Genomic DNA, 56,228 nt, shown 5'->3' with positions numbered 1-56,228 from the left:
GTCGGTCACGATGTCCGCCGGGCCGTCCTTCTCCCGGACGTCGGTCGCGGTGGCGGGGGAGCGCGGGCGGCGGATCGCCTCCGCGGCCCAGGCCGCCAGCCCCGTGGCGACCTCCAGCGCCCGGTCCAGGTCCCTGTTCACGTCATGCTCCGGCACCGCTCCTCACCCCGCCCTTCCGCGTCGCAGCCCGACCTCGTGATCGTGCCAGGCCCAGGTGAACGGTCGTGGGCGAGCGCGCGGACCGCGGCGGCGCGATACGCGTGCCCGGCGCAATCAGTGCAAAGGCCATGAAAATCTCCGTATAGAGAGGATCAACAGAGAGTAGTCAATCGAATGCAGCGCGTCACCGTGCCTGAAGCTGGCGGGAGCGGAATGCCAAGCGTAGGGAGTGTGGACGGTGGGACGGCGCGCAGCCCGGCGGGAAGCGGAACGAGCGGCGGGCATGGCCGCCGATCATCTGCTGAGAGCCGGCGGAATACTGCGCCGGGCGCCGGTCACACCCGATCTGCGGGCGGTGCTCCGCACCGATCAGGGCGTCAACGACACTCCCTACCGGGAGCGTTGGGCCCACGACAAGGTCGTCCGCTCCACGCACGGCGTCAACTGCACGGGCTCCTGCTCGTGGAAGGTGTACGTCAAGGACGGCCTGATCACCTGGGAGACCCAGGAGACCGACTACCCCTCGACGGGCCCCGACCGGCCCGAGTACGAGCCGCGCGGCTGCCCGCGCGGCGCGTCCTTCTCCTGGTACACGTACTCGCCGACGCGCGTGCGCCACCCGCATGTGCGAGGCGTCCTGGTGGAGATGTACCGCGAGGCCCGCGCACGGCTCGGCGATCCCGTGGCGGCGTGGGCCGAGGTCACCGGCGACCCCGAGAAGCGGCGGCGCTACCAGTCGGCGCGGGGCAGGGGCGGCCTGGTGCGCGTCGGCTGGGACGAGGCCCTGGAGATCGCGGCCGCCGCGCACGTCCACACCATCGCGGCCCACGGGCCGGACCGGATCGCCGGGTTCTCCCCGATCCCGGCGATGTCGATGGCCTCGCACGCGGTGGGCGCCCGCTTCATGTCGCTGATCGGCGCCCCGATGCTCACCTTCTACGACTGGTACGCCGACCTGCCGATCGCCTCGCCGCAGGTCTTCGGCGACCAGACCGACGTACCGGAGTCGGGGGACTGGTGGGACGCCGCGTACCTGATGCTGTGGGGTTCCAACGTGCCGGTGACCCGGACCCCCGACGCGCACTGGATGGCCGAGGCCCGCTACCGCGGCCAGAAAGTCGTCGTGGTCTCCCCGGACTACGCGGACGCCACCAAGTTCGCCGACGAGTGGCTGCACCCGCACCCGGGCACGGACGGCGCCCTGGCGATGGCGATGGGGCACGTCGTGCTCACCGAGTGCTTCGTGCGGCGCCGGGTGCCGTACTTCACCGACTACGTCCGGCGCTTCACCGATCTGCCGTTCCTGGTCGAGATCGAGGAGCGGGACGGGCGGTTCGTGCCGGGCAAGTTCGTCACCGCGGCGGCGCTCGGGCTGGCGGAGGACGACGAGCAGGCCGAGTGGAAGCCGGTGCTCCTCGACGCCGGCTCCGGGCGGCCGGTCGTGCCCAACGGCACCCTGGGCGACCGCTGGTCCAAGACCGGTGAGGGGCGCTGGAACCTCGATCTCGGCGACGTGGTACCGGAGTTGACGCTGTACGCGCCGGACGCGGACACCGTCCGGGTCGTGCTGCCCCGGTTCGACGGCGGGCCCGCCGCGGTACGCGGCGTCCCCGTGCGCACGCTGGGCGGACGCCGCGTCACCACCGTCTTCGACCTGCTGCTGGCCCAGTACGGCGTGGGCCGCGAGGGCCTGCCCGGTGAGTGGGCGGACGGGTACCGGGACGCCTCCCAGCCCTGCACGCCCGCCTGGCAGGAGTCGATCACCTCGGTGCCGGCCGACGCGGTGGTGCGGCTGGCCCGGGAGTTCGCGCGGACGGCGGAGCAGACCCGCGGACGCTGCATGATCGTCATGGGCGCCGGGACCAACCACTGGTTCCACTCCGACACCATCTACCGCTCCTTCCTCACCCTGCTGCTGCTCACCGGCTGCCAGGGCGTCAACGGCGGCGGCTGGGCGCACTACGTCGGCCAGGAGAAGGTCCGCCCCTACGCCGGCTGGCAGCAGCTGCAGTCGGCCGCGGACTGGGTGCGGCCCTCCCGGCAGACGGCCGGGACGCCGTACTGGTACCTGCACACCGACCAGTGGCGCTACGACGCCCACGGGGCCGACGCCCTCGCCTCCCCCACCGGCCGGGGACTGTTCGCCGGACGGCACACCGCCGACCTGGTGGCCCAGTCGGTGCGGCTCGGCTGGATGCCCTCGGCGCCCGCGTTCGGCGCCAACCCCCTCGACCTCGGGCGCGAGCTGCGCGACAGCGGACACGAGCCGGACGAGTGGGTGGCCGCCCGGCTCGCGGCGGGGAAGCTGTCCTTCGCCTGCGAGGACCCCGACGACCCGGCCAACTGGCCGCGCGTGCTCACCGTGTGGCGGGCCAATCTCATCGGCTCCTCCGCCAAGGGCAACGAGTTCTTCCTGCGCCATCTGCTCGGCGCGAGCGACAACGCGCGCGCCGAGGAGGCGCCCGAGGGCGCCCGGCCGCGCGACCTGGTCTGGCACGAGGAGGCGCCGCGCGGCAAGGTCGACCTGCTGCTCGCGCTCGACTTCCGGATGACGTCGACGACGCTGATGGCCGACGTGGTGCTGCCGGCCGCCACCTGGTACGAGAAGCACGACCTCTCCAGCACCGACATGCACCCCTATGTGCACGCCTTCTCGCCCGCCATCGACCCGCCCTGGCAGGCCAGGACCGACTTCGAGACCTTCCACGCGCTGGCCGGGAAGTTCAGCGAGCTGGCCGAGGGCCGCCTCGGTGTGGCGTACGACCTGGTGGCCACGCCCCAGCAGCACGACACCCCGGGCGAGACGGCGCAGCCCGGCGGCACGGTTCGGGACTGGCGGGAGGGCGCACCCGCCCGGCCCGGCCTGAATCTGCCCCACTTCACCCTGGTGGAACGGGACTACCCGGCCGTCGCCGCGAAGCTGGCCGCGTTCGGCCCGCTGTGCGAGGAACAGGGCGTCACCGTCAAGGGAGTGACCGTCCGGCCGGGGCCCGAGGCCCGCCGTCTCGCCGCCCGCTGCGGCACCGCCGGGTCCGGACCCGCGCGCGGGCGTCCGCTGCTGGACACCGACGTCAAGCTGTGCGAGGCGATCCTCGCGCTGTCCGGCACCACCAACGGACGCCTCGCGGCCCAGGGGTTCGGGCAGCTCGCCGAGCGCTGCGGGCCGGGCAGCGGGTTCGACGCCCTCGCCGAGGCGGTGCGCGAACGGCGGGTCGTCTTCGCCGACACCCAGAACGGGCCCGTCCAGGTCGGCACCAGCTTCGAGTGGTCCGGCAAGGAGGCCCCCGACCGGCGGTACGCGCCCTTCACGGTCAACACCGAGCACCGCAAGCCCTGGCACACCCTGACCGGCCGCCAGCACTTCTACCTCGACCACGACTGGATGGCCGAGCTGGGCGAGCAACTGCCCGTCTACCGGCCGCCGCTGGACCTCGTGGCGGCAGCCGCGCCGGGGGAGCGGGAGGTCGACGTGCGCTATCTCACCCCGCACTCCAAGTGGTCGATCCACTCGGAGTACCAGGAGAACCTGCTGATGCAGACCCTGGCCCGGGGCGGCCCGGTCGTCTGGCTGAGCACGGCGGACGCCGAGGCGATCGGCGCGGCCGACAACGACTGGGTGGAGGCGGTCAACGCCCAGGGCGTCGTGGTCGCCCGCGCGGTCGTCTCGCACCGCATGCCGCCGGGCACGGTGTTCATGTACCACGTGCAGGAACGCCTGGTGAACGTGCCGCGCAGCGAGGAGACGGGCCGGCGCGGCGGCGTCCACAACGCCCTGACCCGCATCCTGATCAAGCCCACCCATCTGATCGGCGGCTACGCCCAGTTGTCGTTCGCCCCCAACTACTACGGCCCGACCGGCAACCAGCGCGACGCACGCACCGTGATCCGCCGCCGCGCACAGGAGGTGCGGTACTGACATGCGCTGTATGGCCCAGATCGCCATGGTCATGAATCTCGACAAGTGCATCGGCTGCCACACCTGCTCGGTCACCTGCAAACAGACCTGGACCAACCGCACGGGCACCGAGTACGCCTGGTTCAACAACGTCGAGACCCGCCCCGGACAGGGCTATCCGCGCGGCCACGAGGACCAGGAGCGGTGGAAGGGCGGCTGGCGCCTGGACACCCGCGGCCGTCTCGTCCCGCGCGCCGGGGGCCGCGCCCGCCGCCTGGCCCGCCTGTTCGCCAACCCCGAACTGCCGTCCCTGGAGGACTACTACGAGCCCTGGACCTACGACTACGACACCCTGCTCGCCGCCCCGCCCGGCGACGACCTGCCCACCGCCCGGCCCCGCTCCCTGATCGACGGCCGCCCCACCGCCGTCACCTGGGGACCCAACTGGGACGACGACCTGGGCGGCGGCCCCGAGCATCTGGCCGGCGACCCCGTGCTGCGCCGGATGAACGAGCGGGTGCGCCTGGAGTACGAGCAGGCGTTCATGTTCTACCTGCCGCGCATCTGCGAGCACTGCCTCAATCCCAGCTGCGTCGCGGTCTGCCCGTCCGGCGCGCTGTACAAGCGGATCGAGGACGGCATCGTCCTGGTGGACCAGGACCGCTGCCGGGGCTGGCGGATGTGCGTGAGCGGATGCCCGTACAAGAAGGTGTACTTCAACCACGCCACCGGCAAGGCGGAGAAGTGCACGCTGTGCTACCCGCGGGTGGAGGCGGGCGAGCCGACGGTCTGCTCGGAGACCTGCGTGGGCCGGCTGCGCTACCTCGGTGTGATGCTCTACGACGCCGACAAGGTGGGCGAGGCGGCGTCCGTGCCGGACGAGAAGGACCTCTACGAGGCCCAGCTGGGCTGCTTCCTCGACCCGCACGATCCCGGCGTGGTGCGCGCCGCCGAGGAGTCCGGCATCCCGCACGACTGGATCACCGCGGCCCGCCGCTCCCCCGTCCGCGACCTCATCACGACCTACCGCGTCGCGCTGCCGCTGCACCCGGAGTACCGGACGATGCCGATGGTCTGGTACGTCCCCCCGCTGTCCCCGGTGGTCGAGGCGCTCACCCGCAGCGGCCACGACGGGGAGGACCCGGCGGCGCTCTTCGGCGCGATCGACTCGCTGCGCATCCCGCTCGGCTATCTGGCCGGCCTGTTCACCGCGGGCGACACCGGCCCCGTGGAGGCGGCGCTGTGCCGGCTGGCCGCGATGCGCGCGCACATGCGCCGGATCAACCTCGGCGAGGAGCGCGATCCGGCCGTCGCCGCGGCCGTGGGCCTCGACGAGCGGTCCATCGAGGCCCTGTACCGGCTGCTGGCCCTGGCCAAGTACGAGGAGCGGTACGTCATTCCGACCACGTACGTGGCGGGCGGCGGCGCGGACGCCGCGGCCGGCGCGGGCTGCAGCCTGGACCACGACGGCGGCCCCGGCATGTACGGCACGGACGCGCAGGCGGTCTTCCACGCCCCGCCGGTGCCCGCCGCCTCCGGCGCCGGGGCGCGGGAGGGCCTGCGCGGACGCGTCAACCTGCTCAACTGGAACGGCCACGGCCGGCCCCGCGGACTGTTCCCCGAACGGAAGGCCGAAGGGCCGCGATGAACCACCACCGAGCCGTCCACCAGGCGGCCTCCCTGCTCCTGAACTACCCCGACCAGCGCTGGCCCGCACACCGCGCCCTGGTGCTGGAGTCGATCGCCGGGCTGTCAGGTCCGGCGACCGAGTCCCTGCGGCGGTTCTGCCGCCGCACCGCCGACGTCCCGCTGCTCGACCTGGCGGCGCAGTACGTCACCACCTTCGACCGCAGCCGCCGCCGCACCCTGCACCTGACCCACTACACCGACGGCGACTCCCGCCGCCGGGGCGCCTCGCTCGCCGCGCTCAAGGCCCGGTACCGGCAGTACGGCTGGGAGCCGTCCGGCGGTGAGCTGCCCGACCACCTCCCGGCCGTGCTGGAGTTCGCGGCGCGCTGTCCCGCCGCGGGCCGCGCCGTGCTCCACGAACACCGCGGTGCCCTCGGCCTGCTCGCGGCCGGCCTCGCCGCCGAGGGCAGCCCGTACCTCGACGTGATCCGTGCGGTGCGGGCCACCCTCGACGAGGGAGTACGCCGGTGACGACGCACCTGCGCATCGCGCTGTGGGGCGTCCTGCCCTACCTCGCCCTGGCCGTGCTGGTCACCGGCACGGCCTGGCGCTACCGCTACGACCGCTTCGGCTTCACCACGCGCTCCAGCCAGCTGTACGAGTCCCGCCTGCTGAGGGTCGGCGGCCCGCTCTTCCACTACGCGCTGTTCCTCGTCATCGGCGGCCACGTCATGGGCCTGCTGGTCCCGGAGTCCCTCACCGGGCGCCTCGGCATCGGCGAGGGCCGGTACCACGCCGTCGCCCTGACCATGGGCGGCGTGGCGGGCGTGGCGGCCGTGGGCGGGCTGGCCGTGCTGCTGTACCGGCGGCTGCGGGTGCCGGCCGTGCGCGGCGCGACCGGCCGCGGCGACCGGGTGACGTACCCGCTGCTCGCCCTGGTGCTGCTGGCGGGCCTCACCGCCACCGCGTCGTCGGTGACCGACCCCTACGACTACCGGCTCGGCGTCGCGGTCTGGTTCCGCAGCCTGTTCACGCTCGACCCCGACGTGTCCGCCATGGCGCACGCGCCGCTCGTCTACCAGGTCCACGCGCTGCTCGCGCTGGCCCTGTTCGCCCTGTGGCCGTTCGGCCGCCTGGTGCACGCCCTCACGGTGCCGCTCGGCTACGTGGCCAGGCCCTACGTGGTCTACCGTTCCCGCGGCCGGGCCACCGGCCGGCGGTCGCGGGGGACGGCGTGAGCCCCGCCCGGGAGCGGCCCCCGGGGCCGGCGGGGAGGTCAGCCGCCGTCCCGTACGCCGTCCGCGAGACCCGTCGCCCGTCCCTCCCCGTCCCAGCGGACCACCAGGACACGCTCCACCGCGGCGCGGTCGAGGGGGCCGAACACATGGGGGAACAGGGTGCCCTCGGGGACGCCCGGCGGGGGCGCGGGTGAGGGCGCCTCCCGGACGCAGGGCGCGGTGAGCCGTGCCTCGTCGATGAGCAGGGCGAGCAGCGGCCGGGGGGCGGCGCGGTAGAACGCGTTGACGACGGCGAGCGTGGTCGCCTCGTCGGGGGAGCAGTGGACGAAGCCGTCCTCGGCGAGGGAGGCGGGGGCGTACGGCCGGCCGGGAGCCGCGGACCACTCCGCGGCCGGTACGACGTGATAGATCATGACCCGGTTATAGCCGAGGCGCGGCTGTACCGGGCCGGAGCGCGACCCGTCGTGCCCCGCGGCGCGCTACTTCAGGCCGATCGCCGCGCAGTCGGCGGCGTACGGCGCGGTGCAGATGTCGTGGACGGTGTAGACGCCGTCCTTGATCACCGTGGATTCGATGTTCTCCTTGGTGAGGGCCACCACCGGGACCAGGTGCGCCGGGATCGCCTTCTCGGTCGGGCTGTCGACGGAGTCCTGGGCCAGCGCGTCGAACTCGATCGCCTTGCCCTGCACCTTGGCCACCGCCAGGTCCGCGGCGCCGGTCGCCTCCAGCAGGAACGACTTGTACACCGTCATCCGCTGCTCGCCCGCGACGATCCGCCGCACCGCCGCGAGATCCGCGTCCTGCCCGGTCACGGGCGGCATCTTGCGCACGCCGGCCTCCTTGAGCGCGTCGATGACGGCGCCCGCCATGCCGTCGTTGGCCGAGTAGACGGCGGCGATGTCGTTCAGCCCGACGGCCCGGATGGCCTTCTGCATGTTCTCCTTGGCGACCTGCGGCAGCCAGTCCTTGGTGTAGTACGACTTGGCGATGACCACGCGGCCCTTCAGCTCGCTGAGCGCGCCCTTGTGGAAGCGTGCCGTGTTCGGGTCGGCGGGCGAGCCGTTCATCATCACGATCCTGCTGGTGCCGGCCCTGTCGCCGAGCGCGTCCACGATGGCGCGGCCCTGCACCTCGCCGACGAGTTCGTTGTCGTGCGAGACGTAGGCGTCGATCGGGCCCTCGGCGAGCCGGTCGTAGGCGATGACCGGGATCCCGGCGTCCTTGGCCTTGCGCACCTGCGGTGCGATGGCCCTGGAGTCCACGGCGTCCACCAGGACCACGTCCACCCCGGCGGCGATCATCCCCGCGAACTGCCTGCTCTGCGTGGTGGCGCTCGCCCCGGCGTTGGCGTACCGGACCTTGCCCTTGCCGCCGGTGAGGGAGGCGACCCGCTTGGTGATGAGGGGACGGTCGAACTTCTCGAAGCGCGCCGTGTCCGTGTCCGGCAGCAGCAGCCCCACCGTGATGTCGTTCCCCTTCCCGGGGCTCGCGGAGCTCCCACCGCCGCCGCCGACGTCGCCGATGGCGCCGCAGCCGGCGAGCAGCAGCGCCGAGGCGGCGGCGAACAGGGGGGCGGCGTGACGGCGCACGCCGGTTCTGCGGGGGGTGTGAGGGTTCACGTGCTGGTGCCTTCCGGCATGGGGGAGCGGGCCACGGGTGGAACGAGAAGCCAACGGGCCCGTGGAGAGCACGTCAAGACATCCGGTTGTCCTCCCCCGAACCCCCTACGGAATCTCCCCATCCGGTGGGTGTGCCGGGCCGCGGGAGGACCATGTGTCCGCATATCGGCCGCCATCCGCCTCCTGACGGGCACTCAGGGGGCGGTGAAGAACCGCGACGGTCAAGGTGAAGAACCCTGACGGTCGACCGGCCCGGATCAAGGGTGACGCACCGCGGAGCGTGAGCAACGCCACGGTCCCGCGGCCCGGCCGAAAGCCGGGCCCTGACCTGGAGGTTCGCGGGCCGGGCACGCGGTGTGCAGAGAACTCGCGCAGGAGCACCACACAGGGCGCACACAGTCTCTGGAAACCGCCGTTAGCGTTCTGGCCGTCCGACCTGCCCGTGCGACCGTCAGGAAAACTGCGGAATGGACTACTGCTCCTCGTGCCGCCGGCACCTCAATGGCGCTCTGGTGTGCCCCGGTTGCGGTGCCTACGCCCCGGACATCGCGCCGGTGGCCGGCCACGGCCACCGATTCGACGCCATCCCCGCGGACAGGCCGTCCGCGCCGCGGGCGATCCCCCACGAGCCGTTGGAGGAGACGCCGGCCGCCGAGACCGTGCTCCCCGCGGGCGGGGGACGGGCGGCACGGCGCCGGCAGCGGGAACGGTGGCGGAAGAGCCGGCGCAAGGCCGTGCTCGCGACGACCGTCGCGCTCGTCGGCGGCGGGCTGGCCGTGTCCACCCTGGACGGGGGCTCCGGCCACCGGGCGGAGGCGGCCACGGCTCCGGACCTCACCAGCACGGACGCCCAGGAGCTGCCGGCGCAGCAGCACAGCGAGCCGGCGGCCACCGCGCCGGGCACCGGCAAGCACCGCAAACCGACCGCCACGGACGCCGGACCCGCCGCGACGGGGACCTCCCGGCAGTCTTCCGCCGTCACGCCCGAGGCGCTCCACACCGCGTCGGAGCGCACCCAGCCGTACACCGCCCCGGCGGCGCAGCGGCGCACCACGGCCCACACCGCCACCGGCACGGCGGCCGGCACCTCGGGCGGCACCGGCGGCACGACGCCGAGCCAGTCGCCGTCCCCGACGCCCAGCGCCGGCACGTCCTCCTCCGGCACGTCCTCCTCCGGCACGTCCCAGTCGGGTTCGTCCGCGTCGAATACGTCCACCTCCGGTACGTCCGGGTCGGGCTCGTCCGCGTCGGGTACGTCCACGTCGTCGGGCGGCACCGCGGCGACGTCCCCCTCGGGGATCTGCGTACTCGGACTGCTCTGCCTGAGCTGACCGGCGCGACGCCGCCCCGGCGCCCCCCTCTAAGCGCCGCCGTCCGCCGGCGACCCGCCGTACCGCGTCTCACCGTCCGCGTACCGCTGTTGTACGGCGGTGACGGCGCGGACGACGAAGACGCCGGCCACGGCGGCGCCGACGACGGCCGCGTCGGACGCCAGCAGCATCCACGGATCGGTGTACGCGCGGGCGATGACCGCGTCCGTGTCGTCGCCGTACATGAGACCCACCCCGCTGATCAGGCCGATCAGCCACAGGACCCACCAGACGTCCAGGGAGCGCGGCGGCCGCTCGCCCGGGGCGCTGTCCTGATGGGCGTCCGCGACGATGCCGCGCGGGATCCACAGGTTGGCGACGGGGACCAGCCAGCCCGCGTAGACCCAGAGACCGGAGTAGCGCGGCTGCCTCCCGGACAGGATGCGCGCGTTGTCCCGCACGGCTTCCAGCCACCGCAGGAACACGATCGCGCAGAGCACCGCCACACCCGCGCCCACCGCGCTGACCAGGTGGTACGAGTTCTCCAGTGAGGTCAGCGGGCGGTGCGCGCCACCCCCCTGGTCCGGCGGTCCGGAGGCCGGCTCCCCCGCCACGGCCAGCCGCACCTCCCAGCCGGCCCGTACCGTCCAGGCGGCTCCGGACAGGGCGAGGAGGGCGACGGTGGGCCGGGCCGCGCCGCGGACACGGCGCAGCACGGGCACGGGTGCGGGGGGTGTGGGATGGTCGTTCACCGGGGCATCGTCGCCGACGGCGAGCGGCGACCGCCAGGCCCCCTGCCCCCCGACCGCCTTCTTCCCGGGCGCCCGCCGTCAGCTCCCGTGCGGCCCGTGGCCCTTCTCGCGTGCGAGCACCGTCACCCGGTGGAAGTTGCACACGGCCGTGGGCGGTCCGGCGGGCGGCGGCCCGTTCTGGTGCGCCTTGAGGGCGACGCTGACCAGGCCGAGCAGGAGGTCGACGTCGGCGTCGCAGTCGAGGTGGACGGTGACCCAGCGCGAGCCCGGCACCAGGCGGATGGCGGTCGACTCCGCGAAGTCGTGGTGCAGGCGCCGGATCGCGTGCGCGGTGAGATGCAGGTCCACGTCCCGGTCGGAGTGGAAGTGCACGATCTCCTCACGCGCGGAGCGCAGCGCCCGGCCCGTACCGCAGCCGGCCTCGCACGGACTGAGGTCGGGCCACGCCGTCAGCTGGTCCATGGCTCTCTGGGCCGGTGTCATGTCCCCCATGGTGCGGTGCTCACCGCGCGGACACCAGGGATTGCGGCATCCGTAACCCGCGGGAGACGCGGCCCGCCGGCAGCGGCGGCCGCGGCCCGCGAGGTGCGCGTCGCCGGTCTCCGGAAACCGCTCCGGCCCGCGGCGGCACTGAGGACCACGGAAACGGGCCGGCTGGGCGATAATCAGGACATGAGTACCGCGACGTTTGTTGTAGCGGCCACGTCGAGCGATGTACTCAACGTGATTGCCGCCTTTGTCGGTGGCCTGATCATCGCCGGTGCGCTGGTCTGGGCCGTGCGGTTGGGCATGAGTCAGATGGATCACGAGTCGCGCCGGCCCACGCCGGACGAGCAGCCCCACCTTCCCGACGGCGGCCCCGTCCGGGAGTCGCGTGAGATGCGGGAACCGGACGAGGTGCCGCACGCGCACGACGGGGAGCGGCTGATGCCCTACGAGCTGCACCCCTCGGGCACGAGGACGGGAAAGGACCAGCACCGCCGGCGCTGGCTGCCCGGCTCCAGCGGCTCCTTCGGCAGCGGTGGCACGGGGGGCGTCTGACGCCTTCGGGAGCCCACCGGGCCCGGGCCGGGCGCCCTCACGCCATCCAGAAGAAGACCGCCGTCATGCGCTTGTCCTCCAGCGTGCGGCCGGAGTAACCGGTCGCGCTGTGCACGAGGTTGGCGTTGTACAGCAGCAGGCGGTTGTACCTGTGCGGCACGCGCACGTCCTCCTCGAAGGCGTCCGGAGCGACGAACCGCGTGCCGAGCGCCTCGACGAGGTTGGTGTGCGGGGCCTGGACGACGTTGCCGCCGAGCCGGCCGCCGGGCAGCGACTGGCGGTAGAAGGCGGTCCCGCAGTCCTTGGGGACGCCGGGGTTGAGGTACAGCACCGCGGCGTACCGGCACAGGGCGCGTGAGTCGGTGTGCGGGCGCGGCTCGCTCTCCCCCTCGCCGACGACCTGGACGCAGTTGTGGTTGAGCGTGCCGCCGCCGGGAGCCTGCTGCACCCACAGGTCCCCGGCGCCGGTCGCCCTCTTCACCAGCCGTTCGACGCGGGCGAGTTCGGCGGGCTCCAGGCCCGGCATGGTGCGCAGGCCGGGCCAGGTCTCCGAGGTGTACGGGTACCCCTTCACCCAGTCGTCCCGGGCCAGACAGCGCTCGCGTACGGCGTCCGGGTCGGGCAGCACGTCGTCGAGGACCCAGTAGTCGCGGCCCTTGGTGGGCTTGCGGTACGGCAGTACGGGAAGTGCGGCGGGAGCCGCGGGGCCCCGGCCGGGCCGGGGGGACCGTGGAAGCTGTGGGGGCATGCGGCGAATCTAGGTCCGGGGCTCGTTGCGGCTCTCCCTTGTCTCTTCCTTGTCTCTTCCCCGACTCTCCCTGCAAACGGTCAACGTCTCGTCAACCGCGGCGAGGAGCGGACGGTGGCGGGACCCGGTCCGAGACATGCCCGCGCTCCGGATTTTTTACCAAATCAAAAGGTTTCGTGCCGTCACCGATCCGTACTCCCCTCCGTCCGAGCCCGTCCGTCCCCGGCGGGTTCCAGACCGGGCAGGAGGCACGGTGCGCTTTTCGCGGAATGCGATGGGAAGTCTCTTCGTGGGCGGTGCCCTCAGCGTCACGCTGGCCGCGCTCGCGTATCCCGCGCTGCTCGGCGTCAACACCACGTCGGCCTCGGGCTCGAAGATCATCGCGCAGACCCAGTGGGGGCCGCTGACGGAGGCGGACCGGGACTTCGTGGTCAAGGTGCGCGCGGCCGGGCTGTGGGAATACCCGGTCGGCCAGATGGGCCTGGAGAAGGGGCGGAGCAAGGAGGTCATCACCGCGAGCAAGCACCTGATCGACGGGCACGCGGCGCTGGACACCAGCTGCCGCAAGATCGGCACGATGCTCAACATCACGATCCCGAACCAGGCGAGCCCGCAGCAGCAGGGCTTCGTCAACACGCTCGCCGCGGACCAGGGCAAGCAGTTCGAAACGGACTTCGCCAACATCCTCCGGGTGACGCACGGTTCGATCTTCAACACCATCGCGAAGATCCGCTCGACGACCAAGAACACCCTGGTGCGGACGCTCGCCGACCAGGCCAACGTGACGGTGCTGGACCACATCACGGTCATGGAGCAGACCGGCCTGGTCAACTTCGACCAGGTGCTCTTCCAGCAGACGACACCGCCCAGGCTGCCCGCCACCGACCTGACCCCGCCGCCCCCGGCCGCCGGTCAGCCGCAGATCGTGCTCACCCCGCCGGCCGACAGCACCACCCGGCCGCCGGTGCTGCCGGGCGAGGCGCCCGGCCGGGGCGCCAGTGCCGGCCCGACGGTGAAGTGAGACCGGGGCGGCCCCGGGAGAACGGCACGCGGCGGCAGTGCCCGGGAGAGCGGAGCCGCCCTTTCCGTATGTCGCGAAATTGTGATGCAGTATTGAACTACCCACGCGTCACCGCAGGTTGACAGCGTTCGGCCGGAAGATCCACGATGTGATCGCACTGGGGCTCATGTGACCGATGAGGCCGGTGTTCTCCGACCACTCACCCCCGTACGGCCGGCTGCCGCATGTCGCCGCGCCGCCGTGCCGGGGTCCGCGCAGGCCGAAGGGGGAAGCCGCATGTCCGAAGCGAGAGGTGCCGCCGCGCGCCGCGTCCCGGGCAGGGCAGCCTCGGCGCCCGTCTCCGGGACCGGCGCACTCCGCACCGCCACGTCGTCCCCGGCGGCCGCGCCCACGCCCGGCGGTGACCTCGCCGCCCGCTGAACCTGAACCAGCCACGGACCACTCCCGAATACGAACGCCCCGGAGACCCCCGCTCCGGGGCGTTCGTCCTGCCCGGCCGGGGCCCGTCGCGGCGGCGGCGTCGCACGGCGGGCGCCCCGGCGCGGCAGGCCCTCAGCGCTCCACCGTCTCCAGGTACAGCTTCACGAACCGCTCCACGTCCACGTCCAGCGCCACGTCCACCAGCGGCTGCCGGCGCACGCCCGCGTGGATCTCGGACTCCCCCGGGCGCGGGCGGCGGTCCACGATCGTCTGGCCGCGGCCCGGCCCGGGGGCGAGGGAGACCTCGACCGGGAGGAGCCGGGTGGTGATGCCCGCCGGGTCGACGACCGCGCACACCGCGCCCGCGTCGCCGAGGCCGCCCGCCTCCTCGGCCTCGGGAACCTCGCCCGGGTGGGCGGGCCGGTGGGCGAGGAGGTCGCCGGCCAGGCGGGTGCCCGGCTCGGAGGCGGCCCGGAGCCGGTGCACGTCGGCGCCGGGGACCACGACCCGGGTGAAGACGTCCAGGCCGTACATCGTGATCGGCACCCCGGCGGTGAGCAGCACGGCGGCCGCCTCCGGATCGTGCCAGACGTTGAACTCGGCGACGGCGGTGGCGTTCCCGGCGGCCACCGCGCCGCCCATGAACACGATCCGTTCGATGCCCCGCACCACCTCCGGGTGGGTGCGCAGCAGCAGCGCGATGTTGGTCAGCGGCGCCGTGGGGACGAGCGTGACCGGGCGCGGGGAGGCGAGGATCTCGCGGCGCAGCAGGGTGACCGCGTCCACGTCCGCGGGAGTGCGGGCGGGCGCGGGCAGGCCGAGGTCGGCCATGCCGTCCGAGCCGTGCACGTGCCGGGCCGGGCGCGCCGGTTCGAGCAGCGGGCGCTCGGCGCCCCGGCCGACCGGGATGTCGGGGGCGCCCGCCTGCTCCAGCACGGTCAGGGTGTTGCGGACGACGCCGTCGACGTCGGTGTTCCCGGCGACGCAGGTGACCGCCCGCAGGTCGATCCCGGGGTGGCGGACGGCGAACAGCAGCGCGAGGGCGTCGTCGACGCCGGTGTCGCAGTCGATGATCACCGGAATGGGCTGACCGGTCACGGCCGCGCTCCTCTCTGCGAGAGCTGTGCGGACGACCCTACGCAGCTTCCGCCCACAGCTCGCCCACCCGGGCCCGCACGCACGCGCCGATCCGCTCCAGCAGCCCGTCCACCGCCACGGCCCCCGGCCGCCGCCCGTCCCGCAGCCGTACGGCCGCCAGGTCGCCGCCGGCCTCCCGCTCGCCGATCACGGCCTGGTACGGCACCAGGCGCGCCGCCCGGATGCGGGCGCCGAGGCTGCCCTGCCCGAGGCCGGCGCACTCCGCCCGCAGCCCGCGGGCCACGGCCCGCCGTACGACGTCCCGGGCCCGCTCCTCCTGCGCGTCGGACACCGGCAGCACGACCAGCTGCACGGGCGCGAGCCAGGCGGGGAAGGCGCCGCCGTGCACCTCGACCAGCTGCGCCACGGCGCGCTCGACACTTCCGATGACGCTGCGGTGCACCATCACCGGGCGGTGCCTGGAGCCGTCGGGGCCGACGTAGTGCAGGTCGAAGCGTTCGGGCTGGTGGAAGTCGATCTGGACGGTGGAGAGGGTGGACTCGCGTCCCGCGGCGTCGGCGATCTGGACGTCGATCTTGGGTCCGTAGAAGGCGGCCTCGCCCGCCACGGCCCGGTAGGGGACGCCGGCGCCCGCCAGCACCTCCTCCAGCAGGCCGGTGGCCCGCTCCCACAGCCGCGGGTCGGCGACGTACTTGCCGCCCTCGCCCGGCAGCGACAGACGGTGGCGGACGGCGCGGATGCCGAGGTCGGCGTAGGCGCGGGCGATCAGCTCCAGGGCGGCGCGGGCCTCGTCGACCGCCTGGTCCAGGGTGCAGAAGATGTGGGCGTCGTTGAGCTGGATGGACCGTACGCGGGTCAGGCCGCCGAGCACGCCGGACAGCTCGGAGCGGTACATGCCGCCCAGCTCGGCGACGCGCAGGGGGAGTTCGCGGTAGCTGTGGGAACGCGAGCGGTAGATGAGGGCGTGATGCGGGCACAGGCTCGGCCTGAGCACCACGTCCTCGCCGCCCAGCCGCATCGGCGGGAACATGTCGTCGCTGTAGTGCGACCAGTGGCCCGAGATCTCGTACAGCTCCCGCTTGCCGAGGACCGGGGAGTACACGTGCCGGTAGCCGGCGGCGCGTTCCTGCTCGCGGATGTACTCCTCGAGCGCGTGCCGCACGATCGCCCCGTCGGGCAGCCAGTACGGCAGCCCCGCGCCGATCAGCGGATCGGTGTCGAACAGCTCCAGCTCGCGGCCGAGCCTGCGGTGGTCGTGCATGGTCGTCCTCCTCGTGAGGGGTTCCTCCCGCTCGGGCGAAGTCGAGAGCGGGGGGAGGACGAGCGACCGACGACGAAGCCCCGGGCCACTCGCCCGGGGCTTGGGACATCCAGTCCAGAACTCAGCGCGCCGGGAGACTCTCCGGCGTCGTCGTGGCCGACGAGTGGGCGCGCTTCATGAGGGGACGGTAGCGCGGCGGCGGGGAGCGGGGCGACGGATTTTCGCGGCGGGGAGGGGCAGGGCGGGAGCCCGGCGGACTCCCGCACGGTCGCCCCGAACCGCGCCACGTCCCACCCGGACGGACCCGCGGCGCACTCCCGCACGATCACCGCGAACCGCGCCACGCCCCACCCGGACGGACCCGCGGCGCACTCCCGCACGATCACCCCGAACCGCGCCACGCCCCACCCGGACGGACCCGCGGCGCACTCCCGCACGATCACCCCGAACCGCGCCACGCCCCACCCGGACGGACCCGCGGCGCACTCCCGCACGATCACCGCGAACCGCGCCACGCCCCACCCGGACGGACCCGCGGCGCACTCCCGCACGGTGGCCGCGGGCCGCGGGGCGCGTAACCCGGACGGACCGGAGCGCTGGTCGGGCGGGGTGCGGGGTGGTCCCTTGGAGACCTCACCGATCCTGGAGTGTCTGGAGGTCCTGGGTGATCCGCATTCCGTCCCGTGTCGTCGCCTCCCTGCTGTTGCTGGGAGCCCTGGGGAGCGCGAGCGCGTGCGGCGCCGGCGCGCGGGTGCGGGCCCAGACGCCCGCCGCGCCCTCGCACAGCGCCCGGCCGTCCCCGACCGCGCCACCGTCGGCCGTCCCGCTCACCGAGGCGCAGGCGCGGGCCGCGCTGGTGACGGCGGGCGACCTGGGGGACCCCTGGTCGGCGACGCAGGGGGCCGCGACCTGGCGGGACGGCGTGCTCAAGGCGACCACCGGGGCGCCGGACTGCCGGCGGCTGCTCGACGCGCTCTACACCGACGACCTGTTCGGCACGGAGGGCGGGACCCGGGCCGTGACGGGGCTCGACGACGCCATGGACCAGACGCAGCTGCGCTACCAGGTGCTGGCCCTGGACCCGGCGGACGTGGACCGCACCCTGGCCTGGATGAAGACGCTGCCGCGGACCTGCGCCAGGTTCACCGCGACGACCGACCACGGCACCCGGGAGGGCGTCCTCGTCGACGCGGCCGGGCTGCCGGAGCTCGGGGACGCCCGGCAGGGCCTGCGGGTGACGTTCACCGGCGAGACGGACGACGGCGAGCAGACGGTGCTCACCCTGGACGTCGCCGCGGTGCGCGTGGGCGACGCCACGATCGCCCTCACCCACGGCGGCCCGGGCTTCGTCTCGGCCGACACCACGAACGCCTTCGTACAGGTGGGCGTGGCACGGCTGGCCGACGTCAGGAAGCAGGCCCGGCTGCGCGTCTGACGGCCCCGCGCGGCGCGGCCCGCGGGCGTCGGCGGCGGACCGGGCCGCCCCGCGGGTCCCGGCCTCCTCAGCCGTCGTCCAGCCTCTCCCGGCGTGCCACCACCTCCCGCGCCAGCTCCAGGGCGGTGCGCCCCTGTGCGAAGGCGTGGCCGCGCAGCCGGGCCAGCGCCTCGTCCGCGCCGATCCCCAGTTGCGCCATGGTCATGCCAACCGCCTGGTAGACCTCGTCGTGTTCGGCGGCCAGGCCGCTCAGCCAGTCCTCGTCCGCGGCGCCGGCGTTCTCCTGGCGCGGCAGCGCGGTGACGGCGAGGGCCATCACCCTGGCCACGAGCTCGGCGCGGCGCAGCTCCCGCGCGCTCAGCGGGCCCGGAAGGGTGCGGTGCAGATCGAGCGTTCCGACGGTCACCTCGCTGTCGCCCACCGGGATCGAGTACACCGCCCGCGCTCCGGCCGCCGTCGCCGCGAGCGCGAACACGGGCCAGCGGTGCGCGTCCCGGCCGTCCCTCAGATCGGGGGCCAGCACGGGGCTGCCCTCCCGGGCGGCGTCCAGGCAGGGCCCCTCACCGAGGCTGGCCTGGATCTCCGCCAGACCCGCGGCCAGCTCGCCGCTCGCGCCGAGCCGGACGGGCATCCCCTCGCCGGACAGCGACACGCTCGCGCCGGCCACCGGCAGCAGCCGCAGCGCGACCGCGCACAGCCGGTCGGGGACCTCGTGGGGCCGCAGGTCACGCACCTCTTCGGTGATCACCGTGGCCGCCCTGAGCAGATCCGGATCGCACTCGGTCCCGTCGCACGGGCCAGGTGGACGGGGCCCCTCGCCGCCCGGCCCGGGATCGCCGTCGGGGCCACCGTAGCGCTCGGAGCTGGGCCGCACGGCTACCGCCTCCTTCGCCGGCCGGCGTCGTCCACCAGCACCCGAGGCGGGCCCGCCGCCGACAGGGGTCGAACCGGCGGCACGCCCGCTCGGGACTGCTGCCCGACTACCCCTGGCCCCCGGCGCGAAACGCCTTGTCCGAGGGCCTCCGGCCCGCTCACAGAGGGGGCTGTGCGGGTGCGGGTCCAAGGGTGGTGGTGCCGGGTGCCGTACGGTGCCCGAGGCCCGTCCGGTACGCGTCCAGCGCCGCCTCCACCCGCCCGGTGCGGCGCAGCAGATCGCCGAGCAGCCGGCACAGGTCCGCCAGGTCGCCGGCGGCGCCCGCCCGCTCCAGCAGGCTCAGGGCGCGGACGTAGTGCTCCTCGGCGGCGTCCGTGTCCCGGGCGTCGTCGGCGATGATGCCGAGGAGGCGGTGGGCGGCGGCGGAGTGCAGCGCGCCGCGTTCGGAACTGAGGTCGCTGAGCACGTCGTGCAGCAGGGCCGCGGCCTCGTCGGACTTGCCGCGCCGGTGCAGCACGTCGGCGAGCTCGACGGCGACCTGGCTGCTGTAGAGGGCGGCGCGCTTGGCGGCGAGCATGTCGAGGGCCTGCCTCAACTCGTCCTCCGCGCGGCCCAGTTCACCGTTCTGCGCGTAGACGTAGCCGCGCATCCAGTGGCAGTTGGCGAGCTCGGTGCGGATCTGCAGCGTGCGGTAGAGCTCGGCGGCCTTGGCGAGCGAGGTGTCCGCCTCGGCGACCCGGCCCTCGGCGAGCAGGGTGCGGGCGACCGAGCGGTGCATACGGGCGACGAGCGCGGGGTCGCCGGACTGCGGCGCGAGCGCGAGCGCGAACTCGGCGGCCTGGGCGGCGCGGGCGTGCGCTCCCATGTCCATGTAGGGGCCGATGGCGCTGGCGTAGAGCAGGAGCAGCGCGTCCGGGTCGTGCAGGCCGCCGCGGTTGAGCTCGTCGAGGGTGGACTCCAGCAGGTAGACGGCGTACCGGAGTTCCCCGGCCAGGTAGTGCGAGACGGCGCGGCCGCGCAGGGCGGGCACCCGGGCCGGCAGCGGCGCGTCGGCGAGGGTCTGCTCGGACCGCTCGAAGTACTCGCGGGCGACGGTGAGTTCACCGGTGTCCAGGGCGCACTCGCCGAGCCCCAGCAGCGCGACGGCCTGCACGTCCGCCAGCTCGTGCTCCTCCGCCTCGGCGAGCAGCGCCGCGTACTCCCGCGCGGCCTCCTCCGACTCGCCGGAGGCGAGCGTGCGCTGCGCCCCGGTCAGTCTCAGCCGCAGATCGGTGGCGAGGTGGGCCGGGCGTCCGGTGACCAGCTCCTCGTAGGCGATCCCGAGCCGCTCGGCGATGTGCCTGAGCGCGCCGTCGGAGGCGCGCACCCGGCCGGCCTCCAGGGTGGAGATGTAGGCAGGGGTGTAGGCGGGCTCGGCCAGCTGTTTCTGGGTCAGGCCGCGTTCGGCCCGCAACTGCTGGACTCTGCGCCCGATGGTCTCCGGATCGTCACGGTCCGACACGCCAACTCCCCCTGTACCTCTTGCTGTTGCCCCACGACTGCCTCTAGGTTAAACGGCGTCTTAAGCGCGTTTAATACAACGCTGTTGAGAGGTTGCCGTGCTCCGACACATCTCCGAGCGTTATGCCCGAGGTCTCGGTGCCGCCCTGATCGCAGTGGGCGCCCTGGTCCTGGCCGCCAACGCGGGTCCGGCGCGGGCGGCGGACACCGGGCAGACCGGCCAGGTGCAGCAAGTCCATCACGCCGGCTAGCGCGGCGGGCGGCTTCCGGGGCTTTCGCCCGCCCGCCCCGGTTACCCTGCCCCCGTGACCTCTCCCGCTGCCCGCGCCGCACTGGACCTCACCGCCGACCTGCCGGTCGCCGGCCTGACGGACTTCTACCGGGACCTGCACCGCCACCCCGAGCTCTCCCTCCAGGAGCACCGCACGGCCGCCAGGCTCGCCGGGCGGCTGGCGGCGGCGGGCTTCGAGACCGCCGAGGGCGTCGGCGGCACGGGCGTCGCCGGAGTGCTGCGCAACGGCGACGGCCCGACCGTGCTGCTGCGCGCGGACATGGACGCCCTGCCGGTGCCGGAGGAGACCGGTCTGCCCTACGCCTCCGAGGTGCCCGGGGTGATGCACGCCTGCGGGCACGACCTGCACGTGACCTGGCTGGCCGGCGCCGCCGAGGCGCTGGCCGCCGGCCGGGACGCCTGGTCGGGCACCCTGCTCGTGATCGGCCAGCCCGCCGAGGAGACCGGCCAGGGCGCGCTGGCGATGCTCGCGGACGGCCTGTACGAACGCTTCGCCCGCCCCGACGTGCTGCTCGGCCAGCACGCGGGACCCGGCCCCGTCGGCTTCTACGCACACTCCGCGGGCCTGATCCTGTCGGCCTCGACCGACCTCGACATCGTCGTCCACGGGCGCGGCGGGCACGGCTCCCGGCCCGAGACGACCGTCGACCCCGTCGTCACGGCCGCCCACCTCGTGACCCGGCTGCAGACCGTCGTCTCCCGGGAGATCGCCGCCCGCGAGTCCGCCGTGCTGACCGTCGGCCGGATCGAGGCCGGCACCCGGCACAACATCATCCCCTCCGAGGCGCGGATCTCCCTCAACCTGCGCACCCAGTCCGCCGAGGTGCGCGAGCGGATGATCGCCGCGGTCCGGCGCATCGCGGCGGGCGAGGCGCTCGCCGCCGGCTGCCCGCGCGAGCCGGAGGTCACGCTGGGCGCGAGCTTCCCGGTGACCACGAACGACGCCGGGACCGACCGCCGCACCGCCGCCGTGCACGAGGAGGTGCTCGGCGCCGGAACGGTGCTGGACTTCGGCCCGGTGATGGGCAGCGAGGACTTCCCGCACCTGGCCGTGGGCGAGATCCCGTACTCCTACTGGTTCGTGACGACCACCCCGGCCGACGTCTGGGACGCGGCACCCGGCACGGACCTGATGGAGAAGTTCCTGGCCGTCCCCAGCAACCACAGCCCGCACTTCGCCCCCGACCTGTCGACGATCGCCCCGGGCGTGCGGACGCTGGTCTCGGCCGCGCTCGCGCACCTCGCCTGAGCCGGGGCCGCCCTCAGACCCGGGTCTGCAACTGCCGCAGCTGCCGCCGCACATGGTCCAGCGCGCCCTCCCGGCGTCCCGGCACCCGCGAGCGCAGGTCGGCGAGCGGGGCACCGAGCTCCCGCGCCGCCACCGCGTCCCGCACCTGCCCCCACTGGTGGTGCGCCCGGTCCACGGCCGCCTCGACGGCCGGCGCGTCGGCCGCCTGCCCCGCCGCCAGCCGCGCCGCGGCCACCCCCAGCCACGTCCGGCAGCTGCGCTCCGGATCCCCGGCCAGCATCGCCAGGTCCGCCCGCACCTCGGACCAGTGCAGCGCCTCCTCGGAGCCGGTTCCGTACGCCCGGACGGCGGCCTGCTCGTGGCGGGCGGCGAGCGCGTCGGCGTCGGGGTGCCGGCCCGACCGTACGGCCGCGGAGATGGCGGCGTGCGGGTCGGACCCACCGTCCTGACGCCGGCCGTCCGGGCCGTCCGCGTCGACCGGTCCGCCCGGAGACTGCGGACGGGGCCCCACGGGCAGGTACGGGGGGCCGGGGGCGGCGCCCCCGGGGACACCGGCCACCCCGCCGCCCGGGGCCAGCACGAGGTCCGCGTACCCCTCGACCCCCACCCGGGCCAGCGCCTGCTCGTGCAGCCGGGCGAGCGGCGGCCGCCACCCGCTGCGCAGGATCGTCGCCACCGCCTTCATGTACGCCGGCACCGCCACCGTCCGCCGCGACGGCGGAGGCGGCGCGATCCGGCCGTGGACAGCGGCGTTGCGCCCGCAGTCGAGCGGACGGGAGCGCAGCCACTCCCAGGTCTCCGCGTCGGCGTGCAGATCGAGCAGGAGCGTCGTGGACCCGGGCGGGCGCAGCCGGAACTCCTCCCTCAGCCAGTGCCAGGGCAGCCCGGTGTACCGCACCGTCGAGGGCGTCGTCCGGGCCAGTGCCAGGTGCGGCAGCCGCTGGCGCCGGTCGAGTTGCAGCTGCCCGGTGACGAACAGGGTGAGCGGTCCGGGCGCCGCCGCGGCGGCGCGCAGCCGGGTGAGGACGGCCTGCGGCTCCAGCGGGTCGGCGAGTTCGACGACGTTCGCGGTGTCCGTGCCGGACAGGACGCCGGGCGGGACGGCCGCGAGGACGGGGAGCACCGACGCCGCGTCCACCAGACGCCCCCTGCCCACCGGGGATGCGGCGAGCAACAGCACGGTCCCGGGCATCGTTCCCTCCCCATCCCCCGTCGATCACGTACCGCAAACCGTAACCGCTGCGGCTGCAAAGGTGTCCCTCAGGACCGCGAACGCCGTACGGCGAAGACCGTGGTGTCGTCGGCGAGGCGGTTGCCGCAGTGCCGCAGCGTGCCGTCCCGGACGTGGGCGACCAGGCGCCGGGGCTCGGCGAGGCGCGGGTCGGCGGCGACGGCGCGGGCGACGTCACGGGCGAGCGGGTAGAACGCCCCCGCGCCGTCCCGGGCCTCGGTCACGCCGTCGGTGGTCAGCAGCACCGTCTCGCCCGGGGCGAGGCCCACCCGGCGCACGTGGGGCGCGCCGTCGGCGGCGAGTTCGCCGAGGCCGAGCGGGAGACCGTCGCCTGGCGGCACGGACCGCACGCCCGCGGGACCGACGAGCAGCGGGGGGTCGTGGCCGAACAGCGCCAGGTCGACCGCGCCCGGGTCGTCGTCGGGGAAGTCCAGCAGCGCCGCGGTGGCGAAGCGGTCGCCGTCCTGCCTGCCGAGGGCGGCGGTGTGCCCGCGGTGGCGGAGCATCCGCACCTCCAGGCGCTCGGCGACCGTCGCGAGGTCGCTCTCGTGGTAGGCGGCCTCGCGGAACGTGCCGAGCAGCGCGGCCGCCGCCTCGACCGCGCCGAGGCCCTTGCCCTGGACGTCGCCGACGAGGACGCGGGTGCCGCGCGGGCCGGGCTGGATGTCGTAGAAGTCGCCGCCGACACGGGCCTCGCTGTCGGCGGCGAGATAGACGGCGGCGTGCTCCAGGCCGCCCCAGCGGGGCGGCAGCGGGCGCAGCACGGTGCGGCGGGTGGTCTCGGCGACGTCCCGCATGTGCAGCATGCGCCGCTCGCCGCGCACCCGGACCACGCAGGCGAGGACGGCCAGGACGCCGCCGACGGCGACCAGGATGAAGTCGGGCAGCCCGGTCTGGTACTGGTGCGGCCAGGCGTTGTCGGCGAGGACGTAGGTGACCAGCGCGAGCACGGCGAAGGCGGTCGTGCCCCACACCCCGCAGATCGCGGCGGCGATACCGGGCACGAGGACCAGCCAGGAGACGGTCCGGAACTCGCCCGTGGTGTTGAAGTCGACGGTCGTGATGGACACGAGCAGCAGCGCGGGCGGCGCCCAGGCGACGCTGCGGCCGCGCACCCGCAGCATCTGGTGGCGCGGGGAAACGCCGAGGTGCCCGGACCGCGGCAGCCGGTCGAGCACCTTCGTCATGGGCCCCAGCGAAACATGTCCCCGACCCGTACGCATCCGCGTCGCCGACCGACTTGCCAGGGGCCGCCCGCAGGTGTGCTCTGGTAGTCGGGGGCGTGCGGAGAGAGGAGTGCTCTCATGGCTCAAGCGGCACCGACGTCCGGCGGCATGATGGGGCGGGTCAGGGCCAACCGGGCGGCCCGGCCCACCCGCACACCCGACGTGTTCCCCGAGCCGGTCCACCTGGCGGCGCGGTACGGGATCCCCGTCGTCCTCGGTCTGGTCTACGGCTACTGGGCCGCGGCCAACCGGCGCGGCGGCGGCGAGATCACCGGCTGGAACCTCCTGTTCGGCTTCGTCACCGCGGCCGTGTTCATCGTGCTGAGCATCGCCGTCGCGACGTTCGCACCGCTGCTCCACCGCGAACTGCACTCGCTGGTGAAGTCGGCGTTCGCCGGAGCCGCGATCGCCTTCCTCTACAGCCAGAGCGGCGCGCCCGTCTGGGGCTGCGTGGCACTGGGCCTGGGCATCACGGCAGGCGTCTTCCTGGTGTTCTTCTACCGTTACTACACGCGCGAGGACGCCGCGGGGCACCGCATCCGCTGACCGGCACGGGCCGGGCGCGGTCACCCGTTCGGAGCCGCAGCGCTCGCGCGCGGCGCCCGCGGGCCGTTGCCTGGAGGGGTGGTTCCACGTCCTGCGCGCCTGCGGAGCGCCCTGTCGGCGGCGCTGATCGCCCTCGCCTGCCTGCTCGCCCCCTGCGGCGCGCTCGCGGCGTGGGCGGCCTACGACCTCGCCGACACGGGGCGCTACGTCACGACGATGGCGCCGCTGGCGGCGGATCCGGCCGTGCGGAACGCGATCGCGGACACCGTCGGCGCCGGGATCATGGACGAGGTCGACGCACGGCTGGACACGCGTCCGCTGCGGGGCGCCGTGCGCCCCTACGTGCACGACGCGGTCCGCTCCTTCACCCGGACCGAGGCCTTCCGCCTGGCCTGGGACGCCGCGAACCGTGCCGTCCACGACGCCGTGCTGCACGCCCTGCACGACGAGAGCGAGCACGACGTCACGGTGGACCTCGCGCCCGTCACCGCCCAGGTCAAACGCCGGCTGACCGTGGACCACGTCCCGTTCGCGAACCGCATCCCGGTCGAGCACACCGAGGTGTCGGTTCTGCCGGCCCAGGAACTGGACCGGCTCCGGAAAGGATTCCACGTGCTGGAAGTCGCCGGTTTCTGGCTGCCCGTCACGGCCGTCGTCCTCGCCGTCGCCGGGATCGCCGTCGCCACCTGCCGCCGCCGCGCCGTCACCGCGACCGCCCTCGGCACGGCGCTCGGCGGCGCGCTGCTCGCCCTCGCCGTGACGGTCGGCCGCAGTCTCACCCTGGCCGACCTGCCCGACGACGGCCACCAGCCGGCCGCGGGCGCGGTCTACGACGCCCTCACCGCCACCCTCCGCGAGGCCTCCTGGCTCCTGGTCGCCCTGGGCCTGGCGGTCGCCCTGACCACCTGGCTCACCACCCGCCGCGCCCTCCGCCCGCGCCGCCCACGCGCCCCGTCGGCGCCCGCCCCCGATCCGGCACGCCGACCGCCCCGGGTCCGCCTCTGACGCCCCGGCCCGCTCGGCGGCATCCGGGAAGTTCCTGGCGCGAGCCGGTCCGGCTGGAGGATGATTCGGGCATCTCACTCGCGAGCGGAAGGCCGGGACGTGGACACTGCCACCGCCGAGTGGACCGCGACGAGCGAGGAGGAGCCCCAGCGACGCCCCGGCCGGCGACTCGCCGCCTGGTGCGCGGGCCTGCTGCTGGTCGCCGTGAGCGCGGTCGTCGGGTGCCGGGCGGCCGACACCGACGGCATCACCCCGGTTCCCCAGCTCCTCGCGTTCCTGCCGTGGCTCCTCGTGCCCGCCGGACTGGCGCTGCTGCTCGCGCTGCTCGCACGCTGGCGGCCGGGCATGGTGTGGGCGCTCCTCGCGCTGGGGCTGCTGGCCTGGTTCATCGAGCCCTACGGGAAGACGGACGACGCCGGCGGTCCGCCGGTCGCCGAGTTCCAGGTGCTGACCTCCAACGTCGAGTTCGGGCGCGGCACCGGCTCGCTGGTACCCGAGATCCGGCGGCACCGGCCCGGCATCGTGTTCGTCGAGGAGTGCGACCACGGCTGCCGGGCCACGTTGCGGCGGGAGTTCGTGACCGTCTACCCCTACCGGCGGGCCGTCGCGGCCGAGGGGTCCAAGGGGTCGGTCATCCTCAGCCGGTTCCCGCTGAAGGGCACCGGCGGGGTGCCCGGCACGATGGGGATGCCCGGTGCCGTCGCCGACGTGCGCGGGCACGAGGTCCGGCTGCAACTCGCGCACCCGATGCCGCCGTTGCCCGGACAGGTCGGCGTGTGGCGCCGTGAGCTCGGGCGGCTGCGGGACGCGGCCGCGGCGGTCCGCACCCCGCTCGTCCTGGCCGGGGACTTCAACTCCTCGCAGGACCACGCCGCTTTCCGCCGCATCCTGGACACCGGCCTGCGCGACGCCGCCCGGCTCGCCGGCCACGACCGTACGCCGAGCTGGCCCGCCCGGCTGACCCCGGCGTTCGGCGCCCAGATCGACCACGTGCTCGTCACCCGGGACTTCTCCGCGAGCAGCGCGCGTTTCCTGCGGCTGGCCGGCACCGACCACCGCGCCCTGCTCGTGGACGTCACGCTGCACGGGAGCGGATGAGCGGCGTCGGCTGCGGCGGGAGCGGACCCGCCGGGGAACGCGCGGCAGGCGGCGGACACGACCGCCGTGTCGCCATGCCGCTGTGCCGCCGTGCCCGGACAGGCCGGTGCGGGCCGCCTTGTGCAGGAAGACGGCCCGCACCGTGGTGTGGGGGGTGGCGCCGCGGGGTCGAAGGGCCGGTTGTGTGGGGGGACCCGACGGCCTCGCCCGTACCGGGGCCTAGCGGCCGGACTTCTCCAGGGACTTGTCGCTCATGGCCTTGTCGAGGGCGGCGGCGAAGCCGTTCGCCCACAGCTGGTTCACACGGGCTCTCTCGTTGGCGTCCGGGTAGGGGTTGGTGCAGGACGGGCCGGGCCCGCCTCCGGACATCAGCTCGCTGCACGGGCCCGAGTAGTGGTCGGGCAACCCGAGCACGTGCCCGGTCTCGTGGGCGGCCACGCGCGTGGAGTCGTACTGCTGGTTCTGCGCGTAGTCGAGGAAGATGTAGCCGCTGCCGTGACCGTCGGTGGAGGCGTAGGAGCCCCGGGAGTCGTTGCCCTCGTAGTAGCTGAAGTCGGCGTTCGAGCCCGACCGGAGCTTCACGTTCGACACCGAGCCGTTCCATATCTGGGCGGCGCGGGCTATCTGGGCGCTGAACGTCGGTGCCCCGGAGGGGTCGTAGACGACCGTGACGGCGGTGGCGCTGTTCGGGTGAGCGGCACGCTTCTCGGCGACGGATCTCAGGACCGCCTGGAAGAACGCCTGGTTGGCCTTGGCCTCAGCGTGCGAGCCGGTGTAGCCGGAGTAGGGTGCCGGGGCCGGGGCGGCTGCGGCCGGAACCGCCGTGCCGAGACCGAGGACCGCGAGGCTGAGGCCGGCCACCGCCGCCGTACGCGCGGACATGGACCGGGACATGGGCAGGGGAGTGCGCTGTCGCATCGATGACTCCTAGGTGGGGGTGAGTCAGTCGTCATCGGTGAGTGTGTGCTCCTGTGCGAGCGCTGTGATGATGGCAACCGGCGATAGCGCGGCCCTATCGGAGATCTGCCGGACGCACCGATTCGCGTGTTCCTGCCGGGGTTTGTGCGTCTGGTGAAAGATTTGGTTCCGCTTTACGCTCGGAGGGCATGGACCTCGAGGTGCGACACCTCCGCGCGCTGTGCGCCATAGCCGACACCGGCAGCCTGCACCGTGCCGCCCGGCAACTGGGCGTGGCTCAGCCGTCGTTGAGCACCCAGCTGCGCCGTATCGAACACGAGCTGGGCGGAGCGCTGTTCGTCCGGGCGCGCACCGGCTGCCGGCCCACCCCGCTGGGCAGCCTGGTACTCAGCCGCGCCCGGCCGCTGGTGGCCGAAATGCGCTCCCTGGTGAGCGAGGCGCGGGCCGCCGCGACGGGCGGCCCCGAACTCCGCGTCGGCTCCACCGCGAGCAAGGCCCTGGCGGGCTGGCTGCGCCGGCTGCGCGCCCGCGGCCAGGACCCCACCCTGCACATGAACGTCTCCCCGAACATCCTGCTGCGCATGGTCGCCGACGGGCAGCTGGACGTCGCCTTCGTGCACGAGGTCGAGGGCAGCCGGCTGCGCGTCCCCGAGGGCCTGCGGCTGCGCGTCCTGGTCGAGCGCGAGCCGCAGTTCGTGTACCTGCCGGCCGACCACCCCGCGGCCGCGCACCCGGTGGTCGACGTCCGCGACCTGGCCGGCGACCGCTGGATGATCGACCCCACGGTGGACGGCGAGTGGGACGCCGTGCAGCACATGTTCCGCCGGGCGGAGATCCACCCGCACGTCCTGCACGGCGACTACCACACGGCCGCCGCCCTGGTCGCGACCGGCGAGGTGGTCACGGTCTGCCAGCCGACCGCGGTCTCCCACTCCGACATGGTGGTACGCCGCCTCCGCGGGGACCCCCTGGGCGTGCGCCTGCTGCTGGCGGCCCGCACCGAGACGGACCTGGACGGCGCCCTGCCCGCGCTGGAGGATGCGTACTGGGAGTCGGCACGGCAGGCGCCGACGTACCGGGAGTGGCTGGAACGCGCGGGTACGAGCGCCCCGGCGCCGGCGCTCCACTGACTGCCGCGTCGGCCGTCGGCGTGGGCCATCCGGATCGGCCATCCGGATCGGCCATCCGCGTGGGCCATCCGGATCGGCCGTCCGGCGGCAGGACGACGACATCGGGATGGCGGGGAGCCGGTTGAGGGGCGGTTGAGAGGTGGTTGGGGAGCGATTGAGGGGCGACTGAGGGGCAGCTGAGGGGCGGTTGACACAAGTGGCCGGACTGTCCCTTGCCCCTCCCCAAGATCGCCATTCGGGGCCGCTAACCTTACGTGTCCGTCCTGGCCAGCGATTGACGGGCATCAACTCACGCGAAGGGTTGCGCACATGGGCATTCTCACTCTCCTGCGGAACGCGTTCGGCAGGTCACGCAAAGGGCGTGCCGCCGAGGCAGAGGGTGCGGACCTAACTCCTTCGCGCTCCCCGGAGCCGACGGTCCCCTCCCCGTCCCCCGAGCCTCAGCCCCAGCCCACCGCACAGGTCCCGGAGCCCCGCTCGTCCGTCACGGAGAGCACCGCCGGGACCACCGCGGAGACCGATGCGGGGGCCACCGAGGAGACCAACGACGAGCACGACCTGGTCTCGGCGGCCTTCGACAACGTGACGGTCCCGAGGCCCTCGGAGCCGGTGGACAAGGCACCCGCGACCGCTCCGGCGGAATCGGCGGAATCGGCGGAATCGGCGGAATCGGCGGAATCGGCGGAATCGGCGGAATCGGCGGCCAAGGATCCGGCGCCGGTGACCGAGACGGTCACGGAAACCGCGGTCACGGAAACCGAAGCGGTCACGGAAGCGGAACCCGAGCCGGATCCGGACCGGGCACCGGCCGAGGAGCCGGCGACCGAGGAGTCGGCTACCGAGGCCGAGGAGCCGGCGCCCGTGACCGCCGAGCCGGTCACGCAGGCAGAACCCGAGGCAGAGGTGACGCCGCTCCAGGAACCGCCCGCCGTGGCCGAGGAGCCGACGCCCGAGCCGGAGGAGCGACAGGAATCAGCCACGGAGCTTGCCCCCGAGCCGGAGCCGGAGCCCGCGACTGAAGCCGCCCCCGAACCGGAGCCCGAGCCGGAGCCCGCGACTGAAGCCGCCCCCGAACCGGAGCCCGAGACCCCCCTCGAACCGGAGACCACAGCCGAGACCGCCCTCGAACCGGAGACCACAGCCGAGGCCGCCCCCGAGCCGGAGACCACCCCCGAACCGTCCGCGGCCGTGGACGAGCCCGCGGCCGACGACGGCGAGGACGCCCCACAGGGGCCACCCGCACCCGACCGCGAGAGTGGCACGGGTGGCGCGGGTGGGGGCACGTCGGCCGAAGGCGAAGCCGAGGCCACGACCCCGGCCGGCGGCGCCCCGGTCGCCGACACCCCGGCCGCCGCCGCCCTGGCCAAAGCCAACCTCACCGGCACCCGAGCGAAGACGTACCTCGTCCTCGACCGCTCCGCGAGCATGCGCCCGTACTACAAGGACGGCTCCGCACAGGCCCTCGCCGACCAGACCCTCGCCCTCGCCGAGCACCTGGACCCCGACGCCCCGGACGCCTCCGTGCACGTCGTCTTCTTCTCCACCGAACTCGACGGCACCACCGACCTCACCCCGGCCTCCCCCGAGACCGCGATCGACGACGCGCACGCCGGCCTCGGCCGCATGGGCCGCACCAGCTACCACGCCGCCGTGGAGGCCGTCCTCGCCCACTACGACCAGCACGCCACCCCCGGCACCCCCGCGCTCGTCGTCTTCCAGACCGACGGCGCCCCGGACGCCAAGACCCCGGCCACGAAGTCCCTCACCGACGCCGCGAAGACCCACCCCTCGGTGTTCTTCTCCTTCGTCGCGTTCGGCGACCACGACAACAAGGCCTTCGACTACCTGCGCAAGCTGAAGACCGGCAACACGGCCTTCTTCCACGCGGGCCCGACCCCCAAGGAGCTCACGGACGCCGAGCTCTACGACGGCGTACTGATCGACTGGCGCCCGTAGCCACCCGGTCACCGTCCCCACCCGTCGGCCGCCCCTTCCCGCCCAGCAAAACGGGAAGCGGGCGGCCCACCCATGTCGGCTACGATTTCAAGGTTCGCAAACGCAGCAGCACATCCGACCTGGGAGCAGCCCCCGATGGCTCGACACCTCATCACCAGCGCCCTTCCGTACATCAACGGAATCAAGCACCTGGGCAACATGGTGGGGTCCATGCTCCCGGCGGACGTGTACGCCCGCTACCTGCGCCAGCGCGGCCACGACGTGCTGTACATCTGCGCCACCGACGAGCACGGCACCCCGGCCGAGCTGGCCGCGAAGGAGCAGGGCCTGCCGGTCGACGCGTTCTGCGCCCAGGCCCACGACGCCCAGAGGGCGGTCTACGACGGCTTCGCGCTCGCCTTCGACTACTTCGGCCGCAGCTCGAGCCCGCAGAACGTCGAGATCACCCAGCACTTCGCCCGCCGCCTCAACGACAACGGCTTCATCGAGGAACGGGCGATCCGCCAGGTCTACAGCCCCACCGACGGCCGCTTCCTGCCGGACCGCTACGTCGAGGGCACCTGCCCCCACTGCGGTTACGACAAGGCCCGCGGCGACCAGTGCGAGAACTGCACCCGCGTCCTGGACCCGACCGACCTGATCAACCCCCGCTCCGCGATCTCCGGCTCCACCGACCTGGAGGTCCGCGAGACCAAGCACCTCTTCCTCCTCCAGTCGAAGCTGGAGAACGAGGTCCGCGAGTGGGTCGCCCGGCACGACAAGGACTGGCCGCAGCTGGCCTCCTCCATCGCCCACAAGTGGCTGACCGAGGGCCTGCACGACCGCGCGATCACCCGCGACCTGGACTGGGGCGTCCCGGTGCCGGCCGACACCTGGCCGGAGCTGGCGGCGGAGGGCAAGGTCTTCTACGTCTGGTTCGACGCCCCGATCGAGTACATCGGCGCGACGAAGGAGTGGTCCGACGAGGACCCGGAGAACCGCGACTGGAAGTCGTGGTGGTACGACGTCGACAGCGACGTCCGCTACACGGAGTTCATGGCGAAGGACAACGTCCCGTTCCACACGGTGATGTTCCCCGCCACCGAGCTCGGCGTGCGCGAGCCGTGGAAGAAGGTCGACTTCGTCAAGGCCTTCAACTGGCTGACGTACTACGGCGGCAAGTTCTCCACCTCCCAGAAGCGGGGCGTCTTCACCGACCAGGCCCTGCAGATCCTGCCCGCCGACTACTGGCGCTACTTCCTGATCGCCAACGCCCCCGAGTCGGACGACGCGTCCTTCACCTGGGAGCACTTCACGGCGACGGTGAACAAGGACCTGGCCGACACCCTCGGCAACTTCGTCAACCGCGTCCTGTCCTTCTCGAAGAAGCGCTTCGGCGAGGAGGTCCCGGCGGGCGGCGAACCCGGGGAGGCGGAGGCGAAACTGGGCGGCCAGATCGCCGGCCTCCTCGCCGAGTACGAGGCCCAGATGGAATCCCTCCAGTTCCGCAAGGCGGCGGCCGCGCTGCGCGCCCTGTGGTCGGCGGGCAACTCCTATCTGGAGGAGAAGGCCCCCTGGCTGGAGATCAAGACGGACAAGGACGGCGCGGCCCTCACCCTGCGCACGGCGATGAACCTGATCCACCTCTACGCGGTGGTCTCGGAACCCTTCATCCCGGCCACCTCGGCCGCCATGCGCCAGTCCTTCACCCTCGCGGACGACACGGCGACCTGGGTGACCCCGGAGGAGGCGAAGGCCCTCACCGCGGTGCCCGCCGGCACCCCGTTCACCGTCCCGCCGGTGCTGTTCGCGAAGCTGACGGAAGAGGACCTCGCGGCGTACAAGGAGCGCTTCGGCGGCGAGGACCAGTAACCCGCACCGGTCGGCAAGGGCCACAGAGGCCCGGGAACACCCATCCCGGGCCTCTTCTTCATGACCCCGAGCGGCCGGTGCAGATCCTCGAGCCTTCCGAGGTGTAAGCCACGAAGTCCGCCCATGCGCCGGGCGTGACCGCGAACTGGGGGCCTCCCGTGTACTTGGAGTCACGGACGTGCACCGCGCCAAGCTCGGCCACGACCTCAACGCACTCGTTGCTGTTGCTGCTGTCGCTGTAGCTGCTCTTGACCCACCGCAGCTCCGAACCGTCCTCAGCAGAGGCCTTGCGGATCATGTCTCCCCCAGCACTTGCTCGATGAAGGCCAGCGACTCCCCTGGTGAGAGAGCCTGAGCTCGGATGATGCCACACCGCAGTTCCATGATCCGCAGATGCTTCAACTCCGAGACGGGACGGCTGCCGAAGTCTCCTTCGGCTCGGCCTACTGCCGTACCGTCGACGAACTTGAGCACTTGGATCTCACCTCCCATACCGGCATGGACCGCACGGTCGATCGGCATCACCTGGATCTCGACATTCCGCATCTGACCGAGCTCCAGGAGATGCTCCAACTGGCGGCGCAGCACCATTTTGCCCCCAAGCGGCCGCCTGAGCGTCGCCTCTTCTTGGACGAAGCACAGCTCTGGAGAGGGGTCTCGCGCAAAGATCGCCTTGCGGGCCATACGCGCACCGACCAGTCGCTCCACCTGGTCCTGCGAATGCGCCGGCCGCCGCATCTCGAACAGTGCACGCATGTAGTCCTCTGTCTGCAACAGGCCGTGAAGGTTGTGGGTGCCGTACGCGGTCAGTTCGACGGCCTGTGCCTCTACACGGGCCATGTCCCGAACCTTCTTCGGATACCGGACCTTCTTCACGTCCTCCCAGGCCGCCGAGATGAGCCCGCCCGCACCCAACACCTCGTCGGCCTTGTCCAGGTACTCCTGACGGGGAATCCTCTTCCCACCCTCCACCTTGTAGACCAGGTCCTCCCCGTACCCGACCGCCACGGCGAAGTCGGCGGCCCGCATCCCCACCGCCTCCCGCCGCAGCCTCAACTGCCGCCCCACCGTGGTGATGACGGCCACTCCCCACTCGTCGTCCGGATCCACCTCCCACCCCGGCTCGTCCGCCCCACTCCCGAGCCGCCGCACCTCTCCGTCGACCGACATCCCGCACCCTCCGTCGTACCGTCGCACCGTCGTGCCGCAACGCCGATGCCCGTAACCCCAGTTCAGACAGCTCCGGACAACAGCCGACAAACTCCGGACAGTCACCCTGCGTATCAGTGCTGTCACTGTTCACGGTAAGCACGCACGGCCACGCTCGGTCACGTGAACAGCGAAAAGTCCACCCGCCTTCTCTCGCCCACCGACCACTTCAGCGTGCTCCCGCCCCCCACACCCCGCGGCGCCCGCCTCGCCCGGCTGCTCGCCACGGACTGGATGCGTACCTGGCCCGCCCCGCCGCTTCGGCAGCGAACCGGAGTAACTCGTTGCCGTGACCAACGGCCCCCCGGTTCCCGAGTGTTGCAGCTCACCCTTATGGTTTGCGCCATGGCAGTCCCAGAGGTCATTCCGATCGCCTACGAGCCGAGGCACCGTACCGAGAGCATCGGACGGTACGCAGACGGTCAGTTCCTGGCGTCGGTCACCTATGCGTTCCCCGAAGGGTTCCGCCCCGACGACGGCTGGGAAGAGCACAAACGCCTCTACACCGTGCTCCATCTCTTCGACGCCGAGGGCCACTACCGCGACTCCGAGATCTGGTGCGCCGGCACCTGGGCCGAGCAGCAACGCAACCCGGACGGGGACGACTCCGTCCTCGCCCGCGCCCGGGTCCACCTGGCCAAGCTGCTGCGCAGCCTCCCGCGCCGCTCGTACACGGACATCGCCGTCCGCCCCTTCCAGGTCACCGTGGACGGCGTCCTGTTCGGCCTGCTGACCGGCGAGGACGACGGCGAGCCGTGGGCCGAGCTGTACCCGGACCACCTCGGCTTCGGCGAGCCGTGGGACGGGACGTACGACACCTAGGCACGGCGGCGGTACAGAGCGGCTCCGCCCCCGGGCCACGAAGCGCCCTGGCACCGAAACCGAAAGGGCCCGGGACCGACACCGGTCCCGGGCCCTCGTGAGCGCTCGGCCTACTTCGGCTGCGGCTTGCGCACCGACAGGTGCAGCTCCTTCAGCCGCGCCTCCTCCAGCTCCGTCGGCGCGCCCATCATCAGGTCCTGGGCGTTGCCGTTGAGCGGGAAGGCGATGGTCTCGCGGATGTTCGGCTCGTCGGCCAGCAGCATCACGATGCGGTCGACACCGGGCGCGATGCCGCCGTGCGGCGGGGCGCCGAAGCGGAAGGCGCGCAGCATGCCCGCGAACTTCTCCTCGACCGTCTCGCGCTCGTAGCCCGCGATCTCGAAGGCCTTCAGCATGATCTCCGGCTCGTGGTTCCGGATCGCGCCGGAGGACAGCTCCACGCCGTTGCAGACGATGTCGTACTGCCAGCCGAGGATGTCCAGCGGGTCCTGGGTCTCCAGGGCCTCCAGACCACCCTGCGGCATCGAGAAGGGGTTGTGCGAGAAGTCGATCGCGCCGGTGTCCTCGTCCTTCTCGTACATCGGGAAGTCGACGATCCAGCAGAAGCGGAAGACGCCGTCCTCGAACTGCCCGGCGCGCTTGGCGGCCTCGACCCGCACCGCGCCCATGATCTTCGAGACCTCGTCGAACTCGCCCGCGCCGAAGAACACGGCGTGCCCCGCGGCGAGCTGGAGCCGCTTGGTCAGCTCGGCGACGTTCTCCTCGGTGAGGAACTTGGCGATCGGGCCGCTCAGCGAGCCGTCCTCGGCGACCCGCACCCAGGCCAGGCCCTTGGCGCCCTGGGAGACGGCGAAGTCACCCAGCTGGTCGAAGAACCTGCGCGGCTGGTCCTGGACCGCCGGGACGGGCAGCGCGCGCACGTGCTTGCCGGCGAACGCCTTGAACTCCGAGCCCTCGAAGACGTCCGTGATGTCGACGAGCTCCAGCTGGGCCCGCAGGTCCGGCTTGTCGGAGCCGTACTTGAGCATCGCCTCGCGGAACGGGATCCGCGGGAAGGGGGAGGTGACGTGACGGCCGTTGCCGAACTCCTCGAACAGCTCGGTCATCAGCTTCTCGACCGGCTGGAAGACGTCCTCCTGCTCGACGAAGCTCATCTCGATGTCGAGCTGGTAGAACTCGCCCGGCGACCGGTCCGCGCGCGCGTCCTCGTCCCGGAAGCAGGGCGCGATCTGGAAGTAGCGGTCGAAGCCGGAGATCATCAGCAGCTGCTTGAACTGCTGCGGTGCCTGCGGGAGGGCGTAGAACTTGCCGGGGTTCAGGCGGGAGGGCACGACGAAGTCGCGGGCGCCCTCGGGGGAGGTGGCGGACAGGATCGGCGTCGCCATCTCGTTGAAGCCCAGCGCGGTCATCTTGTGGCGGATCGCCGAGATGACCGACGTACGCAGCATGATGTTGCGGTGCATCCGCTCCCGGCGCAGGTCCAGGAAGCGGTACTCCAGGCGCCGCTCCTCGTTGACCCCGTCCTCGGCGTTGATCGTGAAGGGGAGCGGGGCGGCGGCGCCGAGCAGCTCCACCTCGCCCACCTCGACCTCGACCTCACCGGTCGGCAGGTCGGGGTTGACGTTCTCGGCGCCCCGGGAGACGACCTTGCCGTCGACGCGGACCGTGGACTCCTTGGTCAGCTTGTCGAGGGCCTCGTAGGCGGCGGTGCCGGGGCGGGCGACGAGCTGGGTGATGCCGTAGTGGTCGCGCAGATCGATGAAGAGGATGCCGCCCAGGTCGCGCCGATTGTGCAGCCAGCCACTCAGCCGGACGTCGGTGCCGACGTCAGAGGAGCGGAGCTGGCCGCAGGTGTGGGACCTGTACCGATGCATCGTCGTTCATCCAGTCTTCGCGGATCGGGGGCACGTTTCACGTGAAACACCCCCAGCGTACCGGGCACCCCGAGAGGGGCTCCCCACCATCGAGGAGCGGCGATCGGTGGCACTTCCGGATCCCCACTCCATAAAGTAGGGCAATGCGCACTGGCGAGCCTCTGCCCGCCGTGGGGGAGGTTCTCGCCGCCCTCGCGACCGGCCTGTGGCACTGGGACACCGCCACGGAGAAGGTCACGGTCGATGCCGAGGCCGCCCGGCTGCTCGGGCTGCCCGCCGAAGGCACCACTCTCACGGAGGCCCAGGCCAGGGCCCGGCTCCATCCGGTCGACTGGAACGAGATCACGGCGGTGGTCGGGCTCGCCGTCGCCGAGGGCACGCTGGCCGAGGTGCGGATCCGGGTCATGGACGAGCACGGCCGGGTGATCCGCGTCGTCCGCTCCCGCTCCAAGCCGTCGTTCGACCCCGTACGGCGCGCCTTCCGGCTGACCGGCACCCTCCAGGAGGTCACCGAGCCGGCGCCGGGCACGCCGGCCGGGCGCAGCGCCGTCACCGGCGACTGGCGGCGCTCCCGGGAGGCCTTCCTGCTGGACGCGGGCCGTGCGCTGGCCGAGGCGCGGTCGACGGCGGAGGTGCTGCGGGTCGCGGCGGGCCTGTCGATGCCGGGGTTCACGCCGGACGGACTCGCGGTCTTCGGCGTCGAGGGCGACCGGCTGACGATCATCGGCCACCACGGGCACCAGCCCGGCGACGACAGTCCTTTCTCGCACATGTCCCTGGACACGGACTACCCGGCCGCCGAGGTGGTACGCACCGGCCGCGCCGTCTACATCTCCACCCCCGACCAGTACAAGGCCCGCTACCCGGCCGCCTGGCCCCTCGCCTCGACCTTCGGCCGCCACTCCTGGGCGTTCCTGCCGCTGACGGTGGCCGGGCGCACGATGGGCGCCTGGATGGCGGCCTTCGCCTACCCCGTCACCTTCAACCCCGACGAGCGGTCCGTGCTGACGACGGTGGCCCGCATGCTCGCCCAGGCGCTGTCCCGGGCCGGCACCGCCGAGTCCGAGCGGGCCCTGACCGACGGGCTGCAGCGCTCGATGCTGCCGACCCTCGGCCCGCAGATACCGGGCATGAGCGTCGCGGCCCGCTACGTGCCCACCGGCGGCGGCCTGCAGGTCGGCGGCGACTGGTACGACATGATCCCGCTGCCCGGGGGTCCCCCCTCCGGCGGAGGACGCATCGCCCTGGTCATCGGCGACGTGCAGGGCCACGACGTCCGCGCGGCCGGCCTGATGGGCCAGCTGCGGATCGCCCTGCGGGCGTACGCCTCCGAGGGCCACCGCCCCGACGCGGTGCTCTCCCGCGCCTCCCGCTTCCTGCACGGCATGACGGACGGCGTCACCGCCCACGGCGTCGCCGCGGACGACGCGCTCACGGACCAGCGCTTCGCCACCTGCCTGTACGTGGAGGCCGACCCGGCGACCGGCACCCTCCACATCGCCCGCGCCGGGCATCCCGACCCGGTGATCCGGATGACCGACGGCACGGTGCTGGCCCGGCCGACGGCGGGCGGTCTGCCGCTCGGCATCGACCCGGACGCCGACTACCCGACCACCCGGATCACCCTGGAACCCGGCGAGACCATGCTGATCTGCACCGACGGTCTGATCGAGACCGGCGGGCACGACCTGGAGAGCGGCTGGCAGCGGCTGCGCACGATCCTCGAGGAGCACAAGGGCGATCTGGAGGAACTGGCCGACGCCCTGGTGCAGGGCGTGCACGGGCCGTCCTCGCACCACACCACCGGCCCGCTCGCCGACCGGCGCGAGGACGACATAGCCGTACTGCTGCTGCACCGGCCGGGGGAGGGCTCCGGCGAGACCCTGTTCGTGCCGCCGCCGGTGCGCCGCACCATGCTGTCCGTCGCGCAGGCCGAACCGGAGCGGGTGGCGGTCGCCCGGCAGCAGCTGCGCGAGCTGCTGCACGACTGGCCCTCACCCGACCAGGTCGACTCCGCCGTGCTGCTGGTCTCCGAGATGCTCACCAACGTCCTGGTCCACACGGACGCCGACGCCCTGCTGCTGGCCGAGGTGCGCGGCGAGCCCGGCAGCCGCCGGATGCGCGTCCAGGTCACCGACACCAGCGACGCCCTCCCGCACAAGCGCCGTCCGGGCGAACTGGCCTCCTCCGGCCGCGGCCTGGTCCTCATGGAACTCCTCGCCGACACCTGGGGCGTGGACCCCCAGGGCGAGGGCAAGAGCATCTGGTTCGAGCTCTACGAGCCCGACGGTTCGGCCGCAGGGACCGGGCCGGCTCAGCGCCCGTCCGGTCCCTGAACGTCCCGGAGGCCCGGCCCCGCGGGGCCGGGCCTCCCCACAGGCGCCTTCCTACAGGCGCCTTCCTACAGGCCGCCCTCCGACATCCCGTGCACCGCGGGGATCGTCCCCAGGCGGCCCTTCTGGAAGTCCTCGAAGGCCTGCTGGAGCTCCTCGCGGGTGTTCATGACGAACGGGCCGTAGTGGGCCATGGGCTCACGGATCGGCTGCCCGCCCAGCAGCACGACCTCCAGGTCCGGCGTGTGGGAGTCCTGCTTCTCGTCCGCGCGGACGGTCAGGGAACCGCCGTCACCGAAGACCGCCGTCTGCCCCGTCCGGACCGGGCGGCGCTCGCTGCCGACCGCCCCCCGGCCGGCCAGGACGTAGGCGAGGCCGTTGAAGTCCTCACGCCACGGCAGGGTGACCTCGGCGCCCGGCGCGAGCGTCGCGTGGATCATCGTGATAGGGGTGTGCGTGATGCCGGGACCCTGGTGTCCGTCCAGCTCACCGGCGATCACCCGCAGGAGCGCACCGCCGTCCGGGGTGGACAGCAGCTGGACGCTGCCGCCGCGGATGTCCTGGTAACGCGGGGGCATCATCTTGTCCTTGGCCGGGAGGTTCACCCACAGCTGCAGGCCGTGGAAGAGCCCGCCGGACATGACCAGCGCCTCCGGCGGCGCCTCGATGTGCAGGAGGCCCGAGCCCGCCGTCATCCACTGGGTGTCCCCGTTGGTGATGGTGCCGCCGCCACCGTTGGAGTCCTGGTGGTCGAAGATCCCGTCGATGATGTACGTGACGGTCTCGAAGCCGCGGTGGGGATGCCACGGGGTCCCTTTCGGCTCCCCTGGCTGGTACTCCACCTCGCCCATCTGATCCATCATGATGAACGGGTCGAGGTACTTGTAGTTGATCCCGGCGAAGGCCCGGCGCACCGGGAAACCCTCGCCCTCGAAGCCGCTCGGCGCGGTCGTGACGGCGAGCACGGGACGGGCCACGGCATCGGCCGACGCGGTCACGCGCGGCAGTGTCAGCGGGTTCTCGACGGTCACTGCAGGCATGTCGGTACCTCCTTGTGTGCGGCCAGTTTAGTTGAGCATTGAACTTTCTGCCACCCACAACAGAGCGAGCCCGGAGGGCATTCCCTCCGGGCTCGCGCTCGGCAGATGTCAGCCGTACATCCTGCGCATCGCGAACTCGACCATCTGCTCCACGGCCTTCGCGTCGAACACCATCCGGTGCTCGCCCTCCATGTCGAGGACGAAGCCGTAGCCGGTGGGCAGCAGGTCGATGACCTCGGCCCCGGTGATCACGAAGTACTTGGACTCCTTGCCGGCGTACCGGCGCAGTTCCTTGAGCGAGGTGAACATCGGGATCACCGGCTGCTGGGTGTTGTGCAGGGCGAGGAAGCCGGGGTTGTCACCGCGCGGGCAGTAGACCTTCGACGTGGCGAAGACCTGCTGGAAGTCCTCCGCGGAGAGCTGGCCGGTGGTGAAGGCCCGCACCGCGTCGGCGAGCGACGGCGGGGACGGCTCGGGATACAGCGGTGACTGCTGCCCGTAACCGCCCGGGCCCGGCGGCGGCTGGGCGTACTGCTGCTGAGCACCCGCACCCACGTTCTGGTCATAGCCGTACATGAGCGCAAGAGTACTGAGTCACAGATGACCCATTCGGGGTTGCTTCTTATTACCGACGGGTAGCATCATCGTAGCTACTTGTTGGTACGTGAACTAGAAGCAGCGCGAGGGTCCACAACCAGTGCCTCGCCGATAACTCTCAACGGAGCCGTCGCCATGGGGCACTACAAGTCGAATCTCCGCGACATCGAGTTCAACCTGTTCGAAGTCCTCGGACGGGACAAGGTGTACGGCGCCGGACCGTTCGCCGAGACGGACGCCGAGACCGCGAAGAGCATCCTGGAGGAGCTGACCCGTCTCGCGGAGAACGAGCTGGCCGAGTCCTTCGCGGACGCCGACCGCAACCCGCCGGTCTTCGACCCGGAGACGAACACCGCCCCCGTCCCGGAGACGTTCAAGAAGAGCTACCGGGCCTTCATGGACTCCGAGTACTGGCGCCTGGGCCTGCCCGAGGAGATCGGCGGCACCACCGCCCCGCGCTCGCTGATCTGGGCGTACGCGGAGCTGCTGCTGGGCTCCAACCCGGCCGTGTGGATGTACGCCTCCGGCCCGGCCTTCGCCGGCATCCTCTTCGACGAGGGCAACGAGGTCCAGAAGCACATAGCCAAGCTCGCCGTGGAGAAGACCTGGGGCTCCACCATGGTGCTGACCGAGCCCGACGCGGGCTCCGACGTCGGCGCCGGCCGCACCAGGGCGATCCAGCAGGAGGACGGCTCCTGGCACATAGAGGGCGTCAAGCGCTTCATCACCTCCGGTGAGCACGACATGGAGGAGAACATCCTCCACTACGTCCTCGCCCGCCCCGAGGGCGCGGGACCCGGCACCAAGGGCCTGTCCCTCTTCCTCGTCCCGAAGTACCTCTTCGACTTCGAGACCGGCGAGCTGGGCGAGCGCAACGGCGTGTACGCGACGAACGTCGAGCACAAGATGGGCCTGAAGGCCTCCAACACCTGCGAGATGACCTTCGGCGACCGGCACCCCGCCAAGGGCTGGCTGATCGGCGACAAGCACGACGGCATCCGCCAGATGTTCCGCATCATCGAGTTCGCCCGCATGATGGTCGGCACGAAGGCGATCTCCACGCTGTCGACCGGCTACCTGAACGCGCTGGAGTACGCCAAGGAGCGCGTCCAGGGTCCGGACCTGGCGAACTTCATGGACAAGACCGCGCCGAAGGTCACCATCACCCACCACCCCGACGTACGCCGCTCGCTGATGACGCAGAAGGCGTACGCGGAGGGCATGCGCGCGCTGGTGATGTACACCGCCTCGATCCAGGACGCGATCCAGGTCAAGGAGGCCGGCGGCGAGGACGCCAAGGCCGAGCACGCGCTCAACGACCTGCTGCTGCCGATCGTGAAGGGCTACGGCTCCGAGAAGGGCTACGAGCAGCTCGCCCAGTCGCTGCAGACCTTCGGCGGCTCCGGCTTCCTGCAGGAGTACCCGATCGAGCAGTACATCCGGGACGCCAAGATCGACACCCTCTACGAGGGCACCACCGCGATCCAGGGCCAGGACTTCTTCTTCCGGAAGATCGTCCGCAACCAGGGCGCCGCGCTGAACTCGCTCGCCGAGGACATCAAGAAGTTCCTGGCGCTCGGTGAGGGCGGCGAGGAACTGGCGGGCGCCCGTGAGCACCTGGCGAAGGCCGCCGTCGAGCTGGAGGCCATCGTCGGCCTGATGCTGACCGACCTCGCGGCCACCGAGCAGGACGTCAAGAACATCTACAAGGTGGGCCTGAACACCACCCGCCTGCTCATGGCCTCCGGTGACGTGGTCGTCGGCTACCTGCTGCTGAAGGGTGCCGCGATCGCCGCCGAGAAGCTCCCGACGGCCGCCGGCAAGGACAAGGCGTTCTACCAGGGCAAGATCGCGGCGGCGAAGTTCTTCGCGGCCACCGTGCTGCCCGGCGTCACCGGTGCGCGCAAGCTCGCCGAGGGCGTCGACCTGGACCTGATGGAGCTGGACGAGGCCGCGTTCTAGCCCTTCCGCCCGGGTTCCGGCAGCCCGGGTCCTGGGTAGCCAGAATTCCACATCGCCCTCACGAGGGCCCGCTCCCCGTAAGAGGAGTGGGCCCTCGTACGTCGTTAAGGTGAACCCCATGAGCGAACCCCCCCGCTTCGACCGCGGCCACACCGACGACCTGATGTCCTTCCTCGCGGCGAGCCCGTCGCCCTACCACGCGGTGGCGAGTGCCGCCGAGCGGCTGGAGAAGGCCGGGTTCCGGCAGGTCGCGGAGACGGACGCCTGGGACGCGGACACGTCGGCCGTCTCCGCCGCGGGCAGCGGCGGCCGGTACATGCTGCGCGGCGGCGCGATCGTGGCCTGGTACGTCCCCGAGAGCGCGGCGCCCCACACGCCGTTCCGTATCGTCGGCGCGCACACCGACTCCCCGAACCTGCGGGTCAAGCCGCAGCCGGACACCGGGGCGCACGGCTGGCGCCAGGTGGCGGTGGAGATCTACGGCGGACCGCTGCTGAACTCCTGGCTCGACCGCGACCTGGGTCTCGCGGGCCGGCTCACCCTGCGGGACGGCTCGACGCGTCTGGTCAACGTCGACCGGCCGCTGATGCGGGTCCCGCAGCTCGCCATCCACCTGGACCGCTCGGTGTCGGCGGAGGGACTCAAGCTCGACAAGCAGCGCCACGTGCTGCCGGTCTGGGGACTGGGCGACGACGTGCGCGAGGGCGATCTGATCGCCTTCCTGGAGGAGGAGTTCGGGCTCGGCGCGGGCCAGGTCACCGGCTGGGACCTGATGACGCACTCCGTGGAGCCGCCGTCCTACCTGGGCCGGGACCAGGAGCTGGTCGCGGGGCCGCGCATGGACAACCTGCTGTCGGTCCACGCGGGCGTGGCCGCGCTGGCGGCGGTCGCCGGGCGCGATCTGCCGTACATTCCCGTGCTCGCCGCCTTCGACCACGAGGAGAACGGCTCGCAGTCGGACACCGGCGCGGACGGGCCGCTGCTCGGTGGTGTGCTGGAGCGTTCGGTGTTCGCGCGCGGGGGGACCTTCGAGGACCGGGCGAGAGCCTTCGCCGGCACGGTCTGCCTGTCGTCGGACACCGGTCACGCGGTCCACCCCAACTACGCGGAGCGGCACGACCCGACGCACCACCCGCGGGTCAACGGCGGCCCGATCCTCAAGGTCAACGTCAACAACCGGTACGCCACGGACGGTTCGGGCCGCGCGGTCTTCGCCGCCGCCTGCGAGCGGGCGGACGTCCCCTTCCAGTCCTTCGTCTCCAACAACTCCATGCCGTGCGGCACGACGATCGGCCCGATCACCGCGGCCCGCCACGGCATCAGGACCGTGGACATCGGAGTGGCGATCCTGTCGATGCACAGCGCCCGCGAACTGTGCGGGGCCGACGACCCGCATCTGCTGGCGAACGCGCTGGTGGCTTTCCTGCAGGGATGATGTCCGGCCCGGTCTCCCGGGGTTGACGTCCGGCCCGGTCTCCCGGGATTGACGTCGCGCCGGTCTCACGGAGTTGACGTCCGGCCCGGTCTCGCAGGGTTACGTCCGGCCGGGCCCCAGGGACGGCTTCCGGCCGGGTCCCCCCGCGCGGACGCGCGCTCACCGCTGGGCGATCAGCGGTCCCGCGGGGGGACTTGGGCCTGCGAAGACCGCCTCGTGCGGCGGGAGCGGCCGGGTCCGCATGAGCGGCATGCCTCCGGGTACACGGAGTTGACCGGGAGTCCGGAAGCAGCCGGACCGGACAGGGAGGCGACACTCATGGGCCTCGGCGGATGCATCGTTCTCATCGCCGCGGGAGCAATTCTCACCTTCGCGACCGACTGGCACATGAAGGGGGTCAACCTCGATCTGGTCGGCATCATCCTCATGATCGTCGGGCTGATCGGCGTAGCCACCTACAGCAGCATCGCGCGCCGCCGGCGGGTGATGGTCCCACCCACGACGCCGGTCGTGGAGGAGGAGCACCACCACCACCGGGACGGCTACAGCGACGGCTACGGCATCTGAGCACCCACGCCGGCGGGCACCGGCGGCAGCCTCCGCGCGCGTGCGGGCCGGCACCGGGCTCAGCCCGTCGGCCTATCGGCGGCGTTTCGGACCGGCCGCCGGGGAAGCGGTGACGGTATGAGATTCCTCGTACGCGACCGGCTCCTCGGCTTCGGTGACGACTACTGGATCGAGGACGAGCACGGCAGCAAGGTGTTCCTCGTCGACGGCAAGGCCATGCGCCTGAGGGACACCTTCGAGATCAAGGACACGCGCGGGCGCGTCCTGATCGACATCCACCAGAAGATGTTCTCCCTGCGCGACACCATGGTGATCGAGCGGGACGGCGACACCCTGGCCACCATCAGGCGCAAGCGCCTTTCCCTGCTGCGCAACCACTACCGGGTCTCCCTGACCGACGGCACCGAGCTCGACGTCAGCGGCAAGATCCTCGACCGGGAGTTCGCCGTGGAGTACGACGGCGAGCTGCTGGCCGTGATCTCCCGGCGCTGGCTGCACGTGCGGGAGACGTACGGCGTCGACGTGGTGCGCGACGACGCGGACCCGGCGCTGCTGATCGCGGTGGCGGTGTGCGTGATCCACCTGGCGGAGAAGGAGCGGGAGGGCGACTGAGGACGGCCTGGACCGCCGGCTGGACGGCCGCTACGGGCGGTGCGGCGGCTCCAGGCCCAGCACGCGGTCCTTGAGGGCGGGGAACTGCTCCCGGGTCACGGCGACCTTCCCGGGGTCGAACTCCGCCCTGAGGACCTCCTCACCGGCGCCCGCCGCCGCGAGCACCTCCCCCCACGGATCCACCACGATCGAGTGACCCGCCTGCGGAACTCCGGCGTGTGTCCCGGCCGTTCCACAGGCGAGCACGAACGCCTGGTTCTCGACCGCCCGCGCCTGGGCCAGCAGCGTCCAGTGCGACCGGCGGCGCTCCGGCCAGCCCGCCGGGACGACGAGGGTCTCGGCGCCGCCGGCGGCGAGACCGCGGAAGAGCTCGGGGAAACGGAGGTCGTAGCAGGTCGCCACGCCGAGGGTGGTCTCGGGCAGGCGGACCGTCACCAGGTCGCGGCCCGCGCCCATCAGCACGGCCTCGCCCTTGTCGAAGCCGAACCGGTGGATCTTGCGGTAGGCGGCGGCCAGGTCGCCGGAGGGGGAGAGGACGAGGGAGGTGTTGTAGAGGGTGCCGTCGGGGTCCCGTTCGGGGATCGAGCCCGCGTGCAGCCAGACGCCCGCGTCGCTCGCGGCCTTCGCCATCGCTTCGAGGGTCGGCCCCCGCAGCGGTTCGGCCTCGTCGGCGAACGCCTCGTAGGCGAAGGCGCCCGTGGTCCACAGCTCCGGCAGCACGACCAGATCGGCTCCGGCCTGCTCCCTCACCAGGCCGGCCACCCGGTGCCGACGCGATTGGACCGATTCGCCCTCGTTCACGTCGATCTGGAGCAGAGAGGCGCGCACACTACCACCGTCCTGGCATTCGAGCCGTCCACACGGGCCTACGATCGTCACACGAAAGCACTGCCGGGGTGCCTCACAGCAGCGTAACTTAGCGCTTTAAGACACCCGCCGAGTGCAGCCACCTCCCGCTGGCAACGCTGCCACCAACCGCCCGTGTACCGACCGCCGAGGGGTCCCGTTCCGTGAGTCTGCATCCCACCCTCCAGCCCTACGCCGACGCCTGGACCCACTCGATCGAAGCGATATCCGAACTGGTGGGCCCCCTTGTGGAGGGAGAGTGGAACCGGCGGACGCCGTGCCCGGGCTGGTCGGTCCGGGACGTGGTCTCCCACGTCATCGGCCTCGACTGCGAGATGCTGGGCGACCCGCGCCCCATCCACACGCTGCCGCGCGACCTGTTCCACGTCACCAACGACCTCCAGCGCTACATGGAGATCCAGGTCGACGTCCGCCGCCACCACACGGCGCCGGAGATGACCTCCGAGCTGGAGTACGTGATCATCCGCCGCAACCGCCAGCTGCGCAACGAGACGCGCGACCCGGGCACCAAGGTGCGCGGCCCGCTGGGTGCCGAGACCACCCTCGAGGAGGCCATGCGCAAGCACGCCTTCGACGTGTGGGTGCACGAGCAGGATCTGCGGGCCGCTCTCGGTCGCCCCGGGAACCTCGACTCCCCCGGCGCGCACATCGCGCGTGACGTGCTCCTGGCCCAGCTGCCCGCGGTCGTCGCCGACATGGCGTCCGCGCCGCGCAGTTCGGCGATCGTCTTCGACGTGCACGGCCCGATCGAGTTCCTGCGCACCATCCGCGTCGACATCCAGGGCCGCGGCACCCTCGAGACCGCCCCCGCGCTCGGCCCCGCCGCCACCCTCACCCTCGACTGGGAGACCTTCGTCCGCCTGGCCTGCGGCCGGGTGACGCCGGAGGCCGTGGCGGACCGGGTGAAGGCCGAGGGCGACCCGGAGCTGACGTCGGCGATACTGCAGAACTTCACGGTGACGTCGTAGGGCCCCCTCCGGCCCGGCGGCCTCGGTCACCGTCGTGGCGACACCGCCCGAGGCCGGCGGGCCCCTCGGGCGGGGCGGTGCATCGGCGGGTTGCCTTCGCGGAGGCGAGGACCGCGTTCGCCGGCCGCGAGGGGCCGGGCCTCTCGGGCCGCGGGCCCATGGGGCCGCGCGGGTCCTCGCTCCACGGCAGCGCCGTCACCCGCCCGGGAAGGGAGCGGGAGCCGCGCTACGAAGGACCGGCCGGCCGTGTGCGGTCCCGCCTCACGCGGGCACGTGCACCGTCTCCACCCGGCTCGCCACCAGCCGTTCCCGCTCGCGCCGGGCGACCCGCCCGCGCAGCCGCAGGATCTGGCTGATCCCGAGCGCCTGCAGCACGAACACCGCGGAGAAGGCGACGGAGTAGTTGTCACCGGTGGCGTCGAGCAGCACCCCGATCGCGAACAGGGTGGTCATCGACGCGACGAAACCACCCATGTTGGTGATCCCGGAGGCCGTCCCCTGACGCTCGGCCGGGTTGGCGGGCCGCGCGAAGTCGAAGCCGATCATCGACGCCGGGCCGCAGGCGCCGAGCACCGCGCACAGCACGATCAGCAGCCACATCGGCGCGGTCTCGGCCGGGTAGGCGATCGTCGCCGCCCACACCGACGCCGTCGCCGCGACGGTCCCGAGCGCCAGCGGCAGCCGCGCCGCGTGGTGCCGGGCGATGATCTGGCCGTAGACCAGCCCGACGGCCATGTTCGACAGGACCACCAGCGTCAGCAGCTCGCCGGCCGTGGCGCGGGACAGCCTCTCCGCCTGGACCAGGAACGGCATGCCCCACAGCAGCAGGAACACCATCGCCGGGAACTGCGTCGTGAAGTGCACCCACAGCCCGAGCCGGGTCCCCGGCTCCCGCCACGAGGCCGCGATCTGCCGCCGCACGTACGCGGCGCCCTGGTGCGGCAGCGGTTCCGGCTCGTGGCCCTCCGGGTGGTCCTTCAGGAAGAGCAGGAGCAGGACGAGTACGACGACGCCGGCGAGCGCGCTGCCCGCGAAGGCGGCCGTCCATCCCACGCCGTGCAGCAGCCGGGACAGCACGAGTGTGGAGACCAGGTTGCCCGCCATGCCGGCGAGGCCCGCGAGCTGCGCGACCAGCGGTCCGCGGCGGGCCGGGAACCAGCGGGTGCCGAGCCGCAGCACGCTGATGAACGTCAGCGCGTCTCCGCAGCCGAGCAGCGCCCGGGAGGCGAGGGCCGTGCCGTACGAGGGGGAGAAGGCGAAGCCGAGCTGGCCCGCCGTGAACAGCACCACCCCGATGGTCAGCACCCTCTTGGTACCGAGCCGGTCCACCAGCAGGCCGACGGGTATCTGCATGCCGGCGTAGACCAGCAGTTGGAGGATCGAGAAGGTCGACAGCGCCGAGGCGTTCACGTGGAAGCGGTCGGCGGCGTCGAGGCCGGCGACGCCGAGGGAGGTGCGGAAGATCACGGCGACGAAGTAGACGGAGACGCCGATGCTCCACACCGCCGTCGCGCGGCGGCCGCCCGGCGGGTCACCCGGCAGGGCTACGGAGGAGGAAGAGTGGGAGGGAGAGGGAGAGGAGGAGGAAGAGGCGGGGGAGCTCATCGGACCTCGCCCCGCGCCAGGTGCGAGAACCAGCTGACGTGCCGGTGGACGACGCCGACGGCCGCCTCCATGTCCCCGGAGCGCAGCGCCTCGAGGATCTCCGCGTGTTCGGCGAGGGTCTTGGCGACCCGGTCGGGGTGGGAGTGCAGCACGGCGACGCCCATCCGCAGCTGGCGGTCGCGCAGCTGGTCGTAGAGCCGGGAGAGGATCTCGTTGCCGCCGCTGCGGACGATCTCGGCGTGGAAGCAGCGATCGGTCACGGCGGCCGCGGCGAGGTCGCCGGCGGCGACCTGCTCCTTCTGCCTCGCGAGCAGTTCCTCGAGCCGTTCGACGAGCCCGGCGGGCGCGGGCACGGCCTTGCGCGCCGCGTGCTCCTCGACCAGCAGCCGGGTCTCCACCACGTCCGCGATCTCCTGCGCGGACACGGGCAGGACCAGGGCCCCCTTCTTCGGGTAGAGCCTGATCAGCCCTTCCACCTCCAGCCGCAGCAGCGCCTCGCGCACCGGGGTGCGCGAGACCCCCACGGCCTCGGCGAGCTCGCCCTCGGTCAGCAGGGTGCCGCCCTCGTAGCGGCGCTCCAGGACGCCCTGCTTGACATGGGTGTACACGCGGTCGGCGGCGGGCGGCTGCTTGGCGGTGAGGGTCCCCGAGGTACTCATGCGGACAGCATAGATACAACACAGACGCATGAAGGATTCCGTCCGTCATGCGGACTGTCCTCCGTCGGAGGGACCCGCCCCAGCAAGGACACAACCTTCTGTGCTACTTACGTGTCACACACGTGCGGCCCGGCCTTCTTCACCCTCCAACTCGGCCGCACCTCAGGGGCATTCGACGTAATCGGGGTATTTCAGTTGACCAGTGCCAACATCGGCATGAAGGGCCGCCGGCTGCGCAGAGCCGCCGCGGTCAGCGTCACCGCAGGAGCGGTGCTCGCGACCGGAGCCCTGGCCGCCGCGCCCGCGCAGGCGGCCTCGACGCCCTCCATCGCGGCCAGGGGCGGCTACGTGATGAACAACTCGGGCGGCAGGACGCTGTACGCCAAGGCGGCGGACACCAGGCGCTCCACCGGCTCCACGACCAAGATCATGACCGCGAAGGTCGTGCTCGCCTCGCCGCACCTGAACCTCAACACCAAGGTGACGATCCAGAAGGCGTACAGCGACTACGTCGTCTCCAGGAACGCCTCCCAGGCCCACCTGATCGTCGGCGACAAGGTCACCGTCCGCCAGCTGCTGTACGGCCTGATGCTGCCGTCCGGCTGCGACGCCGCCTACGCGCTCGCGGACAAGTTCGGTTCGGGCTCGACACGGTCCGCCCGGGTGAAGTCCTTCATCGGCAAGATGAACACCGCCGCCAAGAAGCTGGGCCTGAAGAACACCCACTTCGACTCGTTCGACGGCATAGGGAATGGCCACAACTACTCGACGCCGCGCGACCTGACGAAGATCGCGAGCAGCGCGATGAAGAGCTCCATGTTCCGCACGGTCGTGAAGACGAAGAAGTACACGGCGAAGACCATCACCCGGACGGGCAGCACCCGCACGATGGCTCCGTGGAAGAACACCAACGGGCTGCTCAGCAGCTACCGCGGCACGATCGGCGTGAAGACCGGCTCCGGCCCCGAGGCCAAGTACTGCCTCGTCTTCGCCGCCACCCGCGGCGGCAGGACGGTCATCGGCACCGTCCTCGCCTCCTCCTCCCTCTCGGCGCGCGAGTCGGACGCGAAGAAGCTCATGTCCTACGGCTTCGCGAGGATCTGACGCCCACCGGGCACGCATGACGCGCCAAGGGCCCCGTCGCCGCCGGCGACGGGGCCCTTCCGTCTCGTCCGGTACCGTCTCAGCCGGTACCGTGCCGGGCCGTCACGCCCAGGTCATCAGCCGCTTCGGCTGCTCCAGGACCGCGGCCACGTCCGCCAGGACCTTGGAGCCCAGCTCGCCGTCCACCAGCCGGTGGTCGAAGCTCAGGGCCAGCGTGGTGACCTGACGGGGCTTCACCTTGCCCTTGTGGACCCAGGGCTGGAGCTTGATCGCGCCCACCGCGAGGATCGCGGACTCGCCGGGGTTGATGATGGGCGTACCGGTGTCGACGCCGAAGACGCCGACGTTGGTGATGGTCACCGTGCCGCCCTGCATCGTGCCCGGGGACGTCCTGCCCTCGCGGGCGGTGGACACCAGTTCGCCCAGCGACTCGGCCAGTTGCGGCAGGGTCTTGGCGTGCGCGTCCTTGATGTTCGGGACGATCAGGCCCCGCGGGGTGGCCGCCGCGATACCCAGGTTGACGTAATGCTTGACCACGATCTCCTGGGCCGCCTCGTCCCAGGAGGCGTTGACGTCCGGGTTGCGCCGGATCGCGACCAGCAGGGCCTTGGCGATCAGCAGCAGCGGGTTCACCCGCAGACCGGCGAACTCCTTGTCCTGCTTGAGCTCCTCGACCAGCTTCATCGTGCGGGTCACGTCCACCGTCACGAACTCCGTGACGTGCGGCGCCGTGAACGCCGAGCCGACCATGGCCTGGGCGGTGGCCTTGCGCACGCCCTTGACCGGGACACGGGTCTCACGGGCGGTGTCGTACGCCTGCGCGGCGGCGGGAACCGGTGCGGGGGCCGCGGGGGCCGCGGGCGCCTCCACCGCCGGCTCGGGCGCCTCGGCCGGCGCGACCGCGGCGTGCACGTCCTCACGCGTGATGATGCCGTCCGGACCGGACGGGGTGACCGTCGCCAGGTCGACGCCGAGATCCTTCGCCAGCTTGCGCACCGGCGGCTTGGCGAGGGGGCGCGGCGCCTCGGCCGTCCCCGCGGGAGCCGGGGCGGCGGCCTGGTCGGCCGGGCCGTGGCCGTTCAGCTCCGCCTGGACGGCCGTGGAGGCCTGGGGGACCACGACCTCGGGGCCCTTGCGCGGGCGGCGCTTGGTGGAGGACGTCGCCACGCCGTAGCCCACCAGGACCGGCTGGCGGCCCGAGCCCTCGGGCTGGGGCTCGGGCTCCTCCTGCGGGACCGTCTCCTCCGGCTCCGGCTCGGCGGCCGCCGCCCCGCCCGACACGTCCACCGCGATGATCGCCGTGCCCACGTCCACCGTGGTGCCCTCGGGGAAGTGCAGGTCGCGGACCACCCCGTCGTACGGGATGGGCAGTTCCACCGCCGCCTTCGCGGTCTCGACCTCGCACACCACCTGGCCGTCGGTGACCGTGTCGCCGGGCTGGACGTACCACTTGAGGATCTCGGCCTCGGTGAGGCCCTCGCCCACGTCCGGCATCCGGAACTCGCGTACGGACGCTTGCGTCATCGTCGTCACGACCCTCTCCTCAGTACGCCAGGGCGCGGTCGACGGCGTCGAGCACCCGGTCCAGGCCCGGCAGGTACTCCTCCTCCAGGCGGGCCGGCGGATACGGGGCGTGGTAGCCGCCCACCCGCAGGACCGGGGCCTCCAGGTGGTAGAAGCAGCGCTCCGTGATCCGGGCGGCGATCTCCGCGCCCGAGCCGAAGAACACCGGCGCCTCGTGGACGACGACCAGGCGGCGCGTCCTCTCCACCGAGGCCTGGACGGAGTCGAAGTCCAGCGGGGACACCGAGCGCAGGTCCAGGACCTCCAGGGACTTGCCCTCCTCGGCGGCCGCGTCGGCCACCTCCTGGCAGAGCTTCACCATCGGGCCGTACGCGGCGAGGGTGAGGTCGGTGCCGGGGCGCACGACGCGCGCCTTGTGCAGCGGTCCCGGGATGGCCTCGGTGTTGACCTCGGCCTTGTCCCAGTAGCGCCGCTTCGGCTCGAAGAAGATCACCGGGTCGTCGCTCTGGATGGCCTGCTGCATCATCCAGTAGCCGTCCGAGGCGTTGGACGGCGAGACGACCTTCAGGCCGGCCACGTGCGCGAAGAGCGACTCGGGGGACTCGGAGTGGTGCTCCACGGCGCCGATGCCGCCGCCGTAGGGAATGCGGATGACGACCGGGAGCTTGACCTTGCCCAGCGAGCGGGCGTGCATCTTCGCGAGCTGGGTGACGATCTGGTCGTACGCCGGGAAGACGAAGCCGTCGAACTGGATCTCCACGACCGGGCGGTAGCCGCGCAGGGCCAGGCCGATCGCGGTGCCGACGATGCCGGACTCGGCCAGCGGGGTGTCGATCACCCGGCTCTCGCCGAAGTCCTTCTGCAGGCCGTCGGTCACCCGGAAGACGCCGCCGAGCTTGCCGACGTCCTCGCCCATGACCAGGACCTTGGGGTCGGTCTCCAGGGCGCGGCGCAGCGACTCGTTGATCGCCTTGGCCAGGGCCATGTTCTTCGACGTCACGGCCTTGGCCGTCGCAGCCTCTGCCATCTCAGTGACCCCCCTCATCGGCGAACGACGCCTGGTAGGCGGCGAACTGGGCTCGCTCCTCGTCGACGAGCGCGTGCCCGTCCGCGTACACGTTCTCGAAGATGGCGAAGTGGTCCGGGTCCGGCATGGCGCGGACCGCCTCGCGCACTCGTTTGCCCAACGCTTCGCTCTCGGTCTCGAGTTCCGCGAAGAATCCCTCGTCCGCGTGGTTTGCGCCCTCCAGGTACCGGCGCAGGCGCACGATCGGGTCCTTCGCCTCCCAGGCCAGCCGCTCGTCGTCGCCGCGGTAGCGCGAGGGGTCGTCGGAGGTGGTGTGGGCGCCCATGCGGTACGTGTACGCCTCGACCAGGGTCGGCCCCTCGCCGTTGCGGGCCCGCTCCAGGGCCCACTTCGTCACCGCGAGGCAGGCCAGCACGTCGTTGCCGTCCACCCGCACGCCCGGGAAGCCGTAGCCCTGCGCGCGCTGGTAGAGCGGCACGCGGGTCTGCTTCTCGGTCGGCTCGGAGATCGCCCACTGGTTGTTCTGGCAGAAGAACACCACCGGGGCGTTGTAGACGGCGGAGAAGGTGAAGGACTCCGCGACGTCGCCCTGGCTGGAGGCGCCGTCGCCGAAGTAGGCGATCACCGCGCTGTCCGCGCCGTCCTTGGCCACGCCCATCGCGTAGCCCGTGGCGTGCAGCGTCTGCGAGCCGATGACGATCGTGTACAGGTGGAAGTTGTTGCCGGCCGGGTCCCAGCCGCCGTTGTTCACCCCGCGGAACATGCCCAGCAGGTTGGTGGGGTCGACCCCGCGGCACCAGGCGACGCCGTGCTCGCGGTAGGTGGGGAAGACGTAGTCGTCCTCGCGGGTGGCCCGGCCGGAGCCGATCTGCGCGGCCTCCTGGCCCAGCAGCGAGGCCCACAGGCCCAGCTCGCCCTGGCGCTGCAGGGCGGTGGCCTCGGCGTCGAAGCGGCGGGTGAGCACCATGTCGCGGTAGAGGCCGCGGAGCTCATCGGGGGTGATGCCGGCGACGTACGCGTCGTACTCGGCGTTCTTCAGCCGTTCGCCCTCGGGCGTCAGCAGCTGGACGAGCTCGGGGTCGGTGCCCGGCGCGTTCTTTGCGGTCGTGCGCTTGCCGGCCGTGCTCTTGGTTCCGGCGCTGCGTCGCGGCTTCCGCGCGGCAGTGCTCTCCACGCTCACGTGTGCTCCTCCGTCGGTCCGGCTACCCGGGTTCGCCGGGAGCCTGGGGGTCCCCCCAGCTCCGTTCAGGAGCCTGAGGGAGGCTCACCTGTTGCCCCGCGGGCGCACAGGGTGGGTGCGGCCCGGTCGGGAACAGGCGTGACAGGTGCCCCGGCGAGCGCCCTGCAAAAAGCACGTTACCCAGTGCTCCACATTTCTGTGAAACCCCTCCTGACCTGCGATTTTGCTTGGATTTCCAAGTAAATCGCGAAAGCCCGGAACAACTCCTGGTCACAGCCTTGCAGGGGGCCGGAACAACGGCACGTTATCCCGGTGACCCAGCTCACGGGAAGAGTTCACCTCGAGCGGTACTCCTACCCCTGTGTGAGACTGCCTACGTGCGCGAAGAAGGAAAAATCCGGGTATTCCTCCTCGACGATCACGAGGTGGTACGGCGCGGGGTGCACGAGCTGCTGTCGGCCGAGGACGACATCGAGGTGGTCGGCGAGGCGGGCACGGCGGCCGAGGCGCTGGTACGGATTCCGGCCATCCGGCCCGACGTCGCGGTGCTCGACGTACGGCTCCCGGACGGCAGCGGCGTGGAGGTGTGCCGGGACATCCGCTCCCGGGACGAGTCCGTGCAGTGCCTGATGCTGACCTCGTACGCCGACGACGAGGCCCTCTTCGACGCGATCATGGCGGGCGCCTCCGGCTATGCCCTCAAGGCCATCCGGGGCGCCGAGCTGCTCGCGGCCGTGCGGGACGTGGCGGCCGGGAAGTCGCTGCTCGACCCGGTGGCCACCGCGCGCGTGCTGGAGCGGTTGCGCGAGGGGGGCGGCCCCAGGCAGGACGACCGGCTCGCCCGGCTCACCGAGCAGGAGCACAGGATCCTCGGCCTCGTCGGCGAGGGCCTCACCAACCGCCAGATCGGCGAGCGGCTGCACCTGGCCGAGAAAACGATCAAGAACTACGTGTCCACCCTGCTGTCCAAGCTCGGCATGCAGCGGCGGTCCCAGGCCGCCGCGTACGTGGCACGGATTCAGGCGGAAAAACACTGAGAGTGATCGGGAAACGAGCAATTGAGGACTTACGTCCCTGTTCCCGCTCCCGTCCCGCACGCACAGTGAGTACATGCATTCCGACGAACGACTCGCCGTCGCCCTGCTCGCCCGCACCGACTACGGCCGCGTCGCCACCAGCGTGCGCGCCCTGCCCTTCCTGGCCTTCGCCCGGCACATCGTCGCGGACGGCCGGGTGCTGCTGCGCCTGCCCCGCAGCTGGGGCTGCCACCGGGCGTGCGCCGGCAACGTCGTCGCCTACGGCTCCGACAACCTCGGCTCGGCGGAACCGGGCGAGGGCCTGTGGTCCGTCCAGATCGTCGGCGCGTGCACGGCGTACGAGCCGACGGCCGCCGAGTCCGAGCGGTTCGGGGCGGCGCCCGGGCTGGTGGACGGGGTGCCGTACGAGCCCGTCCATCTGCGCATCGAGCCGCAGTTCGGGACGGTGCACTCGGCCGGCGACAGCCCGGAACGCCACTTCGCGCACATGCTGTGACCGATTGCGACTGCCTGTGACAACGCCCAGCTCACAGCCCTGGCCCGTGCCCTACCATCTGGCGCGTGCCGCGCTCATCTGTACCACCCCCCATGCCTCACGCGCCCCCGCTGGGCGCCCTGCTGCGCCAGTACACCGCGGGCTCCGCCGTCACCTGTGAGCCCGTCGACCAGGGCCTGCTGAACCGGGGCTACCGCCTGTGCACCACGCGCGGCCGCTACTTCCTCAAGCACCACTTCGACCCCGAGACCGCCGATCCGGCCGCGATCGCCCGCCAGCACCGGGCCACCCAGCGCCTGGCCGACCTGGGCGTTCCGGTGGCGCCGCCGCTGCCCGGCCGGGACGGCCGCACGGTCGCCGTCGTCGGCGGGCACGCGTACGCGCTGCACCCCTGGGTCGACGGGCGGCACCGGGACGGCGGGCAGCTCACCACCGGGCAGTGCGGCCGGCTCGGGGCGCTGCTGGGCGTGGTGCACGCGAGCCTGGAGCGCGTGATGCCGGCCCACGCGCGGACCCGCACCGCGCCCGAGGCCGCCGACCCGGCCGACACCTTCGCCCTCATCGACGACCTGCTCGGCCGGGTACGCCGGCACCGCCCCGCCGACGCCTTCGACGAACTGGCCCGCCACCGCCTCCTGGAGCGCCGCACGCTGCTGGAGCAGCACGCCGACCGGCGCCCCCCGTGCGGGAGCCAGGTGGGCTGGGTGCACGGCGACTTCCACCCGTTCAACCTGCTCTACCGGGGAGACGCGCCCGCCGCGATCGTCGATTGGGACCGGCTCGGCCTCGGCCCGCGCGCGGAGGAGGC

General features: G+C 72.5%; 51 protein-coding genes and 1 pseudogene (2 of these 52 running past the window's edge). 28 read left to right on the top strand and 24 right to left on the bottom strand.

Annotated elements, in window-relative coordinates; translation table 11 throughout:
* On the bottom strand, window positions 1–141 hold the 5' portion of the coding sequence (locus ACJ9NR_RS20850; protein WP_412494092.1) for an inositol monophosphatase family protein. 666 nt of this gene lie to the left of the window's left edge; only the first 141 of its 807 coding nucleotides appear in the window; it begins with the start codon at window positions 139–141; its stop codon lies off the left edge, out of view.
* Between the two features lie 301 nt (window positions 142–442).
* On the opposite strand from ACJ9NR_RS20850, the gene ACJ9NR_RS20845 reads away from it, so the two are divergent.
* From ACJ9NR_RS20845 to narI, 4 genes are read left to right on the top strand one after another with little or no spacing between them, the layout of a single operon-like run.
* Complete coding sequence (locus tag ACJ9NR_RS20845) at window positions 443–4,075, top strand: nitrate reductase subunit alpha (protein ID WP_412494091.1); 3,633 nt, start codon at window positions 443–445, stop codon at window positions 4,073–4,075.
* Between the two features lies 1 nt (window position 4,076).
* On the top strand, window positions 4,077–5,702 hold the full coding sequence (gene narH / locus ACJ9NR_RS20840) for a nitrate reductase subunit beta (protein ID WP_412494090.1): 1,626 nt from the start codon (window positions 4,077–4,079) through the stop codon (window positions 5,700–5,702).
* Window positions 5,699–6,214 (top strand): nitrate reductase molybdenum cofactor assembly chaperone, encoded by a 516-nt coding sequence (narJ, locus tag ACJ9NR_RS20835; RefSeq protein WP_412494089.1) that lies wholly within the window; start codon window positions 5,699–5,701, stop codon window positions 6,212–6,214. The genes narH and narJ overlap by 4 nt, the downstream gene beginning before the upstream one ends.
* Complete coding sequence (gene narI / locus ACJ9NR_RS20830) at window positions 6,211–6,921, top strand: respiratory nitrate reductase subunit gamma (protein ID WP_412494088.1); 711 nt, start codon at window positions 6,211–6,213, stop codon at window positions 6,919–6,921. The genes narJ and narI overlap by 4 nt, the downstream gene beginning before the upstream one ends.
* A gap of 38 nt (window positions 6,922–6,959) precedes the next feature.
* On the opposite strand, the gene ACJ9NR_RS20825 is transcribed toward narI, so the two are convergent.
* Window positions 6,960–7,334: a DUF952 domain-containing protein gene (locus tag ACJ9NR_RS20825; RefSeq protein WP_412494087.1), complete on the bottom strand. Its 375-nt coding sequence runs from the start codon at window positions 7,332–7,334 to the stop codon at window positions 6,960–6,962.
* Between the two features lie 66 nt (window positions 7,335–7,400).
* Entirely contained in the window at window positions 7,401–8,540 is a 1,140-nt protein-coding gene (locus tag ACJ9NR_RS20820; RefSeq protein ID WP_412494086.1) for a sugar ABC transporter substrate-binding protein, read from the bottom strand.
* Between the two features lie 467 nt (window positions 8,541–9,007).
* On the opposite strand from ACJ9NR_RS20820, the gene ACJ9NR_RS20815 reads away from it, so the two are divergent.
* Window positions 9,008–9,871, top strand: a complete 864-nt coding sequence (locus tag ACJ9NR_RS20815) for an SCO2400 family protein (protein ID WP_412494085.1) — start codon at window positions 9,008–9,010, stop codon at window positions 9,869–9,871.
* Window positions 9,872–9,900: 29 nt separating this feature from the next.
* On the opposite strand, the gene ACJ9NR_RS20810 is transcribed toward ACJ9NR_RS20815, so the two are convergent.
* Together ACJ9NR_RS20810 and ACJ9NR_RS20805 are read right to left on the bottom strand one after the other, a co-directional pair.
* Window positions 9,901–10,602, bottom strand: a complete 702-nt coding sequence (locus tag ACJ9NR_RS20810) for a DUF4328 domain-containing protein (RefSeq protein ID WP_412494084.1) — start codon at window positions 10,600–10,602, stop codon at window positions 9,901–9,903.
* 78 nt (window positions 10,603–10,680) lie between these two features.
* A complete protein-coding gene (locus ACJ9NR_RS20805) occupies window positions 10,681–11,085 on the bottom strand; it encodes a luciferase domain-containing protein (RefSeq protein ID WP_412494083.1) in 405 nt (134 codons plus the stop codon).
* Between the two features lie 189 nt (window positions 11,086–11,274).
* Between ACJ9NR_RS20805 and ACJ9NR_RS20800 the strand changes: the two genes are divergently transcribed.
* Entirely contained in the window at window positions 11,275–11,643 is a 369-nt protein-coding gene (locus tag ACJ9NR_RS20800) for a DUF6479 family protein (RefSeq protein ID WP_412494082.1), read from the top strand.
* Between the two features lie 37 nt (window positions 11,644–11,680).
* Here ACJ9NR_RS20800 and ACJ9NR_RS20795 read toward each other — a convergent pair whose 3' ends face one another.
* Window positions 11,681–12,391 carry a DUF6445 family protein gene (locus tag ACJ9NR_RS20795; RefSeq protein WP_412494081.1) on the bottom strand — a complete coding sequence of 237 codons (711 nt, stop codon included), beginning with the start codon at window positions 12,389–12,391 and terminating at the stop codon, window positions 11,681–11,683.
* Window positions 12,392–12,665: 274 nt separating this feature from the next.
* Between ACJ9NR_RS20795 and ACJ9NR_RS20790 the strand changes: the two genes are divergently transcribed.
* Window positions 12,666–13,412: a DUF4142 domain-containing protein gene (locus ACJ9NR_RS20790; protein ID WP_412494080.1), complete on the top strand. Its 747-nt coding sequence runs from the start codon at window positions 12,666–12,668 to the stop codon at window positions 13,410–13,412.
* 276 nt (window positions 13,413–13,688) lie between these two features.
* Window positions 13,689–13,832, top strand: coding sequence for a hypothetical protein (locus ACJ9NR_RS20785; protein ID WP_412494079.1), 144 nt, complete (start codon window positions 13,689–13,691; stop codon window positions 13,830–13,832).
* A 132-nt stretch (window positions 13,833–13,964) separates the two neighbouring features.
* Here the strand turns inward: ACJ9NR_RS20785 and ACJ9NR_RS20780 are convergent, their stop codons facing one another.
* Together ACJ9NR_RS20780 and thrS are read right to left on the bottom strand one after the other, a co-directional pair.
* A complete protein-coding gene (locus tag ACJ9NR_RS20780; protein ID WP_412494078.1) occupies window positions 13,965–14,930 on the bottom strand; it encodes a nucleoside hydrolase in 966 nt (321 codons plus the stop codon).
* 37 nt (window positions 14,931–14,967) lie between these two features.
* A pseudogene (gene thrS / locus ACJ9NR_RS20775) lies at window positions 14,968–16,194 on the bottom strand (threonine--tRNA ligase); the annotation flags it as partial.
* A gap of 661 nt (window positions 16,195–16,855) precedes the next feature.
* Here thrS and ACJ9NR_RS20770 point away from each other — a divergent pair.
* On the top strand, window positions 16,856–17,626 hold the full coding sequence (locus ACJ9NR_RS20770; protein WP_412494077.1) for a hypothetical protein: 771 nt from the start codon (window positions 16,856–16,858) through the stop codon (window positions 17,624–17,626).
* Between the two features lie 67 nt (window positions 17,627–17,693).
* Here ACJ9NR_RS20770 and ACJ9NR_RS20765 read toward each other — a convergent pair whose 3' ends face one another.
* Together ACJ9NR_RS20765 and ACJ9NR_RS20760 are read right to left on the bottom strand one after the other, a co-directional pair.
* Window positions 17,694–18,500: a GAF and ANTAR domain-containing protein gene (locus tag ACJ9NR_RS20765; RefSeq protein ID WP_412494076.1), complete on the bottom strand. Its 807-nt coding sequence runs from the start codon at window positions 18,498–18,500 to the stop codon at window positions 17,694–17,696.
* A gap of 157 nt (window positions 18,501–18,657) precedes the next feature.
* Window positions 18,658–20,001 (bottom strand): helix-turn-helix domain-containing protein, encoded by a 1,344-nt coding sequence (locus tag ACJ9NR_RS20760; RefSeq protein ID WP_412494074.1) that lies wholly within the window; start codon window positions 19,999–20,001, stop codon window positions 18,658–18,660.
* A gap of 97 nt (window positions 20,002–20,098) precedes the next feature.
* On the opposite strand from ACJ9NR_RS20760, the gene ACJ9NR_RS20755 reads away from it, so the two are divergent.
* Window positions 20,099–20,251 (top strand): hypothetical protein, encoded by a 153-nt coding sequence (locus tag ACJ9NR_RS20755; protein WP_412494073.1) that lies wholly within the window; start codon window positions 20,099–20,101, stop codon window positions 20,249–20,251.
* A 54-nt stretch (window positions 20,252–20,305) separates the two neighbouring features.
* Window positions 20,306–21,541 (top strand): amidohydrolase, encoded by a 1,236-nt coding sequence (locus tag ACJ9NR_RS20750; RefSeq protein ID WP_412494072.1) that lies wholly within the window; start codon window positions 20,306–20,308, stop codon window positions 21,539–21,541.
* Window positions 21,542–21,554: 13 nt separating this feature from the next.
* Here the strand turns inward: ACJ9NR_RS20750 and ACJ9NR_RS20745 are convergent, their stop codons facing one another.
* Window positions 21,555–22,733: a hypothetical protein gene (locus ACJ9NR_RS20745; protein WP_412494071.1), complete on the bottom strand. Its 1,179-nt coding sequence runs from the start codon at window positions 22,731–22,733 to the stop codon at window positions 21,555–21,557.
* Between the two features lie 68 nt (window positions 22,734–22,801).
* A complete protein-coding gene (locus ACJ9NR_RS20740) occupies window positions 22,802–23,959 on the bottom strand; it encodes a PP2C family protein-serine/threonine phosphatase (RefSeq protein ID WP_412494070.1) in 1,158 nt (385 codons plus the stop codon).
* A 117-nt stretch (window positions 23,960–24,076) separates the two neighbouring features.
* Here ACJ9NR_RS20740 and ACJ9NR_RS20735 point away from each other — a divergent pair, with 117 nt between their 5' ends.
* From ACJ9NR_RS20735 to ACJ9NR_RS20725, 3 genes are all read left to right on the top strand, one after another.
* The gene (locus ACJ9NR_RS20735; protein WP_412494069.1) at window positions 24,077–24,544 is read left to right on the top strand and encodes a hypothetical protein; all 468 of its coding nucleotides are present in this window, start codon (window positions 24,077–24,079) and stop codon (window positions 24,542–24,544) included.
* 78 nt (window positions 24,545–24,622) lie between these two features.
* Window positions 24,623–25,549, top strand: a complete 927-nt coding sequence (locus tag ACJ9NR_RS20730; RefSeq protein WP_412494068.1) for a hypothetical protein — start codon at window positions 24,623–24,625, stop codon at window positions 25,547–25,549.
* Between the two features lie 99 nt (window positions 25,550–25,648).
* Entirely contained in the window at window positions 25,649–26,647 is a 999-nt protein-coding gene (locus tag ACJ9NR_RS20725; RefSeq protein ID WP_412494067.1) for an endonuclease/exonuclease/phosphatase family protein, read from the top strand.
* Window positions 26,648–26,866: 219 nt separating this feature from the next.
* Here ACJ9NR_RS20725 and snpA read toward each other — a convergent pair whose 3' ends face one another.
* Entirely contained in the window at window positions 26,867–27,541 is a 675-nt protein-coding gene (gene snpA, locus ACJ9NR_RS20720) for a snapalysin (RefSeq protein ID WP_412494111.1), read from the bottom strand.
* Between the two features lie 212 nt (window positions 27,542–27,753).
* Between snpA and ACJ9NR_RS20715 the strand changes: the two genes are divergently transcribed.
* From ACJ9NR_RS20715 to metG, 3 genes are all read left to right on the top strand, one after another.
* Entirely contained in the window at window positions 27,754–28,695 is a 942-nt protein-coding gene (locus ACJ9NR_RS20715) for a LysR family transcriptional regulator (RefSeq protein ID WP_412494066.1), read from the top strand.
* 309 nt (window positions 28,696–29,004) lie between these two features.
* The gene (locus ACJ9NR_RS20710; protein ID WP_412494065.1) at window positions 29,005–30,651 is read left to right on the top strand and encodes a VWA domain-containing protein; all 1,647 of its coding nucleotides are present in this window, start codon (window positions 29,005–29,007) and stop codon (window positions 30,649–30,651) included.
* 135 nt (window positions 30,652–30,786) lie between these two features.
* Entirely contained in the window at window positions 30,787–32,502 is a 1,716-nt protein-coding gene (metG, locus tag ACJ9NR_RS20705) for a methionine--tRNA ligase (protein WP_412494064.1), read from the top strand.
* 58 nt (window positions 32,503–32,560) lie between these two features.
* Here metG and ACJ9NR_RS20700 read toward each other — a convergent pair whose 3' ends face one another.
* Together ACJ9NR_RS20700 and ACJ9NR_RS20695 are read right to left on the bottom strand one after the other, a co-directional pair.
* Window positions 32,561–32,800, bottom strand: a complete 240-nt coding sequence (locus ACJ9NR_RS20700; protein ID WP_412494063.1) for a DUF397 domain-containing protein — start codon at window positions 32,798–32,800, stop codon at window positions 32,561–32,563.
* A complete protein-coding gene (locus ACJ9NR_RS20695) occupies window positions 32,797–33,672 on the bottom strand; it encodes a helix-turn-helix domain-containing protein (protein ID WP_412494062.1) in 876 nt (291 codons plus the stop codon). The genes ACJ9NR_RS20700 and ACJ9NR_RS20695 overlap by 4 nt, the downstream gene beginning before the upstream one ends.
* A 384-nt stretch (window positions 33,673–34,056) precedes the next feature.
* Between ACJ9NR_RS20695 and ACJ9NR_RS20690 the strand changes: the two genes are divergently transcribed.
* Entirely contained in the window at window positions 34,057–34,533 is a 477-nt protein-coding gene (locus ACJ9NR_RS20690) for a hypothetical protein (RefSeq protein WP_412494061.1), read from the top strand.
* A 110-nt stretch (window positions 34,534–34,643) separates the two neighbouring features.
* Here ACJ9NR_RS20690 and aspS read toward each other — a convergent pair whose 3' ends face one another.
* Complete coding sequence (aspS, locus tag ACJ9NR_RS20685) at window positions 34,644–36,407, bottom strand: aspartate--tRNA ligase (protein ID WP_412494060.1); 1,764 nt, start codon at window positions 36,405–36,407, stop codon at window positions 34,644–34,646.
* A 143-nt stretch (window positions 36,408–36,550) separates the two neighbouring features.
* Here aspS and ACJ9NR_RS20680 point away from each other — a divergent pair, with 143 nt between their 5' ends.
* Window positions 36,551–38,743: a SpoIIE family protein phosphatase gene (locus ACJ9NR_RS20680; protein WP_412494059.1), complete on the top strand. Its 2,193-nt coding sequence runs from the start codon at window positions 36,551–36,553 to the stop codon at window positions 38,741–38,743.
* Between the two features lie 65 nt (window positions 38,744–38,808).
* Here ACJ9NR_RS20680 and ACJ9NR_RS20675 read toward each other — a convergent pair whose 3' ends face one another.
* A complete protein-coding gene (locus ACJ9NR_RS20675) occupies window positions 38,809–39,780 on the bottom strand; it encodes a pirin family protein (protein ID WP_412494058.1) in 972 nt (323 codons plus the stop codon).
* A 108-nt stretch (window positions 39,781–39,888) separates the two neighbouring features.
* Window positions 39,889–40,356 carry an SseB family protein gene (locus tag ACJ9NR_RS20670; protein WP_412494057.1) on the bottom strand — a complete coding sequence of 156 codons (468 nt, stop codon included), beginning with the start codon at window positions 40,354–40,356 and terminating at the stop codon, window positions 39,889–39,891.
* Between the two features lie 156 nt (window positions 40,357–40,512).
* Between ACJ9NR_RS20670 and ACJ9NR_RS20665 the strand changes: the two genes are divergently transcribed.
* The 4 genes from ACJ9NR_RS20665 (at window position 40,513) to ACJ9NR_RS20650 (ending at window position 44,953) form a co-directional block, all read left to right on the top strand.
* Window positions 40,513–42,339, top strand: coding sequence for an acyl-CoA dehydrogenase (locus ACJ9NR_RS20665; RefSeq protein ID WP_412494056.1), 1,827 nt, complete (start codon window positions 40,513–40,515; stop codon window positions 42,337–42,339).
* Between the two features lie 118 nt (window positions 42,340–42,457).
* A complete protein-coding gene (locus tag ACJ9NR_RS20660) occupies window positions 42,458–43,774 on the top strand; it encodes a M18 family aminopeptidase (RefSeq protein WP_412494055.1) in 1,317 nt (438 codons plus the stop codon).
* 318 nt (window positions 43,775–44,092) lie between these two features.
* A complete protein-coding gene (locus ACJ9NR_RS20655; RefSeq protein WP_412494054.1) occupies window positions 44,093–44,341 on the top strand; it encodes a DUF6458 family protein in 249 nt (82 codons plus the stop codon).
* A gap of 117 nt (window positions 44,342–44,458) precedes the next feature.
* Window positions 44,459–44,953 (top strand): LURP-one-related/scramblase family protein, encoded by a 495-nt coding sequence (locus tag ACJ9NR_RS20650; protein ID WP_412494053.1) that lies wholly within the window; start codon window positions 44,459–44,461, stop codon window positions 44,951–44,953.
* 30 nt (window positions 44,954–44,983) lie between these two features.
* Here the strand turns inward: ACJ9NR_RS20650 and ACJ9NR_RS20645 are convergent, their stop codons facing one another.
* The gene (locus ACJ9NR_RS20645) at window positions 44,984–45,781 is read right to left on the bottom strand and encodes a carbon-nitrogen family hydrolase (protein ID WP_412494052.1); all 798 of its coding nucleotides are present in this window, start codon (window positions 45,779–45,781) and stop codon (window positions 44,984–44,986) included.
* Window positions 45,782–45,963: 182 nt separating this feature from the next.
* Between ACJ9NR_RS20645 and ACJ9NR_RS20640 the strand changes: the two genes are divergently transcribed.
* Window positions 45,964–46,788: a maleylpyruvate isomerase family mycothiol-dependent enzyme gene (locus tag ACJ9NR_RS20640; RefSeq protein WP_412494051.1), complete on the top strand. Its 825-nt coding sequence runs from the start codon at window positions 45,964–45,966 to the stop codon at window positions 46,786–46,788.
* Window positions 46,789–47,049: 261 nt separating this feature from the next.
* Here the strand turns inward: ACJ9NR_RS20640 and ACJ9NR_RS20635 are convergent, their stop codons facing one another.
* Both ACJ9NR_RS20635 and ACJ9NR_RS20630 read right to left on the bottom strand, forming a co-directional pair.
* Window positions 47,050–48,393: an MFS transporter gene (locus ACJ9NR_RS20635; protein WP_412494050.1), complete on the bottom strand. Its 1,344-nt coding sequence runs from the start codon at window positions 48,391–48,393 to the stop codon at window positions 47,050–47,052.
* The gene (locus ACJ9NR_RS20630; RefSeq protein ID WP_412494049.1) at window positions 48,390–49,052 is read right to left on the bottom strand and encodes a GntR family transcriptional regulator; all 663 of its coding nucleotides are present in this window, start codon (window positions 49,050–49,052) and stop codon (window positions 48,390–48,392) included. The genes ACJ9NR_RS20635 and ACJ9NR_RS20630 overlap by 4 nt, the downstream gene beginning before the upstream one ends.
* A 216-nt stretch (window positions 49,053–49,268) precedes the next feature.
* On the opposite strand from ACJ9NR_RS20630, the gene ACJ9NR_RS20625 reads away from it, so the two are divergent.
* On the top strand, window positions 49,269–50,156 hold the full coding sequence (locus tag ACJ9NR_RS20625; protein ID WP_412494110.1) for a D-alanyl-D-alanine carboxypeptidase family protein: 888 nt from the start codon (window positions 49,269–49,271) through the stop codon (window positions 50,154–50,156).
* Between the two features lie 102 nt (window positions 50,157–50,258).
* Here the strand turns inward: ACJ9NR_RS20625 and ACJ9NR_RS20620 are convergent, their stop codons facing one another.
* Genes ACJ9NR_RS20620 through pdhA form a run of 3 tightly spaced genes read right to left on the bottom strand, consistent with a single transcriptional unit; the run spans window position 50,259 to window position 53,887 of the window.
* On the bottom strand, window positions 50,259–51,689 hold the full coding sequence (locus ACJ9NR_RS20620; RefSeq protein WP_412494048.1) for a dihydrolipoamide acetyltransferase family protein: 1,431 nt from the start codon (window positions 51,687–51,689) through the stop codon (window positions 50,259–50,261).
* A 10-nt stretch (window positions 51,690–51,699) separates the two neighbouring features.
* Window positions 51,700–52,707 carry an alpha-ketoacid dehydrogenase subunit beta gene (locus ACJ9NR_RS20615; RefSeq protein ID WP_412494047.1) on the bottom strand — a complete coding sequence of 336 codons (1,008 nt, stop codon included), beginning with the start codon at window positions 52,705–52,707 and terminating at the stop codon, window positions 51,700–51,702.
* A gap of 1 nt (window position 52,708) precedes the next feature.
* Window positions 52,709–53,887, bottom strand: coding sequence for a pyruvate dehydrogenase (acetyl-transferring) E1 component subunit alpha (pdhA, locus tag ACJ9NR_RS20610; protein ID WP_412494046.1), 1,179 nt, complete (start codon window positions 53,885–53,887; stop codon window positions 52,709–52,711).
* 377 nt (window positions 53,888–54,264) lie between these two features.
* Between pdhA and ACJ9NR_RS20605 the strand changes: the two genes are divergently transcribed.
* From ACJ9NR_RS20605 to ACJ9NR_RS20595, 3 genes are all read left to right on the top strand, one after another.
* Window positions 54,265–54,924, top strand: coding sequence for a response regulator (locus ACJ9NR_RS20605; RefSeq protein WP_412494045.1), 660 nt, complete (start codon window positions 54,265–54,267; stop codon window positions 54,922–54,924).
* 73 nt (window positions 54,925–54,997) lie between these two features.
* Window positions 54,998–55,420 (top strand): pyridoxamine 5'-phosphate oxidase family protein, encoded by a 423-nt coding sequence (locus ACJ9NR_RS20600; protein ID WP_412494044.1) that lies wholly within the window; start codon window positions 54,998–55,000, stop codon window positions 55,418–55,420.
* Window positions 55,421–55,512: 92 nt separating this feature from the next.
* Window positions 55,513–56,228, top strand: the 5' portion of a protein-coding gene (locus ACJ9NR_RS20595) for a phosphotransferase (RefSeq protein WP_412494043.1). The gene runs 286 nt beyond the window's last position; the window shows 716 of its 1,002 coding nt (coding positions 1–716); it begins with the start codon at window positions 55,513–55,515; its stop codon lies beyond the right edge, outside the window.

Source organism: Streptomyces sediminimaris (assembly GCF_047049295.1).
GTDB classification, from domain to species: Bacteria; Actinomycetota; Actinomycetes; order Streptomycetales; family Streptomycetaceae; genus Streptomyces; species Streptomyces sediminimaris.
Note: the sequence above shows the minus strand (reverse complement) of the source record. Positions and strands in the feature narration are given on the sequence as shown.

Bases quoted from the DNA above. Each gene is read 5' to 3' on its own strand.
- ACJ9NR_RS20845 (WP_412494091.1), top strand. From the start codon at position 443: ATGGCCGCCGATCATCTGCTGAGAGCCGGCGGAATACTGCGCCGGGCG.
- narH (WP_412494090.1), top strand. From the start codon at position 4,077: ATGCGCTGTATGGCCCAGATCGCCATGGTCATGAATCTCGACAAGTGC.
- narJ (WP_412494089.1), top strand. From the start codon at position 5,699: ATGAACCACCACCGAGCCGTCCACCAGGCGGCCTCCCTGCTCCTGAAC.
- ACJ9NR_RS20825 (WP_412494087.1), bottom strand. From the start codon at position 7,334: ATGATCTATCACGTCGTACCGGCCGCGGAGTGGTCCGCGGCTCCCGGC.
- ACJ9NR_RS20815 (WP_412494085.1), top strand. From the start codon at position 9,008: ATGGACTACTGCTCCTCGTGCCGCCGGCACCTCAATGGCGCTCTGGTG.
- ACJ9NR_RS20805 (WP_412494083.1), bottom strand. From the start codon at position 11,085: ATGACACCGGCCCAGAGAGCCATGGACCAGCTGACGGCGTGGCCCGAC.
- ACJ9NR_RS20800 (WP_412494082.1), top strand. From the start codon at position 11,275: ATGAGTACCGCGACGTTTGTTGTAGCGGCCACGTCGAGCGATGTACTC.
- ACJ9NR_RS20795 (WP_412494081.1), bottom strand. From the start codon at position 12,391: ATGCCCCCACAGCTTCCACGGTCCCCCCGGCCCGGCCGGGGCCCCGCG.
- ACJ9NR_RS20790 (WP_412494080.1), top strand. From the start codon at position 12,666: ATGGGAAGTCTCTTCGTGGGCGGTGCCCTCAGCGTCACGCTGGCCGCG.
- ACJ9NR_RS20785 (WP_412494079.1), top strand. From the start codon at position 13,689: ATGTCCGAAGCGAGAGGTGCCGCCGCGCGCCGCGTCCCGGGCAGGGCA.
- ACJ9NR_RS20745 (WP_412494071.1), bottom strand. From the start codon at position 22,733: ATGCCCGGGACCGTGCTGTTGCTCGCCGCATCCCCGGTGGGCAGGGGG.
- ACJ9NR_RS20740 (WP_412494070.1), bottom strand. From the start codon at position 23,959: ATGACGAAGGTGCTCGACCGGCTGCCGCGGTCCGGGCACCTCGGCGTT.
- ACJ9NR_RS20735 (WP_412494069.1), top strand. From the start codon at position 24,077: ATGGCTCAAGCGGCACCGACGTCCGGCGGCATGATGGGGCGGGTCAGG.
- snpA (WP_412494111.1), bottom strand. From the start codon at position 27,541: ATGTCCCGGTCCATGTCCGCGCGTACGGCGGCGGTGGCCGGCCTCAGC.
- ACJ9NR_RS20715 (WP_412494066.1), top strand. From the start codon at position 27,754: ATGGACCTCGAGGTGCGACACCTCCGCGCGCTGTGCGCCATAGCCGAC.
- ACJ9NR_RS20710 (WP_412494065.1), top strand. From the start codon at position 29,005: ATGGGCATTCTCACTCTCCTGCGGAACGCGTTCGGCAGGTCACGCAAA.
- metG (WP_412494064.1), top strand. From the start codon at position 30,787: ATGGCTCGACACCTCATCACCAGCGCCCTTCCGTACATCAACGGAATC.
- ACJ9NR_RS20700 (WP_412494063.1), bottom strand. From the start codon at position 32,800: ATGATCCGCAAGGCCTCTGCTGAGGACGGTTCGGAGCTGCGGTGGGTC.
- ACJ9NR_RS20695 (WP_412494062.1), bottom strand. From the start codon at position 33,672: ATGTCGGTCGACGGAGAGGTGCGGCGGCTCGGGAGTGGGGCGGACGAG.
- ACJ9NR_RS20690 (WP_412494061.1), top strand. From the start codon at position 34,057: ATGGCAGTCCCAGAGGTCATTCCGATCGCCTACGAGCCGAGGCACCGT.
- aspS (WP_412494060.1), bottom strand. From the start codon at position 36,407: ATGCATCGGTACAGGTCCCACACCTGCGGCCAGCTCCGCTCCTCTGAC.
- ACJ9NR_RS20680 (WP_412494059.1), top strand. From the start codon at position 36,551: ATGCGCACTGGCGAGCCTCTGCCCGCCGTGGGGGAGGTTCTCGCCGCC.
- ACJ9NR_RS20675 (WP_412494058.1), bottom strand. From the start codon at position 39,780: ATGCCTGCAGTGACCGTCGAGAACCCGCTGACACTGCCGCGCGTGACC.
- ACJ9NR_RS20670 (WP_412494057.1), bottom strand. From the start codon at position 40,356: ATGTACGGCTATGACCAGAACGTGGGTGCGGGTGCTCAGCAGCAGTAC.
- ACJ9NR_RS20665 (WP_412494056.1), top strand. From the start codon at position 40,513: ATGGGGCACTACAAGTCGAATCTCCGCGACATCGAGTTCAACCTGTTC.
- ACJ9NR_RS20660 (WP_412494055.1), top strand. From the start codon at position 42,458: ATGAGCGAACCCCCCCGCTTCGACCGCGGCCACACCGACGACCTGATG.
- ACJ9NR_RS20655 (WP_412494054.1), top strand. From the start codon at position 44,093: ATGGGCCTCGGCGGATGCATCGTTCTCATCGCCGCGGGAGCAATTCTC.
- ACJ9NR_RS20650 (WP_412494053.1), top strand. From the start codon at position 44,459: ATGAGATTCCTCGTACGCGACCGGCTCCTCGGCTTCGGTGACGACTAC.
- ACJ9NR_RS20635 (WP_412494050.1), bottom strand. From the start codon at position 48,393: ATGAGCTCCCCCGCCTCTTCCTCCTCCTCTCCCTCTCCCTCCCACTCT.
- ACJ9NR_RS20630 (WP_412494049.1), bottom strand. From the start codon at position 49,052: ATGAGTACCTCGGGGACCCTCACCGCCAAGCAGCCGCCCGCCGCCGAC.
- ACJ9NR_RS20625 (WP_412494110.1), top strand. From the start codon at position 49,269: ATGAAGGGCCGCCGGCTGCGCAGAGCCGCCGCGGTCAGCGTCACCGCA.
- ACJ9NR_RS20615 (WP_412494047.1), bottom strand. From the start codon at position 52,707: ATGGCAGAGGCTGCGACGGCCAAGGCCGTGACGTCGAAGAACATGGCC.
- ACJ9NR_RS20600 (WP_412494044.1), top strand. From the start codon at position 54,998: ATGCATTCCGACGAACGACTCGCCGTCGCCCTGCTCGCCCGCACCGAC.